This window comes from Novosphingobium sp. GW821-FHT09E05 (assembly GCF_059416165.1).
The window spans coordinates 115,344-172,645 of the sequence record NZ_JBWKOQ010000003.1; the positions used below are offsets into that span (position 1 = coordinate 115,344).

Below are 57,302 nucleotides of genomic sequence, written 5' to 3' on the forward strand. Positions count from 1 at the left end.
TGGAGAATGCCCGAAGTGACGCTGTGCTGGGTATCGATCGACGATACCTGGTAATGCCCATAGGAACCCCGCAGGAACGCGGTCAGGCCATCGTCCTTGAAGTCGAGCGAGAAATTGCCGCCGTAGCGTTCGATGTCCGAGTCATAGAGGTCGTACTTGGCGCCCAGCGGGGTCAGATCGTCCGCAGCCGCATTGGCAGTCGCCGGGATGTACTGGTAGGCCTCGGTGCTCTCGGCGGCCGACTTGCGGCGCTCGTAGTAGGCCGTGGCGTAGACGCCGATGTTGTCGTTGCCGCCGAAGGTCCGGCCGAACTCGACCTGGCCGACGCCGCCCAGGGCGCCGAACCCCAGCTTGTCGGCGCGGTCGTTGTAGTTCACGCCGCCGGTGACCTTGAAGTAGGCCGGGCCGTACTGGAAGCCCGTGGGCGTCGAGATATCGACGGTGCCGCCGATCGAATCGCCGTAGTCGGCCGCGGTCGGCGTCTTCGAGACGCTGGCCGAGCGCAGGCCGTAAGGCGCGATCATCTTGAGCGAGAGCGCGCGGGTCGATGGATCGGCCTGGGCCACGCGCATGCCGTTGATGGTATAGGCGTTGTAGCTGGAATCGATGCCGCGGATCGAAACGAATTCCGCCTCGCCCGTCGCCGCCTGACCCAGGCCCATGTCGGCATAGGCCGAGACGCCCGGCAGCACCGCGAGAATGTCGACGATGTTGCCGCCGGGACGCCGGGCGATCGTCTCGCCCGACATGACCGCGTTGGTGCCGACCTGCCGGCGCTTCCATTCGAGCGCCTTCTCCTCCTCGGGCGGAACGGTGCCGGTGACGACGATGTCGTTGCCGGTGTCCTCGTCGCCCGCGGATGCGATCTGCAGGGCCGCCGGGCCACCCTCGGCCGACGAGGTGAGGCCACCGGCGCGAGGGTCGGCGGCGCCCAGCACGACGGTCTTGCCGTCATCGCTTTTCACCTGCAGCCCGGAGCCCCGGATCAGCTGGGCCAGAGCGGCGCTGCGGGTCATCGTGCCGCGCAGTGCCGTGGCGCTGCGCTGGGCGATCGGCGAACGCGGGAAGAAGATCTGCACCCCGGCCTGGCGCCCGAAGTCGGTCAGCGCCTTTTCGAGCGGCTGCGAGGCGATGTCGAAGTTGTACTGGCCGACCCCTTCGCGCGCAGTCGCATGGGCGGCAGGCGTCATCAGGACCATCGCGATGAGCGATGCCCCGGCATACTTGGCAGACATTTGGAAGAAACCCCTATTGGTTCGGAACGTGTGAAAGTACCTTCACTTCCAAGGACGATCACGGCGCGACGAACCGCCAAATGGCCCGTCAAAAAAATCAGCGGGTGAGCAGATAGGCCGACTCCGAGCGGGACACGTGGATGCCGAGCCCCGCAGACACGGCGTGGAGGAAGGCGGTCGGGTCGGTGGAGGTGAAGCGGCCGCCCACCGGGATGCCGGCCAAGTCGCGGTCGACGATCACGATCTTGTGCGCGAGGAAGCGGTTGTACTCCTCGATCGCCATGCCCAGCGTCATGTCCTGGAACAGAATCTCACCGTTCTGCCAGGCGATCGTGCTGGCGACCTGGGCAGGACTGGCGCCGCGCACGATGGCATCGCCGCGCGAGACGAGCAGGCTCTGCCCCGCCGCGGCCGCGCCCGCAGCAACGCCGGTGTCCGCACGGGTGCTGGCATGTCCCGCAAGCACCAGCAGGTCGAGCGCATCGCTCCTGAGGCGGGCGTTGAAGCGGCCTGTGGACAGGACCAGCGAACGATCCTCGCCGTGAACGACGGCTGCCGGTCCATCGCGCAGGACCAGCGCGACTTCGCCCTTCTCGATCCACAAGCTACGCTCTGCCCCCGAAAAGCGCCACGAGAGCCGGGAATCCGTGTTGAGCCAAGCCATGCTGCCGTCCGGCAGCGCCATTTTGCGGTTTTCGCCGAGCGCCGTCTCCGCCGTGTTCCAAGCATAGGCGCGGCTGGCGAACGTGCCAGTGCCGAAAACGCCGACCGCAGCGACGATCCCGGCCGCCCGCAGGAAACTACGGCGCGAAGCCGAAGCCGAAGCCGTCGATCGCACCTCGCCTGCTTCGACGAAAGGAGACGCCGCCGCCTTGCCATGGACCGCGACGGTATCCCACGTGGCCAGCGCCCGGCAGAACGCGAGGGCGTGGGCAACGTCCGCGTCGCGCCAGCGCTGGAAGGCTGCTTCGTCAATGGTGCCCAAATGATGCCGCGCCAGCCAGGCAGAGGCCTGCGCAGCGACGCCGCCGTCGCTCCCGTCCCGGCGATCCGGCTCTCGCCTGCCTTGCATCAAAGGCAGCCTTCAACAAACAACGCCATAACCTTCTAGACGAACGAGCGAAGCGATACCGCCAAGCGCGCTTACGAAATAATCGCCAGCGGTCGCGGCGATGCCGTGGCGGGCGCGGCGCGATCGGTTTCGGGAAGTTCGACGTCGTAATGCCGCAGCGCGTCGGTCAACAGGTGGATGGCCCGGGCCAGCCGCTTTTCCAGCGTCGAAAGGCTGACGCCCAGATCCTGGGCGATCTGGCGCGGCGCGTGGCCTTCGATCCGGCGCCGCACGAAGACCGTGCGGCAAGGCTCGGGAAGCGCATCGAGCGCCCGGGACAATTCCGCGACCATCTGCCGCCCCGCGAGCACGCGATGTTGGTCCGGCGCGTCGTCGGCGATGTCGAAATCCTCGATGTCGAGGATCCGCCGGAACTCGACGATCTTCGAACGGCGGATCCGGTCGATGAAGATGTTGCGCGCCATGCGCAGCATGTAGCCGCGCGGATCGCCGATCGCCTGCCAACCCTCGGTCGAAAGCATCCGGGCGAAGACGTCGTGCACCAGGTCGCACGCCTCGTCGGCGCCGCCGCACATCCGGCCCGCCGCGGCGAACAGCGCCGGCTCGTGAGGCAGCACGTCCTCCACGAACCAGCGATCGATTGGGCGAATGACAGGCATGGCGTCTTTGCGGTTCCCCGGGGCAAGGGCTGCGCAATAGGTGAGGTCTATAACAATTCAGCGACACCCGCGTCTTGCGAGGCGATGAAGAGCAGTAGCGAGGCGGCGCCGACGGCTAGGCCGGCCGAAAATCGGAGCTGGCCGATCGGCTCACGCCGATCGCGGGGCTGGTGTCGGAAGACGACGTGGCAATGGCCAAAAGCGATTGGGGAGGGGCCTGCGAGAGACCGCACATCCATCCCGTGGCAGTTTTGACCTTCGAGATGGCTATTTGCTGACCGGATTTCCGCCAATACCGAGGGCCTTTTTAAGCAACAGGCATAGTGGCTGAAGTCCCTCGTGGTGCAGCACACCTTACGCGGCAAGCCGCTGAAAGGAAACAACTTATGCAAGGGATTGAGCAGTTTTCAAAGAGTGGGTCAAGCGCCAGTTCGGGGTGCGCTGATGGCCATTTGATGGCTAGGCCGCCGGTCGATCCGGCGCGCGAAACCCTGGAGCGATTCGCCGTACGGCGCCCGCAACCCAGACCGGAATCGCGCGAAAAATCTGCCCGTTGCTAAGCGCCCCACTGTGGCCATTCGAGAAGCTGCCTTTGATGAACACCATTGGCCGGTAGGCGAATGTCGGGTTTAGAGAGCAGAAAGTGGGATAGCTGGCGGTCAGACCCCGGCAGCAGCCGACCAAGCCCGGACACTTGTTCATCCTGGCGTGTCCGACAAGAGCCGCCACAGGCGCGCGGTGAAGTTGCCAGCCAAGAACAACGCCGATCTGGCAAATATAATCCTGCCACAGAGGGACAAAGCCGGTCGTCTAAGCAATCGTCATTATTGATCATCAAAAACGGTGCGCGCGGCTTTCACTCCATCCGCATTGCCAGCGACCCAATCGACCAACCCCTGAAGCGCAGGCAACAAAGTCCGGCCCATTGTGGTCAACTGGTATTCCACACGTGGTGGGACTTCCGCGAAAACTTCTCGCGACAGAAGACCATCACGCTCCAGGCCGCGTAGCGTGAGTGACAGCATGCGCTCGGAAATCATCGGGATCGTTCTATGCAGCGTCGAGAATCGGGCTCGATCTCCCGGCATCATCGACAGCCCGAGCAATATAAGGATGCTCCATTTATCACCGACTTTGGTGAGAAGCTCCCGGAACGCAGCGGGGTCCTCATGGCCGCAAAGCAAAACGGGTGCATCTGTTGAAATTTGGTCAGTAGGTTTCATGCTTACATCCGTGTTAGCTTCGGCAATTTAAGTGCGTCCTTGTCGATATCCGTGCCGCTACTTATAACGTCAGCAACAGGCGAACAGATCTGCACAGGATTATCTACGCGGTCGTCTTGAGTAATTCTCGAGCTGACGGAACACATCTCGAAAAGATCGGAATCTTGCTATGATAAACCACATCATATTGAGCGTTGCTGACGTGGAAAAATCGCTGACCTTCTATCAGGCAGCACTCGCGCCGCTCGAAATTAAATTCTTCATGCCCTTTAAGGGCGAGAATGGCCACCCCGACCTCTGGGGATTTGGTGACGGGCAAAGCGCGCACTTCTGGCTGAAACAGGGCACGCCTAACCCTGACGCAATCCACTGGGGGTTCGACGCCGCCAGCAACGCCAATGTCGACGAATTTTACGCAGCCGCGATGGCGGCGGGAGCAAAGGATAACATCTCCCCGCGTGCGCGTCTGGAATACTATCCAGGATATTATGCCGCGGACGTCTTGGACCCTGACGGCTACTCGTTTGAAGCCGTTTACAAGAGCTGATCCGGCACGCCTGTCCCAAATTCTGAAAGATCCGATCGTGCGCGAATTTGACGCGAACTCGACAACCAATGACGTGCTTGCTGGTATGAACCTGGCGGGCAAGCGTATCTTGGTGACCGGTGTGTCGGCCGGCCTCGGCGTGGAGACGGCCCGCTCGCTGGTCGCGCATGGCGCCGAGGTGATTGGCACCGCCAGAGACCTCGCCAAGGCCGAGAATGCCACGACCGGTGTACGGGAAGCCGCCAGGGGCGGCGGTGGCCGGTTCGATCTGGTCGAACTGGACCTGGCGTCGCTGGCGAGCATCCGTGCCGCCATTGATGGGCTGCTCGCGGACGGGCGGCCTTTTGATGCGATCATTGCGAACGCAGGGGTGATGCTCACTCCCGAAGGCCGCACGCAAGATGGCTTTGAAACGCAGTTCGGCACCAACCATCTGGGACACTTCCAGCTGATCACGCGCCTTGCCCCGCTGATCTGCGATGGCGGACGGGTGGTAGTCTTCTCATCAGCCGGCCACCGCACGGCGGACATCGATTTGAGCGACCCTAATTTCGAGCGGCAAGCCTATGATCCGTGGATCGCCTATGGCAGATCCAAGACCGCAAATGCCTTATTCGCGGTAGAGTTGGATCGGCGGCATCGCGACCGCGGCGTGCACGCCTGTGCAGTGATGCCGGGTGTGATCAATACCGAGCTTGGACGCCATATAACGCCTGATCAGCTAAACGCCATGATGGCCGATCTGCAACGGGAGACCGAGTTGTCGGGAGCGCCTCCGTTGGCTTTTAAGTCGGTCGAACAGGGTGCGGCGACCTCCGTATGGGCGGCAATGGTCGCCAATGGCGATCTGATCGGCGGGCACTATTGCGAGAATTGCAGCGTGGCATCGATCGCCGATGGCGAAGGCTTTCGTGACGGAGTGCGCTCCTACGCATTGGATGGTCAAAGTGCACAAGCGCTGTGGCAACTGAGTGAACAATTGGTGAGCCAACGCTGAGCCAACGCGGCACTGCCAAAGCGATTCTCTCAACTCCCGATACCGAAACACCGCGCGCTTCAATGATGCCGCTGCTCGTCGTGCGCATCGAGTAGATCAACCTGACACGCTGGATGGACAAACAACATGCTTAAGCCCGAAGATAACCTAGATCGTCGCAATATACTTGGTCTTATGGCTGGTGCAGGCACCGGCCTTGCGGCACTCGCCGCCGCTCCGTCGACGGCCGCAGCGGCTTCGGTCCATTCTGTCACTCCCGGCGACGCTCGCACCGTGCTTGGCAGCGCGACGCTGACGACGAAGGACGGCGTGACGATCTTCTACAAGGACTGGGGCCCTAAGTCGGCGCAGCCGATCGTATTTCATCACGGCTGGCCGCTGACAGCCGACGACTGGGATAACCAGATGATGTTCTTTCTGCTGAAGGGCCATCGCGTCATCGCGCATGACCGCCGTGGTCACGGCCGCTCCAGTGCGACATTCGCCGGCAACGACATGGATCATTATGCCGCCGACATGGCGGCCATCGTCGCTCATCTCGACCTCAAGAGTGCAATTCATGTCGGCCACTCGACCGGCGGCGGGGAAGTTACGCGCTACGTAGCGCGACATGGTGGCAACGGCCGCGTCGCCAAGGCCGTGCTGATCGGCGCGATCCCGCCGATCATGCTCAAGACGGCCAGCAATCCGGCCGGCTTGCCGATGGAGGCCTTTGATGGCTTTCGTTCGGGCCTCGCCGGCAATCGCGCGCAATTCTACACGGATATTCCCGCCGGGCCGTTCTATGGCTTCAACCGGCCCGGTGCCAAGGTACAACCCGGCGTCGTCGCCAACTGGTTTCGACAGGGGATGATGGGCGACGCCAAGTCGCAATATGAGTGCATTGTCGCCTTTTCGGAAACCGACTTCACCGACGACCTGAAAGCAATCACTGTCCCTGTGCTGATCCTGCATGGCGAGGACGATCAGGTCGTGCCGGTAGACAATACCGCGCGGCGCGCCGTGAAGCTTGTAAAACAGGGTACGCTTAAGACCTATCCCGGCCTTCCGCACGGTATGGCGACAACGCACCCGGATCTCATCAACGGCGACTTGCTGGCATTCATCCGAAGCTGAGCTAAGCGCGATACTGCGTCAGACAACCTAGCCCTATTGCCTCGGTTTCATGGCAAGCTGCGGAAGGAAAATGCATGCCTGCAACGCTTGAAGACTCCTACGATACGCTGCTCGCTGCCTTCCCCGATCTTCCAGCCTCGCCGATCATTCGTCGCGCGTACGGCCATGCGCGCCAGCAAATGCCCGATTTCCTGTTCAATCACGTCGCCCGATCATGGATCTTCGCTGCAAAGATCGGTGCGCGCGGCGGCGACAGGTTCGATGCCGACGTGGTCGGTGTATCGACGTTGCTGCACGATATCGGCATGACCGTGCACGGCGACGGTCCGTATCGCTTCGAAGTGAACGGTGCCGAAGTCGCCCGTGGCTTCGTTCGCGATCTCGGTTTCGACGATCGGCGTGCGCAGCTTGTGTGGGATGCAGTGGCGCTCCACGTGACGCCATCGATCAGCCTCTACAAGGAGACCGAAGTCGCCTTATCGGCGCGGGGTATTGGCGTGGATTTCGGTGCGGGCGACTATGCCGCGTTCACACCTGAGGAAATCGACGCCGTAATTGCCGCCGTTCCCCGGCTCGATATGAAGCGGCGCTTCGCCGCCTGCGCCGTCCACCTGGCCGAAAGCAAGCCCACCACAACCTACGACACGTTCATCCGTGACTTCGGAGAGCGCTATGTGCGCGGTTATGCTGCTCCTTCGTGGGTCGACGCGATCGCCGGTGGTCCGTACCGCGAATAACTCGCCAGTGCACATACACACATATAGTATCGGTAAACGCGCTACGCTGCCGTCTGAGATTATCACTTTCTACTTTTGACGTCGGCTTCCGCCGTAAACTGCCGTTCGAGGTATGCGCGGCGAATGACTGAAATGTCGCAGCCCCGGTCATAAGCGGACTGACCGCTCATTGGCACGCCATTTTCCCACTCGAACGGCTTGGACGGGCGCAAACCAGCTACAGCGTGGAGGCTGATCGAACGGCAGCTTGCCACCCCCGATCAACAGGCGACAGCAGGCCGATTGCCGCCCAGGAAACCCGCCCCCCGCAGCGATGAGCTGTTCCGCAGCCAGATCGACAACATGGTCGACATGAAGCACGCGCTGGTGAAGCTGGCAGGGCTGATCGACTGGACACGGTTCGAGGAGGCCTATGGGGCATCCTATCACGAGAAGGGCCGGCCTGGGCTGTCGAAGCGGCTGATGACCGGGCTGCACCTGCTCAAGCACATGAAGGGCGTGTCGGACGAAGTGATCTGCGCGCGCTGGGTCGAGAACCCCTATATCCAATATTTCTGCGGCGAGCTGTACTTCCGGCACAAGCTGCCGCTGGATCGTTCGTCGATGACGCGCTGGCGGGACCGCATCGGGGCTGACAAGCTCGAGCTGCTGCTATCCGAGACGCCACGTGTGGCGATGTGCACCAACGCCTTGACGCCGCAAGCTGCGCGAAAGGGTGACGCTGGACACGACCGTGCAGACCAAGGCGATCGCCCATCCCACCGACAGCCATCTGTTAATGCGCGGCATCGAGTGGCTCAACCGGTGCTGGACGATGGCGGAAAACCGATCGAATCCAAATTAGCGAGCACCACCCGTTACAGGCTGCCCAATTAGCAGATCTGTCCGATCGGGCAGCATAATGAATGTAAAGTTCACCACTGAAAGCTCCGATCACCTTTGTTGCGTGCTCATACCTGGTCACGGCTTCTTCACCGGGTCGGAAAATTCTGTGAGGTCTAACGCTGTTAGAGGGTCAATCTCAGCAGCGATCGCTAATGCCCAATCTCGCCAAGTGTATAATTCGGGGGAGGCTCGCTGGCCACCGACCCCGCTCCTAACAAGCATACGAATTTTTGAGGCAAGGTCATGATCTTCTGCCATCGACAGCAAATGATCTAGCCGCTCCTTTCGGGCTCGGTCGGCAGATGCCTGGGCTTCCGCTTTCGCTTCGGCACGCGATCGCTTGATTTCCTCGATCCGGCGCGTCTTCAAGTCAGTGCGGTGAGCATATTCCAGCTCGCGATATGATCTGTAGGTCGCCTCGGCTTGAACAAAAAATTCGGTTACGATCGTGCCGATTTTTTTCTCCAGTTCTCCGGTCTCATCGTCAGCCCAATCCGCGTCCGGCACAGACGCTCCGTAGCTCTGATTTAGTATCAGACGCAAAGAACCAGCGGGGGGCGAACGTCGGGAAAAGTAGCGGTCGAACCGGCGGTGGATGGCTTCGGGGAAGTCCAATCCAAGATGCATTGTCACGTCGTGGATTTCGACACTGATCAACAGTGCGGAATGGTCGGTTATGCGGATATTACCCCCCGCCTTAGCAGTTTCGAGCATGAGGCAATTCAAAACCCGGAGACGCCGTTGCTCGAACGCGGAATCGAAGCGAGGGCCATCATAGGCCCAGGGGTAGGGTCGTGCGTTCTGAGCTTCTCGCCGACGCTCATCCTCGGCAAGGAGTGAGCGGATTTTATGGCCGGGCGCTGTGTCTCGAAGAACTTTTGGCGATCCCACGAGTGAGGCATATCGCGCGCGAATCTCTTCCAGCGGCTCTTCAAAAACCGGCGGCGGAGGTAGCGGGCCGAGCAGATCATCATCAGTGACCGGGCGCGGAACTGGCGAATGGGGATTAAAAGCGGTACTGACGAATTCATCCATGCCCGGCGCACGTGGCGGCAGTGGAAGAACGCGTGGTTTCAAGCCTTTCTTCAGGCCCGTCCAATACGTCGGACCGGGCAGCGGAATCTCCTTTGCATTGCATCTCTTTCGGAGCGAAGGTTCAGACAAACCCAGCGGTTCAACGAGGTCGCGAAGACGTTCACGCCAGACGAGTTCGTAAAGCTCCTGCCGGGAGATGACGATCGCCAAAATTGCCTCCGATTCACTCATTTGCCCGGAGCCCAACGCGATAGATTTTATTGTCTAACCCAGGGCTCCGCACGGGGACCATGCGTTGATGTCTTTCCGCGAATTTACAGCACTCGCCAACACCCGTGCGCCGAGGTGCATCGCCTTCCAGTTGGACGGCGCATGATGGCTGGTTGCTGACCGGAGCGGCTTTTGGGCACTTTCTCAGGTAGTCATCAGGCGCCGGACGGGCTATGGGCGACCACAGGAAATCGCAGATTTCCGCCAGAACCGAGGTCCGGTGTGAGTAAGCAGCGTAGTGGCCAAAGTCCCTCGATGTGTAGCACACCCTACACGGCAAAGCCTATTGAGGGGCTTCGGCTTCGTCCTTGTCGCGCCGGGGGAGTGGGTGCTCGGCGATCAGTTCCAGTCGCTGCGGGACGGTGCCGATGTCGATGCCGTGGTCGCCGAACTGCCGTAGCAGCGCGAGGAACGTGCGGCTGCGCGCGCGGTAGACGTCGCGCGGCGATTCCACGTGGGCGAAGCAGTTGAACAGGATGCGGCCGTCGGCGATCGAATCCACGAAGGCGGTCGGGGCGGGATCGTCCAGCACCGCCGGCTCGGCCGCGAAGGCGCCCAGCACGATCTCGAGCACCTTGTCCACGTGGATTTCGAGCGGCACCGAGAACTGGATCTGGATGCGTCCCATCGGGCTCGACAGGGTCTTGTTGAGGACTGTCTTGGTGATCAGCTCGGAGTTGGGGACGATCAGCGTCGAATGGTCGGGCAGGGTGATCTCGGTCGAGCGCACGCTGATGCGCTTGACGTCGCCCTCGTCGGTGCCGACGCGCACCCAGTCACCGATCTTGATCGGGCGCTCGGCCAGCAGGATCAGGCCCGACACGAAGTTCTGCGTGATCGCCTGGAGGCCGAAGCCGATGCCCACCGAAAGCGCCGAAAGCAGCAGCGCGATCCTCTCCACCCCGATGCCGAGTGAGGCGAGTGTCCAGATGATGGCGAGCGCGATGCCGACATACCGCGCGACCAGCCCGGCCGAATTGCGCGCGGATCCGTCGAGGTCGGTCACCGGCAGGTAGCGCTTTTCCAGCCAGCTGGTGAAACCGCGCACGATGGCGAGGCCGAGCGTGAGGACGATGATGGCGCGCAGGATCGCGCCGGGCGAGATGGCGACGCCGCCGATCTCGACCCCTTGCGCGAACGTGCCCAGCCGGCCGAAGACGCTGCCGAGGCCGCCGCCGCCGCCGAACGGCATCGTCAGCAGGCCGAGCGCCACCAGCACGATCAGGATGCGCACCGCGCCCGAGATCAGCACGCCGGACTGGTCCACCACGCTGCCGCGCAGCCCGACCGTCCGGGTCAGGGTCACGCCCAGGTGGCTATCGCGGTTGAACAGCGTGGTCGCCACGTCGTCGGCGGTGCCGAGCAGGAGGAAAAGCGCGGCGCCCAGAATGGCGATCCAGATGATGAGCCGGGCGACGAACAGGCTCAGCCCGACATAGCCGCAGGCCAGCGCGATCAGGGCCATGACGACCAGCGCCCAGGTCACCAGTGTCGCCATGGCAAGGCCCGCGCCGACGGGCAGGCCCCCTTCTGCTTCGTGCCGGTCGGCGCGGGCGGCGCGCAGGCGGCCGAGCAGCAGCAGGAAGGCAGCGATCCAGGTCAGATGCACCAGGCCCTCGACCATCTGCCAGGCCGCCATCGCCGTCCGGCTGGCCCCTACCGCGCCGTTGAAGGCGTCGAGCAGGATGCTGGCGAAGGCAATCCCCGCCAGCAGCAGGATCATCGGGTGGAGCCGCCGCGCCGTATCGTCCGCCAGCGGCGCGATCCGCCACGAAGGCTGCCGGCGCATGAGCAGCGCGCCCGCGAGCGAGGCGGTGAACGCGGCGAAGCCGGTAGCGCCGACGAAGCCGTCGAGCAGGGCGTCCCAACGCTGCGGAAACAGACCCGCCCAGCGGAAACCCTGCACCAGCATGAACGCGGCAAGCAGCGGCGATACCGTGCCGACCAGCACGCGCCACAGCGCATAGACCGAGCGGCGGACGCGGTGGCCGGGCGCGCTGCCGATCAGGTAGCGCTGTCCGAAGCGGCGGCCGGCCAGACGGATCGGAAACAGGAAGGCGAATGCCAGCGCCGCGCCCAGCAGCACCTGCCAAGGCAGTCCGCCGTCCCATTGCGCATGGATCTGTTTGAGGCCCTGCGCCAGGAACAGGTCCACCCGCCGCATGTCGCGCGGCATCGAGGCGAACAGCGCGCTCCAGAACGCAGGCGCCAGCGGCGAGTGGACACGGGTGGACAGCGTCTCGTTGAGCTGCTCCGCCTGGCTGCGGTCCATCTCGGCGATCAGCTGCTGCGCTTCCACTTCGGCGAGCCGGCCGCGCTTGACGGCGGCGTCGAGGGCCGTGCGGCTGTGCGCCAGGGTCTGGCGCTGGCGCTGGATGTCGGGGGCTTCGGTCACGTCCTTGGTGACGGGACCAAGCCCGGCGATGCGCGCATCGACCATGGCGAGCTGGTCTTCGAGCTGGCCTTCGGCCGCGCGGACGACCTGCTGCACGGCCAGCGCCTTCACCCGCAGCGCCGAGCGATCGTCGGCATTCACCGGCGTGTCGAGCGCGCGGTCGACGGTGCGCAGGTCCGCTTCGGCCTGTGCGATCTGGCGCGAGAGTTCGGCGGTCGGCGTCAGCTGTGCCTGCGCGGGCACGGCTCCCAGGACAAGAAGCAGGGCTGGCAGCAGGCGGACTAAGAGGGACATCGATGCATTCTCTGGCGGGGGACCGTGACGGTGCCCCGGTTAGGCAGGAATGCGCAAGTCGGCAATGTCCGCGAGCGGGTGGCCCGGCACAATGCGCGCCGACCGGAGGCCGGCTCAGGCCGGGTCGGCGCTTTCGCTGGTGAAGAAGTGCTGGATGAGCTCGCGCGCCAGCCGGGCAGGGCGCAAGGTGGTGGCATCGACGCAGCACCAGCTCGACTTGACCTCGGCCAGCACTTCCTCGCCCCGGCGGATCACCGTCTCGTACATGGCGCGGGCGCCCTGGACCTTTTCGAGCAGGACCGTGGCGATCACGTCGTCGTCGATGAAGGCCGGCTTGCGGTAGGTGATCTCGTGCTTGAGCGCAACCCACAGGTGCTGGGCGACGGCCTCCGACGGGGCCAGCGCGCGCCAGTGATCGAGCACGGCGGCCTGCACCCACTTGAGATAGCTGGCGTTGTTGACATGACCCATGAAGTCGATGTCGTCGGACTCGATGCCGACATGGAAGCGGTGGGGGATAGCGGTGTTCACGTCCGCTCTTCTATCACTCCGACAAGGCGAAAGGTAGCCGTAAAGCGGCGAGCTGGGGTGCGTCCGTCGCATTCTGCCACCCCTTTCGTCATCCCCGCGAAGGTGGGGACCCAACTGATGTTCGCTCCTGTGGCACCTCCATCAGCTGGGTTCCCGCCTTCGCGGGAATGACGAGTTTGGGGGAGAAAATGGCCTTCAGCGCACCGCCCGCTCCAGATGCTGCAGCTTGTCCGGGTTGCGCATTACGTAGATCGCGCGGATCAGTCCGTCCTCGATCAGCAGCGCGGTGGTCTGGAGCACGCCGTCGGCTTCGCGGGTCACGAAGCCCGGCAGCCCGTTGACGAAGCCGTAGCGCACCAGCTGCGAGGGGCCGCTCACGAGGCGGGCGATGGCGGCGTGGGCGCGCACCACTTCGCTCGTGCCCACCAGCACGCGGGCGACGGCGGGGCGCTTGCCGCCGCCATCGGCATGCATGCGCACTCCGTCGGCGAGCAGCGCACCGAGATGGGCGATGCCCTCCCCGCGCGAGGCCTGGAAGAACGCGGCGGCGAGTTCCAGCCCCTGCTCGCGGCCGACGGTGTAGCGCACCCGCTCCGCCCGCACGTTTGTCCGCGCCCGGCTGGCGAGCTGGCGGCAGGCGGCGGCATCGCGGCCGATCGAGGCGGCGACGTCCTCGAAGCTCTCGCCGAACACGTCGTGGAGCAGGAACGCCGCGCGCTCGAGCGGGGAGAGCCTCTCGAGCGCGAGCATCAGGGGCAGGGTGACGTCCTCGTCCGGCTCTTCCTCGACCACCGGTTCGGGCAGCCACGGCCCGCTGTAGCTCTCGCGGCGCACGCGCGCGGATTTCAGGTGGTCGAGGCAGAGGCGGGTGACGACGCGGCGCAGGAACGCCGCCGGGACCAGCACCGCCGCCCGGTCCGTCTCCGCCCACCGGATGAAGGCTTCCTGCACGACGTCCTCCGCATCGGCCATGGAGCCGAGCATGCGGTAGGCGACGCGCAGGAGGCCCGTGCGGTGGGCGTCGAAGCTGGCGGCGGCCTGTTCCATTACTTCCAGCCCAGTTCCGGGGCGTAGAGGTTGAAGCCGACCGCCAGGCGGTTCCAGCCGTTGATGACCACGATCGCCAGGCTCAGCTTCAACTGTTCCTCCTTGCTGAACTGGGCGTCCAGCGCTGCGTAGACGGCATCGGGCACGCGGCGGGTTGCGACTTCGGTCATGTGCTCGGTCCAGCTTAGCGCGGCGCGTTCGCGGTCGGTGTAGCACGGGGCCTCGTGCCATGCGGCCAGCAAATGCAGGCGCTGTTCGGTCTCGCCCGCCCCGCGCGCCTCGGCGGTGTGCATGTTGAGGCAGTTGGCGCAGCCGTTGATCTGCGAGGCGCGGATCTTGACGAGTTCGAGCAGCGGCTTCTCTAGGCCGCTTGCGGCGACCTGCTCGGAGAAGGCGTACCAGGCTTTGAAGATTGCGGGCGAGACGGCGTAGATATCGGCGCGGGGCTGCATGGGGCACATCCTTGTTTCGGGGTTGATGCCGACATGACGAGGCAGCGCGCGCCGGTGTGACATGGGCGGCGAACTTTTTGTCCGCCGCCCGCCAATTCATATGAAAATACTATGCGCTCGTTCGGGACCTCGTCTCGAATTGCAACGGCGTGCTGGCCTACTTGGCTGCCTGCAGACGAATCGCGCCGCCCATTGCGGCCGCGCCTGCAGGAGCATCACCCATGCAGGACATCCTCTGGATCGGCCTCTTCCTCACCCTCTTGGCGGCGAGCCTCGGCTACGTCGCCCTGTGCCAGCGCGCGTGAGGGACAGGCGATCATGACACTCGATCTCTGGCTGGCCGCGCTGACCGCGCTCGGCCTCCTCGTCTATCTCGTCGCCGTGCTCGCGCGGCCCGAACGCTTCTAGGAGGGGCACTCCCATGACATTGCAGGGATGGCTGCTGATCGCGGCCTTCGTCGCCGTTCTGCTGGCGCTCACCAAGCCGATGGGGCTGTGGCTCCACGCCCTCTACGAAGGACGGCGCACGCCGCTCCACGCGGTGCTCGGCCCGGTGGAGCGCGGCTTCTACAGGCTTTCGGGCATCGACCCCGACGAGGACCAGTCGTGGCGCCGCTACGCGGTCCATATGCTCGCCTTCAACGCGGCGCTGCTGGCGCTGACCTATCTCGTACTGCGCGCGCAGGGGCTGCTGCCGCTGAACCCGCTGGGCTACGGCGCGGTGAGCGAGCCGCTGGCGTTCAACACCGCCGTCAGCTTCACTACCAACACCAACTGGCAGAGCTACGGCGGGGAATCGACGATGTCGAACCTCAGCCAGATGCTGGGCCTGACGATCCATAACTTCCTCTCGGCGGCGACCGGCATCGCGCTGGCCTTTGCGTTCTTCCGCGGTTTCGCACGGCGCAGCGCCACCGGTATCGGCAACTTCTGGGCCGACATGACGCGCGTCACGCTCTACCTGCTGCTGCCGCTCTGCGTGATCTACGCGCTGTTCCTGATCGCGAGCGGCGTGCCGCAGACGCTGGCGGGCTCGGTCGACGTATCGACGCTGGAGGGCATCAGGCAGACCCTCGCGCTCGGCCCGGTCGCCTCGCAGGAGGCGATCAAGATGCTCGGCACCAACGGGGGCGGCTTCTTCAACGCCAATTCCGCGCATCCCTTCGAGAATCCGACCGCATTGACCAACTTCGTGCAGATGCTGTCGATCTTCGTGATCGGCTTCGGCCTGACCTGGACCTTCGGCAAGGCCGTGGGCAACACCCGCCAGGGCTGGGCGATCCTAGCCGCGATGCTCACGATCTTCTTGGTCGGCACCGCCGTGACCTATTCGCAGGAGGCGGCGGGCAACCCCATCCTCCACGCCCTCGGCGCGGCGGGCGGCAACATGGAGGGCAAGGACGTGCGCTTCGGCGTGGTCGGCTCGGCGCTGTTCTCTGTCGTCACGACTGCCGCCTCGTGCGGCGCGGTCAACGCCATGCACGATAGCTTCACGGCGCTGGGCGGGCTGATCCCGCTGTTCAACATCCAGCTGGGCGAAGTCGTGGTCGGCGGCGTCGGCGCGGGCATCTACGGCTTCCTGCTGTTCGCCATCCTCGCCGTCTTCGTGGCGGGGCTCATGGTCGGCCGCACGCCCGAGTACGTCGGCAAGAAGATCGAGGGCCGCGAGGTCAAGCTGGCGGTGCTGGCGATCGCGGTGCTGCCGCTGATGATCCTGGGCTTCTCGGCCCTGGCCTCGGTGACCGAGGCCGGGCTTGCCGGGCCGCTCAACAAGGGGCCGCACGGCTTCTCGGAGATCCTCTACGCCTTCACCTCCGCCGCCGGCAACAACGGCTCCGCCTTCGCCGGCCTGAGCGCCAACACCCCCTTCTATAACGGCCTCCTGGGCGTGGCGATGTGGGTGGGCCGCTTCTTCATCATCATCCCGATGCTGGCGGTCGCGGGCAGCCTTGCCGCCAAGAAGCACACGCCCGCCACGGCAGGCAGCTTCCCGACCACCGGACCGCTGTGGACGGGCCTGCTGATCGGCATCGTGCTGATCGTCGGCGGCCTGACCTTCCTGCCCGGCCTCGCGCTCGGACCCATCGCCGATCATTTCGCGATGATCCGCGGCCAGCTCTTCTAAGGACCCATGACCATGGCTCGCTCGCAGCAGAAATCGCTGTTCACGGCCGACCTGATCGTTCCCGCGATCGGCGACGCCTTCCGCAAGCTCGACCCCCGCCAGTTGATCCGCAACCCGGTGATGTTCACCACCGCCGTCGTCGCGGTGCTGCTCACGATCCTGCTCATCGCCGGACGCGACGGACTCGCGCCCGGCTTCAAGATCCAGCTCGTCATGTGGCTCTGGTTGACCGTGCTGTTCGGCACGTTCGCCGAGGCCCTCGCCGAAGGGCGCGGCAAGGCGCAGGCCGCGAGCCTGCGCGCCACCAAGGCCGACCTCATCGCCAAGCGGCTCCGGGGGGAAGGCTTCGAGGAAGTCCCCGCCAGCGCCCTGCGGGTCGGCGACGTCGTGCTGGTCGAGACCGGCGACCTCATACCCTCGGACGGCGAGGTCGTCGCCGGCGTCGCCTCGGTCAATGAGGCCGCGATCACCGGCGAGAGCGCGCCCGTGATCCGCGAGGCGGGCGGTGACCGTTCCGCCGTCACCGCGGGCACCCGCGTCATCTCGGACCGGATCAAGGTGCGAGTCACCGTCAATCCGGGGCAGGGCTTCCTCGACCGCATGATCGCGCTGGTCGAGGGCGCCGAACGCCAGAAGACCCCCAACGAGATCGCGCTGACCATCCTGCTGGTCGGCCTGACGATCATCTTCCTGATCGCGGTCGGCACGATCCCCGGCTTCGCCTCCTATGCCGGGGGCTCCATCCCGATCTCGATGCTGGCGGCGCTGTTCATCACGCTGATCCCGACGACCATCGCCGCGCTGCTCTCGGCCATCGGCATCGCGGGCATGGACCGGCTGGTGCGTTTCAACGTGCTCGCCAAGTCGGGCCGTGCGGTGGAGGCGGCGGGCGACATCGACGTGCTGCTGCTCGACAAGACCGGCACCATCACCATCGGCGACCGCCAGGCGACCGAGTTCCGCCCGGTCGGCGGCACGGACGTCGGCGAACTCGCCGAAGCCGCGCTGCTCGCCAGCCTCGCCGACGAGACGCCCGAGGGCCGCTCGATCGTCGTGCTGGCGCGCGCGACGTTCGGGCTCGGCACCTCGGCGCTGCCCGAGGGCGCGGAGGTCATCCCGTTCACCGCTCAGACCCGCATCTCGGGCGTCGATACCGGGGGGCGCGTGATCCAGAAGGGCGCGGTGCAGGCGATCCTCAAGGCCAATCCCGGCGCCGGGGCCACCACCGCCGCGACCGAACTGCGCCGCATCACCGACGAGATCGCCCGCGCGGGCGGAACGCCGCTGGCCGTGGCGGTGGACGGGCGGCTGCTCGGTGCGATCTTCCTCAAGGACATCGTCAAGGCCGGCATCCGCGAGCGCTTCGGGGAGCTGCGGCAGATGGGCATCCGCACGGTGATGATCACCGGCGACAACCCGCTCACCGCTGCCTCGATCGCCGCCGAGGCCGGGGTGGACGACTTCCTCGCCGAAGCCACGCCCGAGGACAAGCTGGCGCTGATCCGCAAGGAACAGCAGGGCGGCCGCCTCGTCGCCATGTGCGGGGACGGCACCAACGACGCGCCCGCGCTGGCGCAGGCGGACGTCGGCGTCGCCATGAACACCGGCACCCAGGCCGCGCGCGAGGCGGGCAACATGGTCGACCTCGACAGTGACCCGACCAAGCTCATCGAGGTCGTCGGCCTCGGCAAGCAGCTCCTGATGACGCGCGGCGCGCTGACCACGTTCTCGGTCGCCAACGACGTGGCCAAGTACTTCGCGATCATCCCGGCCATGTTCGTCGCGCTCTACCCCGGCCTCGGCGTGCTCAACGTGATGCGCCTCGCCAGCCCGGAAAGCTCGATCCTGTCCGCCATCGTGTTCAACGCGCTGATCATCCCTTGCCTCGTGCCGCTCGCGCTCAGGGGCGTGGCCTACCGGCCGATGGACGCGGGGCCGCTGCTGGCGCGCAACCTCGCTGTCTACGGGCTGGGCGGGCTCGTGGCGCCGTTCGTCGGCATCAAGCTCATCGACCTCGCCGTCACCGGGCTGGGTCTGGCGTGATCGCCGCCCCAAGGAGACCTCACATGAACAACGACATCCTCTCATCGCTGCGCCCCGCCCTGGTCATGACGCTGCTGTTCGCCGTCCTGCTCGGCCTTGCGTACCCGCTGGGGCTGACCGGCATCGGGCAGGTGCTGTTCCCGAGCCAGGCCAACGGCAGCCTCGTCACTGCGAATGGCAAGGTCGTCGGCTCCACCGTAGTCGGGCAGGCCTTCACCTCGGAGCGCTATTTCCAGACGCGCCCCTCCGCCGCCGGCAAGGGCTACGACGGGCTCGCCTCGTCGGGCTCGAACCTCGGCCCCACTTCGCAGGCGCTGGCCGACCGGGTGAAGGCCGACGTCCAGCGTCAACAGATTGCGGCACCAGGCCGACCCGTTCCGTCCGACCTGGTGACGACCTCCGCCTCGGGGCTCGACCCCCACATCACCCCCGAGGCGGCCTTGTATCAGGTGGACCGCGTGGCCCGCGCCCGCGCCATCGAGCCCGAGGCGCTACGCCGCCTCGTCGGCGAGGCCGTCGAGCGCCCGCTGCTCGGCTTCATCGGCGAGCCGCGCGTCAACGTGTTCGAACTCAATCGACGACTGGACACGATTGGCGCTAAGCCGAGCCGGTGAACGATCCCGACCGACCCTCTCCCGAAGCCCTCCTGCGCGCCGCGACGCAGGAGGGGCGCGGCCGCCTCAAGGTTTTCCTCGGGGCGGCTCCCGGTGTCGGCAAGACCTGGGAAATGCTCTCGGAAGGCCACCAGCGCCGCGAGGCCGGGATCGACGTGGTCGTCGGCGTGGTCGAGACCCACGGGCGGCGCGAGACGCAGGCGCTGGTCGAGGGCCACGAGGTCATCCCCCGCCGCGAGGTCGACCATGTCGGCCACACCCTCGGCGAGATGGACCTCGACGCGATCCTCGAACGCGCGCCGCAGCTGGTGCTGGTCGACGAACTCGCGCACACCAACGCGCCCGGCAGCCGCCACCCCAAGCGCTATCAGGACGTCGAGGAATTGCTCGCCGCCGGGATCGACGTCTACTCCACGATCAACATCCAGCACGTCGAGAGCCTGAACGACCTCGTCGCCTCCTTCACCCGCGTCCACGTGCGCGAGACGGTGCCCGACGGCGTGCTCGAACAGGCCGAGATCGAGGTGGTCGACATCCCGCCCGACGAGCTGATCGAGCGGCTGAAGGAAGGCAAGGTCTACGTCCCCCACGAGGCGACGCGGGCGCTCGGCCACTTCTTCTCCAAGTCCAACCTGACGGCGCTGCGCGAACTGGCGCTGCGCCGGGCGGCGCAGGCGGTGGATGCGCAGATGCTGGAGCACCTGCGCGCCAATGCGCTGGCGGGCAGCTTTGCGGTGGGCGAACGCGTGCTCGTCGCCATCTCGGAGCATCCCCACGCCGCCGGGCTGGTGCGCGCAGGCAAACGCCTCTCCGATGCGCTCAAGGCCCCTTGGTCCGCCGTCCACATCCAGACCCAGCGCGACCGCCACTTCACCGACGCCGACCGCCGCCTGCTGGCCGACACCCTAGCACTCGCTTCGCGCCTCGGCGCCTCCACCGCCAGCGTGCCCGCCGCCAGCGTGGTCGAGGGCCTGCGCGGATTTGCTCAGGACGCGCGGGCGACGCAGATCGTCATCGGCAAGTCGGACCGCTCTTGGTTGTTCGAACTGCGCAACGGCTCGGTGGTGGACCGGCTGGTGCGCACGCTGGGCGACGTGGCGATCCACGTCCTGCCCTCCGGCACCCCCGCCGCCGAGCCGCCGCGGCCGCGCGAGGCGACGCGGATCGACTGGGGCCGCCCCGCGCATTACCTCTGGTCGCTGCTAACGGTGGCGGCGATGACCGTGCTCGGCCGCCTGCTGCTCGAAGCGCTGGACCTCGGCAACATCGCGCTGCTGTTCCTGATCCCGGTGATGTTCGCCGCCGCCACCTTCGGCGTGCGCGCTGGGCTGTTCGCGGGCCTCGCCTCCAGCCTCGCCTACAACTTCTTCTTCCTGCCGCCGACCGGCACGCTGACCGTCAGCAATCCCGAGAATGTCATCTCGATCCTCGTCCTGCTGGGGGTCGCGGTGGTGACCAGCCAGTTCGCCGCAAGGGTGCGGGCGCAGGCCGACCTTGCCGGGGCGAGCGCGCGGCAGAACGCCGCGCTCGCCAGCTTCTCGCGGCAGCTGACCGTCGCGGCCAGCCGCGAGGAACTGGTCCAGGCGATCTGCGCCGAGGTCGCCCGCCTGCTCGGCGTGCGGACCGTGCTGCTGCTGCCCTCGTCCGATGGTCCCGTGCTGAGCGCCGCCTACCCGCCCGAGGATCGGCTGGAGCAGATCGAACAGGCCGCCGCGCAGTGGGCGATGGACAACGAGCAGCCCGCCGGGCGCGGCTCGGCGACGCTCACCGCCTCGGACTGGCTGTTCCACCCCTTGCGCACCACGCGCGGCGTGCTCGGCGTGCTCGGCCTCGCGCGCGACGACGCGGGCGATCCGGTGCGCTCCGACCAGGTGCCGCTGCTGATGAGCCTGCTCGACCAGGCCTCGATCGCCTTCGACCGCATGACGCTGGAGGAGGAGAACCTGAAGGCGCAGGCCGTGGGCGAGCGTGACCGGTTGCGTTCGGCGCTGCTCTCCTCGGTGGGGCACGACCTGCGCACGCCGCTCACCACGATCCTCTCGGCGGCGCAGGAGATGAAGCTCCATCCGTCGTTCGAACTTGCAGAGGTGGTGGAGACCGAGGCGCGGCGGCTCAACCGCTTCGTCGCCAACCTGCTCGACATGGCGCGGGTCGAGGCAGGCGCGTTGCCGATGAAGCCAGAGGCGACCGACCTGTTCGACGCCGTCGCCAGCGCCGTCCACGATACCCGCGCCTCGCTGCAGGGGCATGAGGTGGCGGTCGACATCGCGCCCGGCGTGCCGCTGGTCCGCCTCGACCCGGTGCTGCTGCACCACTGTCTCATCAACCTGCTCGACAATGCCGGGCGCTACGGCGATCCCGGAACGCGGATCGTGGTGCGCTGCCGCCGCCCGCCCGACGCGCTGCTGCTCTCGATCATCGACCAGGGCCCGGGCATTCCGCCCGGCCAGGAGCGCCGCGTGTTCGAGACGTTCACGCGGCTTGAGGGGTCGGACCGCGTGCGCCACGGCACCGGCCTCGGCCTCGCGATCGTCAAGGGTTTCGCCGAGGCCATGGGGCTTTCGGTCTCGGCCACGAACAACGAGGACCCGCGCGGGGCCTGCTTCACTCTGCGCATTCCGCCGGCGCTGATCCTCGCCACTATCGATGGCGCCAATATCGAAGACGGGGAAGTCTCATGAAGCTGCGCGACAAGGTCCTGGTCGTGGACGACGAGCCGCACATCCGCCGCCTCATCCTCGCCGCGCTGGAGCGTGCCGGCTATGCCGCGATCGAGGCCGGGACGGGGCGCGAGGCGCTGGAACGGCTGCGGGCGGAGCGGCCCGACGTCGTCCTGCTCGACCTCGGCCTGCCCGACCGCGACGGGCTCGAACTGGTGCCGCTGGTCAAGCGCGAGGGCGACACCACGCTGATCGTCGTCTCCGCCCGGGATGCCACCGACGAGAAGGTCGCTGCGCTCGACCTCGGCGCCGACGACTACCTGACCAAGCCGTTCGACACCGACGAACTGCTCGCCCGCGTGCGCGTCGCCCTGCGCAACCGTACCACGCGCGGCGGCGCGGCGTCGGCGCTGGCGGTGGGCGACGTGACCATCGACCTCCTCTCGCACACGATCACCAAGGCCGGGCGCGAAGTGCACCTGACGCCCAAGGAATACGCGGTCTTGGCGCAGCTGGCGAAGTTTCCGGGGCGGGTCATCACCCACAACCAGATCATGGCGCAGGTCTGGCCCCACGAGCACGAGCACCACGTCGAATACCTGCGCGTCCTCGTCCGCAGCCTGCGCCAGAAGCTGGAAACCGATCCCCGGCGCCCGCAGATCATCAGCAACGAGCTGGGCATCGGGTACAGGTTGAGGCTGGTGGACGGCTGATCCTCCCTGTCGTCGCGTGGTGCGGAGGGCTGCGCAACCCGCAGCTTCCGCGCACTCCGCAAATCCCCGTCGTCCCCGCGTAGGCGGGGACCCCGCTTGTTCTTTTGAGATCGCGCAAGGAAAGCGGGGCCCCCGCCTTCGCGGGGGCGACGGGAATCAGGCTTGATGTGATCCGCCAGCGATTGCCGCCGTCGCTGGCGACCTAATGCTCCGGCCTAAATCTCCACCTGCGAGCCCAGTTCCACAACCCGGTTGGTCGGCAGGTTGAAGAACTCCATCGGCGTCGCCGCATTGCGGATCATCCAGGCGAACAGCCTCTCGCGCCAGATCGCCATGCCGGGACGCTCGGAGGCGATGAGGGTCTGGCGGCTGAGGAAGTAGCTGGTGTCCATCTTGCCGATCGGGCCCTGGCACTCGGTGACCGTCTTCATCGCGGCGGGAATGTCCACGTCCTCCATGAAGCCGTGGCGCAGGCGCATGCGGTAGAAGCTGGAGCCGTGGTCCGTGACCTCGATCCGGCCCTCGTCGGGCAGGTGGGGCACGGCCTGCGGTGTCACGGTCAGGATGATGATACGCTCGTGCAGGATCTTGTTGTGCTTGACGTTGTGGAGCAGCGCCGGGGGCACGCCGTCGCTGCTCGAGGACAGGAAGATCGCGGTGCCCGGCACGCGCCGGAGAGAGCCGGCGGTGGAGCGGATGAACAGGTCGAGGTCCATGGCCCCCACGGCAAGGTAGTGACGCATGATCTTGCGGCCGGTCGACCAGGTGGTGAGCAACAGGAACACGATCGCCGCCACCACCAGCGGCACCCAGCCGCCGTCGGGGATCTTGGTGGCGTTGGAGAGGAAATAGGCGCCGTCGATCACCAGGAACAGCCCGGTGACGCCGCCCGCCAGCAGCGGCGGCCAGCGCCAGACGCTGAAGGTCAGCACGCCCAGCATGCAACTGGTGATGACCATCGTGCCGGTCACCGCGATGCCGTATGCGGCGGCGAGGCTGGTCGAGCTGCGGAAGAACAGTACCAGCACGATCACGCAGCCGAGCAGCAGCCAGTTGACCATCGGCACGTAGATCTGCCCGGCCGCCGAGGCGCTGGTGTGCAGGATGCGCAGGCGCGGCAGGAAGCCCAGCTGCACCGCCTGCCGGGTGACCGAGAACGCGCCCGAGATCACCGCCTGGCTGGCGATGATCGTCGCCAGCGTCGCCAGGATCACCAGCGGCAGGCGGGCCCATTCGGGCGCGAGCAGGAAGAACGGATTGCTTGCCGCCGCCGGATCGTCGAGCAGCAGCGCGCCCTGTCCGGCGTAGTTGAGCATGAGGCACGGCAGCGCGGCGTAGAGCCACGCGACGCTGATCGCCTTGCGCCCGAAATGCCCCATGTCGGCGTAGAGCGCCTCGGCGCCGGTCACCGAGAGCACCACCGAGCCGAGAGCGAGGAACGCCAGCTTGGGGTCGAGCGCGAAGAAATGCACCGCCCACCACGGATTGACGATGGCCACGATCTCCGGATGGCGCGCGAGGTTGAGCCCGCCAAGCAGCGCGAGCACCAGGAAGTAGACCGCCATGACCGGCCCGAAGAAGGTGCCGACCTTCTCGGTCCCGTGCTTCTGGATCACGAAGACGCCGACGAGGATGACCACCGCGATCGGCAGCACCAGCCGGCCCAGCGAGTGCTCCACCACGGTCAGGCCCTCGACCGCGGAAAGCACCGAGATGGCGGGGGTGATGATCGCATCGCCATAGAACAGCGCGGTGGCGAGCACGCCGAGCATGGCGATCGCCGGGGTCCAGCGCGTCTGTCCCAGACTGCGCGCGATCAGCGCCAGCAGCGCCATGCTGCCGCCTTCGCCTTCGTTGTCGGCGCGCATGACGATGAAGACGTACTTCACCGTCACCACCAGCATCATCGTCCAGAAGATCAGCGAAAGGACGCCGTAGATATGCGGTTGATCCACCACCAGCGGATGGTGGCCGACGAAACTCTCCTTCAGCGCATAGAGCGGCGAAGTGCCGATGTCTCCGAACACCACCCCCAGCGCGCCGAGCGCCAGCGTGGGCAGGTGGCCCTGGGCGTAAACCCCCGCGTGAGGCTCCGGATGCGCTGCCGGGTGGGCGTGGTCGTCTGTCAAGTCAGGCCTCGTCGTTGGCTTTTGCCGGACATGGCATGGAACACCGTTTGATCTCCATAGCGGAAACCCTCCGGGGGCATATGAGCGGCATATGAATCGGGCGGGAAAGCCTGTTTTTCTATGCAATCTCAATGGTTCCGGGCGGTTCCCGCTCTCGAATTGCTATGGGCGGACGAATAGCTGGGAGGTCTTCGAGGAGGTTTCTTGGCATGCTCGCCTGGCATCAAACTCTTGCCGCCCGCATCGGGTTGCGCCTTGGCGGCATGACCGGTCTGTCGCTGGCTTGGCTGGCCGGGGCGAAGCTCCATGCCGCGGTCCATGGCCGCGCCGTCCATGCGGCTACGCCTGGCGAGCTGGGGCTCTGCGCCGTTTTGGTCTGCTGCCTGCTGGCGGGCAACGCCCTGCTGTTCGTCGGCCCCGGCCTTTGGGCGCGGGTCAGTGTGCCCGGGCGGTGGTTCCCAGAGCCGAAGGCGCGGTACGAAAGGTCGGGCCAACGCGGCGCAGGGACCGTCTAATTCTACAACTTTAAAGCCGGTTATTTACCTAAAACTAACTACAGTTTAGTATTGCAGTGCGATGCACCGTTTGGCGGCCACAATATCGACCCAGCGCGTGCGCGCCGCCGCCTTCACTGCGGTCATCTATTTCGCCTGCGCCTCGACCACCCTGCTGCTGACCCGGTTCGACGGTGGCGTCGCCATCGTCTGGCTGGCGGGGGCGGTCCTGTTCGCGAAGCTTTGCGCCGCCCCGTACCGGCAGTGGACCGGAATAACGGCGGCCTGTGCCGCCACCGGCCTCCTCGCATCGCAGCTGTTCGGCATCAAGGGCCTCGTCGCTGTCCCGCTGCCGTTCATCTGCGTCGCCGAGGCCTATGCCGCTGCCTGGCTGGTCAAGCGGACCTACCCGCGTTTCGGGCGCTTCCAGTCGGTGCCCGAAGTGGCCTCGTTCCTGGTGGTGTGCGGAATTGCCGTTCCTTCCGTCACGGCCCTGTTCGCCGCGTGGTCGATCCATCTCGGGCGCGACATTCCGTTCTGGGCGGCGTGGCGGGACTGGTATGCCGGACACGCCCTCGGGCTGCTCGCCTTCGCACCGCCGCTGCTGCTCACCCTGCGCGGCCAGACGCGCCAGTGGATCGCCACCGCGGACAATCAGCGCATCGGCGAAGCCATCATCCTGCTGGGCCTGGTCGTCGCCGCCTCGCTGGTGACCTTCGGCCAGAACGAGATTCCCCTCGTCATCCTGCCGTTCATGCCGATGATCGCGGCGACGCTCAGGCTTGGCCGCTTCGGCGCGATCGCCTCGATCCTGATCCTGCTGTGCACGGCCCTGCCGTTTTCCCTGGCGGGGCAGGGGCCTACGACGCTGCTGCATGTGAGCATGGCGGTGAAGCTGCAGGTATTGCAGATCTACTTCGCCTCGATCGTGCTGATCCTGTTGCCGCTCGCCGCCGAACTGCGCGCGCGTCGCCGCCTGCTCGACCGAATGCACGCCGCCGAGGCGCTGCACCGGCTGGTGCTCGACCGCACCAGCGACATCGTCATGCGCCTCGGCATCGATGGGACGCTTCGCTACGCCTCGCCCTCGGTGGAGCGCGTGTGGGGTTACCGGCCCGACGAACTGACCGGCCGGATGATGTTCCACCTGGTGTCCCCGGAGGACCTGCCCGCCGTGCTCGACGCGCGGCGCCGGGCACTGGCCGGCCCGGACGAGACGGCGATCGTCGAGTACCGCGTCCAGTGCAAGGACGGCGGCACGGTCTGGGTGGAAAGCCACATGCGTGCCACGTTGGACGAGCACGGCAATGCGATGGGCACCGTCAGCATCGTGCGCGAGGTCACCGGGCGCCGCAAGCTGATGGAAGATCTGACCCATCAGGCGATGACCGACCCGCTGACCGGCGTCTACAACCGCCGCGCGTTCGACGCGGCGCTGCCAGCGCTGCTGGGTTCGGTGCCGGCCGGCGGGGTGCTGGGCTGCATCGCGGTGTTCGACCTCGACCACTTCAAGCGCATCAACGACCGCTACGGCCACGCCGCCGGCGACCTCGTCCTGCAGCGTTTCGCCGGTGTCCTGCGCGCATCGGTGCGCGACGGCGACCTCATCGCCCGGCTTGGCGGGGAGGAATTCGCGGTGGTGCTGGGCGGCATGGCGGCCGACCAGGCGCGCCTCGTCTGCGAGCGCATCCGCAAGCGGCAGGAACGGGCCTCAATCCCGGACGCCTCGGGCAACATCATCCGCGCCACCGTCAGCGTCGGCATCGCCCGTCTGGTGTCGGGCGAGGATGCGGAACAGGCGATGAAGACCGCCGACGGCGCGCTTTACCGGGCGAAGCACGCCGGGCGCAACCGCTCGGAGGACGCGGCCTGAGGCAGGTGCTCAGGCCCGTGCGGGAATCGTCAGCTCGCCTTCGTCCTCGCCGTCCCAGTAATGCACGCGCTCGCCCGCAACCCTGATGAGAAGCAGTCCGGGGGTATCGACGCCTTCCGGCCACCAGCGTTCGAGGCCCTTGGTCCAATGCTCGGCCAGCAGCGCCTTGTCGCGGACCAGCGTCGCCTTGCCTTCCACGGCGAGAAAGAACGGACGCATGCCGAGAAATCCGGAGGTTCCCTGGTAGCTGAGGCCGACGTGGGGATCGGCTTCGATATCGCCGACCATGCGCGTGGTTTCCTCGGCGAAGAACCATGCGTCGCCGTCGTAGTCGACCTCGCGGTTGTTGCTCATCGGCCGCGCCGCGATGGCGCCCCCGCTGGTGCGGGTGGAAAGAACGGTGAAGTCGATGTCGCGCATCTTTTCGGAAAGGTCGGGGAGGGTACGGGTCATGGAGATTTCCTTTGGCTCTATCCCGCGGAACGCTCGGCCGGCGCCGCCGGTTTCGCGGGCCGGTGCGCGGCCAGGCAGGAAACGACGCTGGCGGCTACGAACACCATCGCGAGTACCTCCAGTGGCGCAGGCAACCGGCGTTCCCAGGCGAAGGCGTAAAGCAGCGCAAACAGCGTCTCGAACAGGATCATCTGCCCGACGAGGGTGAGCGGGAGCAACCGGCTCATCCGGTTCCACAGGGCATTGCCGAGCACGGAGGAAAGCAGCGCGATGCCCGCGCTCAGGCCGAGGAACCGCATCCACGCGGCGGCGTCGTGGCCCTGTGGCTCCAGCAGGAGTGCGGCCGGCACCAGCAGCATCGCCTGCGCGCCCGTTGCGACGCCGAGCAGTAGGCTCCAGTCGTGGGACGAGACTTTTTCGATCCGCGCGAGGCACCTGCTGTTGGCGACGGCGAAGGTCGCCCACGAAACCAGCGCGCCGACCGCGCAGAGCAGCCCGGCAGCCTGCGTCACGACGGAGCCCGCCTGCGGCACCGCTATCGCCTGCCATCCGATGCATGCCGCCGCAGCCGCTGCCAGGAGCAGCGACGGCGCGAGCCCCGCCAGCGAAGGCGATCCCGCCTCCCGGCTCCCGACGACCGTGACCAGTACCGGAATGAAGCCGATCACCAGCGAGGTCATCGCGACACCCCCCATCTGCACCGCGCTCGCCAGCAGCACGTAATAGACAGTGTTGCCCAGCAGGCCGAGCCACGTCAGCTGCGCCCAGTCGCGGCGGGAAAGCGGCGCGACCGTACTCGCCCAGCGGGGCGCCAGCAGCGCCGCCGCGATCACGCCGTAAGCGAGGTAGCGTCCAGCGGCGAGGTGCAGCGGGCCGAAGTCCCGCGCCAGTTCGGGGACCAGGAACACGAGCCCCCAAAGCGCGCCTGCGCCTACGCCGCACGCTATGCCGAGCGTGGTCTTCCGCGCATCCGTCATCCTGGGCTCCATGCAAGAGCGGGCGCAATCGCACGAAGCGGGGCGAATGTCTTGCAGAGGTTGTCGAAGGCCGGCCTGCCTCAGCGGCAGAAGTCGGCGCCGTCCGCCTCGAGGTGCAGGTGATTCGCGTGGGCCGTATTGTAGCCCGGCCCCAGCGTCGTGCCGAAGCGCTTGCAGGCGCTGTCGTGGACCGTGCGCAGGAAGCGGCGCTCGGCGGGCGTGCCGCCGTTCCAGTCGTCGAGCACAGTGATGCGCCGCCCGTCGCCCAGCACGAAGCCCGAGACGTCGATGGCATTGGCGGTCGCGTGGCCCGACCGGCGGTTGGTGCCCGCGACGTTACGGCACGAATAGCTGCCGAAAGTCTCGATCTTCACTACCCGGCTGCCGAGGATCTGCTGCGCCGCGCGGTCAACGCCGTAGCGCGCCCAGGCGGCGAACGGCGTCGCGGCCGCGCAGGTCACCGGACCGAGCCCGGACAGCGAGACGGTCGCGTTGTCGGTGTTGAGCGCCGCAAGCTTCACCGTCCCCACCGTCGAGCAGGCGCTGCCGAAATACCTGTCCTCGACCGGCGTGAACACCGCCTGCTGCGCACTGAGTCTCGAGAGGCACTGGCGCACGTCGGCCGCTGGCGGCCGGGCGGGCCGATTCGCGGACCGGCTCGGCTGGCGCGTGGGCGGCGACGGGCGGTCGATGCAGCCGCTCGCCAGCGCGATCAGGGGAAGGGTGAATAAAAAATTCCGCATGGGTTAAACTTCCAGGGGCTCCGCTTAACCTGCCCTTACCCGTGGGCTACTGCGCGACGGGGCGCCATACACGTCCGGCCGTTTTGCACAGGCAACCGAGCCGCAAGGCGATTGACATACCCGCCCGCGCCACTAGGAGCGGCGCCGGGCCACGCGGTCCCAACGCCGCGCGAGCTCTCTGTAAGGAGAGTCAGAAATGACTGATTTGATTGCCGTACCCGCGCGTAAACCTGCTCGTCCGCAGTTCTCTTCCGGACCATGCGCCAAGCCTCCCGGCTACTCCCCCGACAAGCTCGCGACTGAATCGCTCGGCCGCTCGCACCGCGCCAAGATCGGCAAGACGCGTCTCGCGTACTGCATCGACCTGATGCGCGAAGTGCTGCAGCTGCCCGACACCCACCGCATCGGCATTGTCCCCGGTTCCGACACCGGCGCCTTCGAGATGGCCATGTGGACCATGCTCGGCGCGCGCGGCGTGACCACCGTGGCGTGGGAAAGCTTCGGCGAGGGCTGGGTGACCGACGCGGCCAAGCAGCTCAAGCTCGATCCCACCGTGATCCGCGCCGACTACGGCCAGCTTCCGGACCTGACCCAGATCGACTGGAGCACTGACGTGCTCTTCACCTGGAATGGCACCACCTCGGGCGTGCGCGTTCCGAACGCCGACTTCATTCCGGCGGACCGCGAGGGCCTGTCCTTCGCCGATGCCACCTCGGCGGTGTTCGCCTACGACATCGACTGGTCGAAGATCGACGTCGCGACCTTCTCCTGGCAGAAGGTTCTGGGCGGCGAAGGCGGCCACGGCGTCCTGATCCTCGGCCCCCGCGCGGTCGAGCGTCTCGAAACCTACACCCCGGCCTGGCCGCTTCCCAAGGTGTTCCGCCTCGTCTCCAAGGGCAAGCTCGCCGAGGGCGTGTTCAAGGGCGAGACCATCAACACCCCCTCGATGCTCGCCGTCGAGGACGCGATCTTCGCGCTCGAATGGGCGAAGGGTCTCGGCGGTCTGGAAGGTCTCAAGGCCCGCTCCGACGCCAATGCCGCCGCGCTTTCCAAGATCGTCGCGGAGCGGGACTGGCTGGGCCACCTCGCCCTCGACGAGGCGACCCGCTCGAATACCTCGGTCTGCCTCACGGTCGAAGGCGCCGACGCGGACTTCATCAAGAAGTTCGCCGCCCTGCTCGAAAAGCAGGACGCCGCTTACGACGTCGCCGGATACCGCGACGCACCGGCGGGCCTGCGCATCTGGTGCGGCGCCACCGTCGACACCCAGGACATCGAGGATCTCGGTCCCTGGCTCGACTGGGCCTATGCCACGGTCAAGGCTGAGCAGGCCGTAGCCTGAGTTAATTCCGAAGCAAAACGTCGTCATTCCCGCGAAAGCGGGAACCCATCTCCTGACATGGCCTGTTGAGGCGGCATCAGATGGGTCCCCGCCTTCGCGGGGATGACGAGGAATTTTAGATCGCCGTGGCCCCTTCGAGGCCGGCACTAAGGAACAATCCCATGACCAAGCCCAAAGTCCTCATTTCCGACAAGATGGACCCCAACGCCGCCCGTATCTTCGCCGAGATGGGCTGCGACGTAGACGTCATCACCGGCGAGACGCCGGAACAGCTCATCGCCCGCATCGGCGAATACGATGGCCTCGCCATCCGCTCGTCGACCAAGGTGACCAAGGAAATCCTCGCCGCCGCGCCACGCCTCAAGGTTATCGGCCGCGCTGGCATCGGCGTCGACAACGTCGATATCCCGGCCTCGTCGGCGCAGGGCGTCGTCGTGATGAACACGCCGTTCGGCAACTCGATCACCACCGCCGAGCACGCCATCGCGCTCATCTTCGCGCTGGCGCGCCAGCTGCCCGAAGCCAACGCCCAGACCCAGGCGGGCCTGTGGCCGAAGAACGGCTTCATGGGCGTCGAGGTCACCGGCAAGACCCTCGGCCTCATCGGCGCCGGCAACATCGGCTCGATCGTCGCCAGCCGCGCGCTCGGCCTGCGCATGAAGGTCGTCGCCTTCGACCCGTTCCTCACCCCTGAGCGCGCGGTGGAAATGGGCGTCGAGAAGGCCGACCTCGACACGCTGCTTGCCCGCGCCGACTTCATCACGCTGCACACGCCGCTGACCGACCAGACCCGCAACATCCTCTCGGCCGAGAACCTGGCCAAGACCAAGAAGGGCGTGCGCATCGTCAACTGTGCGCGCGGCGGGCTGATCGACGAGGCGGCGCTGAAGGCCGGTCTCGACTCCGGCCACATCGCCGGCGCCGCGCTCGACGTGTTCCAGACCGAGCCGGCCAAGGACTCGCCGCTGTTCGGCACGCCGGGCTTCATCTGCACGCCGCACCTGGGCGCATCGACCACCGAGGCGCAGGTCAACGTCGCGCTGCAGGTCGCCGAGCAGATGGCCGACTTCCTGGTCAACGGCGGCGTCACCAACGCGCTCAACATGCCTTCGCTGAGCGCCGAGGAAGCCCCCAAGCTCAAGCCTTACATGAAGCTGGCCGAAGTGCTCGGCTCGATGGTCGGCCAGCTGACCATCGACTCGGTGCCGCGCATCTCGATCCACGTCGAGGGCGCTGCCGCCGAACTGAACCAGAAGCCGATCACTGCCGCCGTGCTCGCCGGTTTCATGCGCGTCCAGTCGGCTACGGTGAACATGGTCAACGCCCCGTTCCTGGCCAAGGACCGCGGCCTCGAAGTGCGCGAAGTCAAGACCGAGCGCGAGGGTGACTACCACACCCTGGTCCGCGTCTCGGTCAAGACCGAGGCGGGCGAGCGTTCGGTCGCCGGCACGCTGTTCAACAACGTCGAGCCGCGCCTCGTGGAGATGTTCGGCATCAAGGTCGAGGCCGAGCTGGAAGGCTCGATGCTCTACATCGTCAACGAGGACGCGCCGGGCTTCATCGGCCGCATCGGTACACTGATGGGCGAGAACGGCATCAACATCGGCACCTTCAACCTCGGCCGCCGCGAAGCCGGCGGCGAGGCGGTGCTGCTGCTCTCGGTCGACAGTCCGGTCGCGGGTGAAGTGCTGGAACAGGCTCGCGCTCTCCCCGGCGTGAAGACGGTCAAAGCGCTGTCGTTCTGACCTGAGTTTTCAAAGCTCCCAACGCAAGAGGGGTCGGTGCGCCAGCGCCGGCCCCTTTTCGTGGTGCTCCCCGGCATGGGGAGGTTGCCGCCAATCCGCCCCTCGCCAAACCCGCGCCATCCGGCTAAGGGCGCGCGCACTATGCAAGAAAACGACCGCGATCTTCTGCCCGAGGGCTTGGGCGACCGTCTGCCGCAGCAGGCATGGGCTTCCCAGACGGTGCGCCGCGCCGCGCACGACGTGCTGGCGAGCCATGGCTATGCCCGCGTCGAGACGCCCGTGCTCGAATTCGAGAAGGCGCTGGCGAGCCGCATGGCTGGCGTGAAGGTGCGCCGGATGTTCCGCTTCATGGACCCGGTCTCGCTGCGGATGCTGGCGATGCGCTCGGACATCACCGCGCAGGTCGCACGGATCGCCGCCACCGGCCTCGCGCGGGCACCGCGTCCGCTGCGCCTCTCCTACTCGGGGCAGGTGGTGACGGTGAAGGGCGACGGGCTCGACCCCGCGCGCGAACGGCTGCAGGTCGGTGCGGAGCTGATCGGCGCCGATTCGACCGCCGCCGCCGCCGAGATCGTCGAACTAGCGATCGAGACGCTGCGCGCGGCGGGTGCCACCGGCGTCTCGGTGGACTTCACCATGCCCGACCTCGTCGATACCCTGAGCGAAGGCGCGCTGCCGCTGCCCTCCTCGAGCATTGAGGCGGTGCGCCGGATGCTCGATTCGAAGGATGCCGGCGGGCTGGTCGATGCCGGCGGCGAGGCCTACCTGCCGCTGCTCTACGCGGTCGGCCCGTTCGACGCCGCGATCGAGCGGCTGGCCGCCTTCGACGTCGGCGGCGTGCTCGCCAGCCGCATCGCCGGCCTGCGCGCCATCGCCGCGCGGGTCGACGGCAAGGCGCGCCTGACGCTCGACCCGTCCGAGCGGCACGGCTTCGAATACCAGTCGTGGTTCGGCTTCACCATCTACGCCGACGGCATCCCCGGCAGCATGGGGCGCGGCGGGACCTATGCGATCCTCGGCCAGGCCGGCCGCGATCCCGAGACGGCGACCGGCTTCTCGCTCTACCCCGACCCGCTGATCGAGGCGCTGACCGCCGGCGCGGGCGAGGAACGCCGCCTGTTCCTCCCGCTCGGCCACGACCGCGACGTCGCCGCCCGCCAGCGCGCGATCGGCTGGATCACCGTCGCAGCCTTGAGCGAGGCCGACGAACCCATCGCGCTCGGCTGCTCGCACCGACTGGAAGGCGGCGAGGCGGTCCTGGTCTAAGCGGGCTCTTTCGCGCGTTCCACCGACATTCCCCCGTTCGTGTCGAGCGAAGTCGAGACACGCCAGCGCAGCGCGTGGTGTCTCGACTTCGCTCGACACGAACGGGGATAGGGGTTGCCTGTCCTGCCGCTGGGCCGCGATCGTGAAGTGGCGGCCCGCCAGCGCTGGATCACCGTCGCCGCGCCCAGCGAGCGCGACAAGCCCATCGCGCTGGGCTGCTCGCACCGGCTGGAAGGCGGCGAGGCGGTAGCGGTCTGAGGGCGCCTGAAACTCCCGACTGAAACCCCGTCGTCCCGGATCACGTCCGGGACGACGTATCTGGGCCGGCCTGACCGCCTCGTAACCAAACCGCCACATATCGCCCCACGGCGCTTGCCCTCGCGCGCGGCTTCGCCTAGGGCGCGGCGGTATTTTCAAACAGCAGTGAAAGCGTGAAACGTTGGCCAACGTAACCGTGATCGGCGCCCAGTGGGGCGATGAGGGCAAGGGCAAGATCGTCGACTGGCTCGCCAGCCGGGCGGATGCCGTGGTACGCTTCCAGGGCGGCCACAACGCCGGCCATACGCTCGTCGTCGGCGAGCAGGTCTACAAGCTGAGCCTGCTGCCCTCGGGCATCGTCACCGGCACGCTGTCGATCATCGGCAACGGCGTGGTGCTCGACCCCTGGGCGCTCAAGGCCGAGGTCGAGAAGCTGACCGCGCAGGGTGTCACGATCAACCCCGAGAACTTCGCGATCGCCGACAACTGCCCGCTGATCCTGCCCGTCCACCGCGAACTCGACGGACTGCGCGAAGCGGCTGCCGGCGCCGGCAAGATCGGCACCACCGGCCGTGGCATCGGCCCGGCCTACGAGGACAAGGTCGGCCGCCGCGCGATCCGCGTGTGCGACCTCGCCCACCTCGACGCGATGGAGCCGCAGCTCGACCGTCTCTGCGCCCACCACGACGCGCTGCGCGCCGGCTTCGGCCAGCCGCCGATCGACCGCGAGGAACTGCTGGCGCAGCTGCGCGAGATCGCGCCCTACGTCCTCCAGTTCGCCGAGCCGGTCTGGCGCCGCCTCAACAAGGTCAAGAAGGCCGGCGCGCGCATCCTGTTCGAGGGCGCGCAGGGCGTGCTGCTCGACGTCGACCATGGCACCTATCCTTTCGTCACCAGCTCGAACACCGTGTCGGGCACCGCCGCCAGCGGCTCGGGCCTCGGCCCCTCGGCGACCGGCTTCGTGCTCGGCATCGTCAAGGCCTACACCACCCGCGTCGGCTCGGGCCCGTTCCCGACCGAGCTGGAGGACGCCACCGGCCAGAAGCTGGGCGAGCGCGGCCACGAATTCGGCACCGTCACCGGCCGCAAGCGCCGCTGCGGCTGGTTCGACGCGGTGCTGGTGCGCCAGTCCTGCGCGATCTCGGGCGTCACCGGCATCGCCCTGACCAAGCTCGACGTGCTCGACGGCTTCGAGAAGGTCAGGATCTGCACCGGCTACCGCCTCAATGGCAAGGTGCTGGACTACTTCCCCAGCCACGCCGCCGACCAGGCGAACGTCGAGCCGATCTACGAGGAAATGGACGGCTGGGAAGGCACCACCGCCGGTGCCCGCTCCTGGGCCGACCTCCCCGCGCAGGCGATCAAGTACATCCAGCGCGTGCAGGAACTGATCGAAACCCCGGTCGCGCTGGTCTCGACCAGCCCCGAGCGCGAGGATACCATCCTCGTGCGCGATCCCTTCGCGGACTGATGCCGATGCGGGGCGCGCTCAGGTTCGCCCCGCTGCTGCTGCTTCTGAGCGTGGGCGCGGCGGGGCCGCAGCCCGCGCTGGTGCTCCCCGAACTCGACCTGATCCGCGTGCGCAAGGCGGCGCGGGTCATGGAACTCTACGCGGGCGGCCGGCTCGTCCACGTCATTGCGCATATCCAGCTGGGCGACGAACCGGTCGGCCCCAAGCGCTTCGAGGGGGACGAGCGCACGCCCGAGGGGCGGTATGCCATCGACTGGGGCAACCCCAAGAGCGCCTATCACCTCTCGCTCCACATCTCCTATCCCAGCGCCGCCGACCGCGCCTATGCCGCCGCGCGGGGACGCTCGCCGGGCGGGATGATCATGATCCACGGCCAGCCCAATGCCTGGCCGGCCGGCCGCGTGCCCGGCGACTGGACCGACGGCTGCATCGCCGTCTCCGACGCGGAGATCGAGGCGCTGTGGGACGCGGTGCCCGACGGCACGCCTATCGAGATATTGCCCTGAAATCCAACGTCGTCCCCGCGCAGGCGGGGACCGCTGGGTACCCTGGAGGCGATAACTCGCCATGGGCCACCGAAGCGCCGCGCCCCGCCTGAAAGCTGCGTGTCCTTGCCAGCGGTCCCCGCCTTCGCGGGGACGACGGGGGTTTCAGGGGATTTTCCCGCGATGCCCGCTGATCCCGGCCCTCCCTTCGCTCGACACGAACGGAGGTAATCCCAGGCGGAACCGTCTCCAACCGCGCAGGAATGGCCCCCTCCCCTTGCCCGAATTGCAATTTGCGTCATTGCTCGATTGTAAATCGCAAGCCTGCCCCGGTTGCCCCAAGATAGTTAGGAGCCTAACTAACCACTTCCATGACCGACCGACTCGCCCTTGCCCACCAGTTCGCCACGCAGCTGAGCCCCGTCTCGCGCGCGTGGCGCCAGCATGCCGACCGGATTCTCGCCTCGCTGGCGATTTCCAACTCCGCCGGCTGGGCGCTGGTGCACCTGGAGCGGCTGGGGCAGGGCGCGCGGCAGGGCGACCTCGCGCGCGCCATCGGTATCACCGAGGCCTCGCTGGTGCGCACCGTGCAGCAGCTGGAGCGCGAGGCCCTGGTCGAGCGCCGCGCCGACGCGGACGACCGCCGCGCCAACCGCCTCCACCTCACCCCCGAGGGCCGCACCCTCGCCCGCCAGGCCGAGAAGCGGCTGATCGAACTGCGGGTCGACCTGCTGGAAGGCGTGTCCGACGGCGACCTTGACGTGGCCGTCCGCCTGCTCGACACCGTCGCGATGCGCGCCGCCGACATGCGGGGGCGCCCGTGAACGGCCCCGCCGCCGCGCGCTGGGGCATTCCCGCCGCGATCTTCTCGCTCAAGGCGCTCGCAGCCGCGCTGCTGGCGGCCTACATCTCGTTCTCGATCGGGCTGGAGCGGCCCTACTGGGCGTTCCTCACCTCCTACATCGTCGCCGCGCCGCTGGCCGGAGCGGTCATTTCCAAGGCGCTGTTCCGCGTCATCGGCACGTTCGTCGGCGCCACCGCGGCGGTGATCATGGTGCCGCCGCTCGCCCACAGCCCCGAGCTGCTGACGCTGGCGATCGCGTCGTGGCTGGCGCTCTGCGTCTTCGTTTCGCTGCTGGAGCGCACACCGCGCGGCTACGCCTTCGTGCTGGCGGGCTACACCGCCGTGCTGATCGTGCTGCCAGCGGTGAATACCCCGGCCGAGATCTTCACCGACGCCTCGCTGCGCGTGCAGGAGATCACCATCGGCATCCTGTGCGGCAGTCTCGTCCACGGCGTGGTGTTTCCCGGTTCGGTCTCCACCTTCCTGCTCGGCCGCGTGGCTATGATGCTGCGCGATGCCGAGCGCTGGAGCCGCGATTCGCTCGAACTTGAGCCCGACGAGGCCGTCGAGGCCGAGCGCCGCCGCCTCGCGCAGGACGTCACCGAACTGCACAACCTCTCGATCCACCTGCCCTACGAGACCAGCCGCCCGGCCCCGCGCGTGCGCGCCGTGCGCGCGCTGCAGGACCAGCTCTCCCTGCTCATGCCGCTGGGGGCCGCCGTCGCCGACCGCGTCGCCGCCCTGCGCGAGCGCGACGCACTCGGCGAAACGGCCGAAGCGCTGCTGGCCGACACCCGCGCCTGGCTCGATACCTTCGAAAGCGCAGGCGAGGGGGCGGCGACCCGCGAGGACCGCGTGCGCATGGCCGAGGACCTCAAGGCCCGCTGCCTGGCGCTGGAGCCCGAAGTCACCCCGGGCGCCAACTGGGATGCGCTGCTGCGGCTCAGCCTGGGCTCGCGCCTTTCCAGCCTGATCGACGCCCACCTCGACTGCCGCGACCTCGCCGAGCAGCTCGGCACCCGCGATCGCAAGCCGGTCTCGGCGCGTATCCCGCGCCTGCTCGAAGGCCGCCGCAACCGCGAACTCCACCGCGACGTCGCCGGCGCTGCGCGCGGGGCGGCGGGCGCGGCGGTCACCATCATCCTGGGCTGCGCGCTGTGGATCGGCAGCGGCTGGAACGACGGCGGCACGGCGGTGATGCTCGCGGGCGTGTTCCTCGCGCTGTTCTCGGCCTCGGACAACCCGCTGGCGCCGCTTTGGATGTTCTTCTGGGGTACGCTGATCGCCAGCGCGCTGGGCATGCTCTATGCCTTCGCGATCCTGCCGCGTGTGGACGGCTTCCCGGAACTTGCCATGACGCTCGCCCCGCCCCTGCTTGTCCTCGGATCGCTGATGCATTCGCCGCGCTTCGCCGGGATCGCCTTGCCCGCGCTGCTGGGCATGGGCAGCCCCTTCATCATCGCGGTCAAGTACAGCGACAACTTCGCAAGTTTCGCCAACGGCTCGCTGGCGCAGCTGCTCGGCGTGCTGTTCGCGATCGTCATGGCGCGCCTGCTGCAGACCGCCGGGCTGGAAAGCGCGATCCGACGCACCCTGCGCGCCGGCTGGCGCGACATCGCCGAGCGCAGCAACCTGCGCGGGCCTCCCGACGTGCGCGGCTGGATCAACCGGATGCTCGACCGCATCGCGATCCTCTCGCCGCGCCTGGCGCTGAGCGGCAAGCATCCGGGCGAGCCGCTCTACGACGTGCTGCGCGATCTGCGCACCGGCGTCGCCATCGCCGAACTGCGCCAGCTCCGCCTCGAGCTGCCGCCCGAACGCGGCGCGCCGCTCACCGGCGTGCTGGCCGAAGTCGGCGCCTACTACCGCCGCCTCGAACCCGACGTCCGCGCCCCCGCCGATCCCGAACTGCTGGGCGACATCGACCGGGCGCTCCACCTCTTCGCCGCCGACGAGGACCGCTCGGTGCGCCGCCAGGCCGCGCTGGCGCTCGTCTCGCTGCGCCGCAACCTGTTCCCCGAAGCCGCCGCTCTGGAAGGCCTGACATGAACGGCGAGATCGCCATCGGGGGCGTCTACATGCCCACCATCCTCCTGCTCGCGGTGATCGCGGCGGTGCTGACCATGCTGCTGCTGCGGCTGCTCGACTTCGCCGGCCTCTACCGCTTCGTCGCCTACCGCGCGCTCGTCGACCTATGCCTCTACGTCATGGTGCTCGGCGCGCTGTCCCTCCTTGCCCCCCACATCGGTTTCCATCCATGAAGAATCTGCTTGCCCCGATCGGCCGCAGCGCCGCCACCATCGTCATCGTCGTCCTTGCCGCGTTCATCGCGTTCTGGATGTGGAACCACTACGAGCGCAGCCCGTGGACCCGCGACGGCCGCGTGCGCGCCGACGTGGTGCGCGTGACGCCCGACATCGGCGGCCTCGTCACCTCGGTCGCGGTGCGCGACAACCAGACCGTCCATGCCGGCGACCTGCTGTTCGTCATCGACCGCCCGCGTTACTCGCTGGCGGTCGAGCAGGCCGAGGCTTCGGTGGCGAGCGCGCGGGCGACGCTGGGCCAGGCACAGCGCGAATCCGCGCGCGACCTCGCATTGGGCGATCTCGTCGCCACCGAGACGCACGAGCAGAACGTCGCGCGCGTCGCCACCGCCCGCGCCGCGCTGGCCGAGGCGATGAGTTCGCTCGACGGCGCCAAGCTCAACCTTCAGCGCACGCAGGTCCACGCCTCGGTCAACGGCACCGTCACCAACCTCGACCTGCATCCGGGCGACTTCGTGGCGGCGGGCAGCCAGGCGATGGCACTAGTCGACGACGATTCGATCCGCGTCGAAGGCTATTTCGAGGAAACCAAGCTGCCGCTGATCCGCGTCGGCGCCCCCGTCACCGTCCACCTCATGGGCGAGGGGCAGGCGCTCCACGGCCGGGTCGAAAGCATCGCGGCGGGCATCAACGACGACAGCCGCAGCGATTCGGGCAACCTGCTCCCCAACGTCGCCGCGACCTTCTCGTGGGTGCGCCTCGCCCAGCGCATCCCGGTGCGCGTGAAGCTGACGCATGTGCCCAGGGACGTGCAGCTGATCCTCGGCCGCACCGCCACCGTGACGGTCGAGCATCCGGGCGAGAAGCCGGCCCCGGCGCCCAAGGCCACCGCTACGCCCGCCCCGGCGGCGACGGGGGCCGAGTGATGACGCTTCCCCGCTTCCTGTCCTCGGCCGCCTTGGCGCTGGCGCTCTCGGCCTGCGCCACCGCCGGGCCGGACTACCACGCACCCGAGCAGTCGGCGGCCACCACGCCGGCCGCGCAAGGGGCCTTCGCCTCGGCGCAGGGCACTGCTTTCTCGCAGGCGCCGCTGCCCGACCGCTGGTGGAGCCTCTACGACGACCCCCGCCTCGACGGTCTGGTCGAGCAGGCGCTGACCGCCAACACCGACCTGCGCGCTGCCGAGGCCAACCTCGAGCGCGCCCAGGCCGTCGTCGCCGAAGCGGCGGCGGGGCGCACGCTGTCGACCGCGCTGTCCGGCGGCGTCGACCTCGCGCGTCAGTCGCAGACCGGGCGGCCGCTCCCCGGTGTCGTCACCGACAGCCTCGGCCTTGCGCTCAGCTATCCGCTCGACCTGCGCGGCAAGCTGCGCCGCGCCATCGAGGCGAGCGAGGCCGACCGCGAGGCGACCGAGGCCGCGCGCGACGCGGTGCGCGTCAGCGTCGCCGGATCGGTGACCAGCGCCTATGCCGGGGTCTGCGCCGCCAACTACCAGCTCGGCGTGGCGCAGCGCGTGGTCGAACTCCAGCGCCAGACGCTGGGCGCCACCCGCCGCCTGCAGCGCGGCGGGCGCGGTACGGCCTTCGACGTCAGCCGCGCCGCCGCCGCCGTCGAGACCAGCGCCGCCTCACTTCCCGCCTTCACCGCCCAGCGCCAGAACGCGCTCTATCTCCTCGCCACGCTGCTCGGCCGCGCGCCCGCCGACTACCCGCGCGAAGTGGCCGACTGCGCCGCGCTGCCGCGCCTTGCCGGCCGCATCCCGGTCGAGGACGGCGCCGCGCTGATCCGCCGCCGCGCCGACATCCGCCAGGCCGAGCGCGCCATCGCCGCCGACACCGCGCGCATCGGCGTCGCCGCCGCCGACCTCTACCCCAACGTCAGCGTGGGCGGGTCGGTGGGCTTTTCCGGGCAGCTCCAGGACTTCGCCAAGAGCGACAGTTTCGGCTTCAGCCTCGGCCCGCTGCTGAGCTGGTCGTTCCCCAATAGGCCTGTCGTGCGCGCCCGCATCGATCAGGCCGACGCGCAGGTCCGCGCCGATCTCGCGAGCTTTGACGGGACCGTCCTCGAGGCGCTGCGGCAGGCGGAGACCGCCATGGAAACCTACGCCCGCGACCGCGACCGCGCCGCCGCGCTCGGCCGCGCGCGCGACAACGCCGCGACGTCGGCCGGGCAGGCGGGCAAGCTGTTCCGCTTCGGCCGCAGCGATTTCCTCAACGTCCTGAGCGCGCAGGGCAGCCTCGCCTCGGCCGAAGCCAGCCATGCGGCGGCGGAAGCCGGGCTGGTGGACGACCAGATCGCGGTGTTCCTGGCGCTGGGCGGCGGATGGCAGCGGGAGGGCGGGGGCGCCTCGTCCTCGGATCGCTGACGAGACCTGCGCGCGCCTAGCTCTACTCCATGAACACCGTCATCCCCGCGCAGGCGGGGACCCCGCTTGTTCTTTTGGCGTCGTGCAATGCCGCAAGTAGCGGGGCCCCCGCCTGCGCGGGGGCGACGAGCTTTGTTGGCTATAAGTTGTCGGAGGCTGACCGGCTCTTAAATCAGAAATCCACCGCCACGCCGTTGCGCACCCAGTCGCCGTACCTTGTGGGCGAGAGGCCGTCGGGATCTTCGCCGTCCGTGGGCTTTTCCGCGCCGGAGGTGGGGGGCGGAGCGGGTTCGGTGGTCCAGTGGGCGGGCTTGGTGAAGGCCTCGGGACGTTCGGTGGCGCGCTTGGTCATAAGGGGGATGTGGCGGCGCTGGCGGAAAAAGGCAATCCGGTATAGGGGCCCGCGATGGACATTCCCGGCCTTCCGGCGCGCCGCGCCGCGCTAAACCTCGTCGATGCCGTGCTGCGCAGGGGCGAAACCCTCGATCAGGCGGGCGGCAGCGCCCTTGCCCGCGTCAAGGGCGACGCCGATCGCGCGCTCGCCCGCGCCATCGCGGGTGAAACGCTGCGCTGGAAGGAGGACCTCGACGAACTCATCGATTCGGCCACCAAGCAGCGCCTACCCGACGACGCCAAGCCGCGCGCCGTGCTGCGCCTGATGCTGGCGCAGGTGCTGCGGCTGGAGACCCCCGCCCACGCGGTGATCGCCACCGCCCTGCCGCTGCTGGAAGGCGGCCCCCGCCGCCTGGCGCACGGGGTGTTCTCGACACTGCTGAAGATCGAGGCGAACCTACCCGAGGTGCCGACCTTGCCGGATAGCGTGATGATCCGCTGGGGCGAGCGAGCCGAGGCGATCGCCGCCGGCCTCACCGAGCCGCCGCCGCTCGACCTCGCGCTGCGCGATCCCGCCGCCACCGCCGAATGGGCAGAACGCATGGGCGGCACCTCGCTCATGCCCGGGCACCTGCGCCTGCCGCGTGGCTCGGCGATCGACCTGCTGCCCGGCTTCCGCGATGGCGGCTGGTGGGTGCAGGACCTCGCGGCCAGCCTGCCGGCACGCCTGCTCGGCGCGGGCGAGGGCAGGCGGGTGCTCGACTTGTGTGCCGCGCCCGGCGGCAAGACCATGCAACTGGCGTCGCAGGGCTGGCAGGTCACAGCCCTCGACAACGCCAAGCGCCGCCTGGAACGCCTGCGCGAGAACCTCGCCCGCACTGCGCTGGAGGCCGAGATCGTCCTCGCCGACGCACTGGACTGGGAGCCGGAGGAGAAGTTCGACGCGATCCTGCTCGACGCACCCTGCACCGCCACCGGCACCGCGCGCCGCCATCCCGACGTCCTCCACCGCATCGGTCCGCGCCAGATCGCGGAGATGGTCGAGCTTCAGGGCAAGCTGCTTCAGCGCGCGGCCGGATGGCTCAAGCCGGGCGGGACACTGGTCTACGCGGTCTGCTCGCTGGAAGTGGCCGAGGGCGAGGAGCAGCCGGTTCCCGCCGGGCTGACGGTGGTGCCGATCGAGGCTGCAGAACTGCCCGAGGGGCTGGCGCCGGCGTCGGACGGTACGCTGCGCACCGATCCGGGGATGCTGCCCGAGGCCGGCGGGCTCGACGGGTTCTTCGTCGCGCGTTGGGTCAAGGGCTGAGAAGTGCTGGAGCTATCGTAGGCGCAATCGTCGTCCCCGGCTTGACCGGGGACCGCTGGCCGGGCCGCACGCGCTTTCGGCGAGGCCGCGCCTGAAGAGTACCCAGCGGTCCCGGATCAAGTCCGGGACGACGGATGAACGCGAGATGGGCGAAGGCGCGAACCCATCTCAAGGTTCCTCCGGTGACGCAAGGTCATCAGCTGGGTCCCCGCCTTCGCGGGGATGACGGGAAGCGTACGCAGCGCACTCGCGCGCGTAGCGACGACAGTAACGGAGGTAAGGGGGCTATGCTCCCCTTACCTGACCGACCTCAACCCACACACGCCGGCGGCGCCAGAACAGCAGGCCGCCGAGCGCCACCGCGAACAGGGCGACCATGCCCGGCTCCGGCACTTCCGTCCCGCCCGAGGACGAGCCGCCCGAGCTGGTCGAGGTGCCCGGATCGCTCGGGGCGGTGTAGCCGCCGGTGTAGGTGCCGATGTGCATCTCGCCGTTCTGGACGAGGCTGCCGAACACCGCCGAGCCCTGGATGTAGTTGCCGGTCGTGGCCGCCGCGGTGGGGGCGAGGACCGAGCCGCCCCAGGCGGTGCTCAGCGAGAGGCTGGTGGCCTCGGGGAAGTTCCAGATGACGTGCTCGCCCAGGTTCTGGGTGCCGCCGAGGAAGTTGTCGTTCAGGTTGATCGAGCTGCCCGAGACGTTGACGATCGCGGTGTCGGCGCCGTTCAGGTTGAACTTGATCTCGCCGATCTTGTCGAGGTCGGCGGCGGAGATGTTGAACACCGCGACGCCGCTGGAGTCGGGCTGGGCGTTGAAGGTGCCGGTGTTGCCGGTGATGGTCAGCTGGCTGTTCGAGGCCTGCGTGCTCATGGTGTGGCTGAGGCCGGTCATCGAGGTTTCGATGAGGCTCTTCTGCTGCGTCAGGTTCTGCGCGAAGGCGGGATCGCTGGCGGCGAGGCCCGAGGTCACCGTGTTCTGATTGACGTTGGTGTTGGCGATCGAGCCGCCGACCAGCACCGTCTGCGCCACGCCGTTGAGGTTGAGGCCGCTGTTGACGTTGCCGCCCACGACCGCGCCCGAGCCGTTGTTGAGGTTCTTGGCACCGCCGTTGACGTCGCCCACCACGGTCAGCCCGGGGGTGCCGGTGCTCGACGCGGCGATCGGCTGGATCTGGTAGTTCGACGAATTACCGTTAAGGTTGCCGCCGACGAAAGTGCGGCCCTCGACCTCGGAGGACGAGGTCAGGTCGCCCAGTACCACCAGGTTCCACGTCTTCAGCACGTCGGTGCCGGCGATCATCGCGGAATCGGCCAGGACCGGGCTGGCGGCGAGCACGGCGGCCATGGCGGCCAGCGACAGCGAAACGGTACGGAGACGGACCATGGGCGGGAACTCGATCGGCGGAAGTGCCGATGGCCCTCGTAGAATTACTTATGCGTTTAGGAAGCTCGACTTTGGTGCCGTCCCTTGTTGGAACAGTGTGGAAGTCGTTTCCTACTATATCGTCGTCCCCGGCTAGACCGAGGACCGCTGGCAAGGCCGCGCCGGGCTTCCGGCCGGCGGCGGGGAGGTGGCTGCCGCACAGGCCGCGTCTCAAGGGTTCCCAGCGGTCCCCGCCTGCGCGGGGACGACGTTTCAGCTTAGGCCTTCACCTTGTCCTGGAAGCTCTTGCGCAGCTTCAGCAGCTTGGGCGGGATCACCGCGAGGCAGTAGGGATTGCGCTGGCCTTCGCCGTCCCAGTATTCCTGATGATAATCCTCGGCGGGATACCACGGGGCGGGGCCTTCTATGGTGGTCACGGCTTTCTCGCCGGAATGTTCCTCGTCCCAGCGGGCGATCGCGGCAGAGGCTTCCTCGCGCTGCGTGTCGTCCAGCGGGAAGATCGCCGAGCGGTACTGCGTGCCCACATCGTTGCCCTGGCGGTTGAGCTGCGAGGGATCGTGCGTGCCCATGAATACGTCGAGGATCTGGGCATAGGAAATCACCTCGGGATCGTATTCGACCTCGATCGCCTCGGCATGACCGGTCGATCCCGAGCACACCGCCTTGTAGGTCGGGTTCTCGACGCTGCCGCCGATATAGCCGCTCTGCACCGCGTCCACGCCCACCACGTCGCGGAAAACCGCCTCGGTGCACCAGAAGCACCCGCCAGCCACGATTGCCTTTTCCATCTTGTACTTGTCCTCAAGTCGTCGGAGTTGGCCGGTAGATAGGTATGCTCTCGCCGCTTGTCATTGCCCGCGGGGCGGTTAGTCTCGCGCCACCTGACCCCGGGAGGAGAACCCCATGCGCCGCGCCCTGCTGACACTGTCCTCGCTCATAGGGCTCGTGGCCGTTCCGCTCGCCGCCGATACCGGCAAGAAGAGCGCGGCCACCGAGGCTTGCAAGGGCTGCGAGGCACTGCTCGAGCTCGCGGCCGCCAATCCCCTGCGCAAGGACGACCGCGCACGCGACGCCGCCCGCCATCCTGTCGAGACGCTGAGCTTCTTCCAGGTCGGCCCGCAGTCCAAGGTCGGCGAATATGCGCCGGGCGGGGAATGGTACTCGCGCTTCCTGGGCCTCTATCTCGGCCAGCAGGGGCACCTCGTGGGTCTGTACTTCGATCCCACCCGCGGCGCCTTCAAGGACCAGGACAAGATCCGCAAGGCCGCCGCAGCCTACCCCGCCGACGTCGCCAAGTTCACCGGCATCGATGCCTCGCGCTTCGCCGCCTACACGCTCGACGCAGTGCCCGAGGGCGAGAAGGGCACCTTCGACGTCATCATCATCCCGCGCATGATGCACAACCTGCTGAACTGGAACATCGCCGACAGCGAGGTCGAGGCCATGCGCGGCCTCCTCAAGCCCGGCGGCCTCGTCGGCATCGAACAGCACCGCGCCAAGGCCGACGCACCCTATTCCTACACCGACGGTTCGAAGGGCTACCTGCGCGAGGCCGATGTGATCCGCGTGATGGAAGCGAGCGGCTTCGACCTCGTCGCCAGGTCCGAGATCAACGCCAACCCGAAGGACACTGCGAACTGGCCCGAAGGCGTCTGGACGCTGCCGCCGTCGCTGGCGCTCAAGGAACAGGACAAGGCAAAATACCAGGCCATCGGCGAGAGCGACCGCATGACCCTGCTGTTCCGCAAGCGTGACTGAGGGCGCGAAGTCTGGACTTCCGGCGGTGCAAACCATAACTGGGGCGGCATGACCCAGATCACCGTCGCCGCCCTGCAACTCGCCCTCGGTTCCGCCGACGAGGGCGAGAACATCGCCGCCGTTTCCGCGCTCGTCGAGGAAGCGGCGGGCAAGGGCGCGCAGATCGTGCTGCCGCCCGAACTGTTCTCCGGCCCCTATTTCTGCAAGGTCGAGGACGAGGCCCTGTTCGCGCTTGCCCGGCCAACCGCCGAGCATCCCTCGGTGATCGCCATGAAGGCGCTGGCGGCGAAGCTGAAGGTCGCGATCCCGACCAGCTTCTTCGAGCGCGACGGCCACCACTACTACAACACCCTCGCCATGATCGACGCCGAGGGCGAGATCATGGGCACCTACCGCAAGAGCCACATCCCCGACGGCCCCGGCTACGAGGAAAAGTACTACTTCCGCCCCGGCAACGACGGCTTCAAGGTCTGGGACCTGTTCGGGACCCGCATCGGCGTCGGCATCTGCTGGGACCAGTGGTACCCCGAATGCGCGCGCGTCATGGCATTGATGGGCGCGGAGCTGCTGTTCTACCCCACCGCGATCGGCTCCGAGCCCTACGACGCCACGCTCGACACCAGCCGCATGTGGCGCCGCGCGATGGTCGGTCACGCGGTCTCCAACTGCATGCCGGTGATCGCCGCTAACCGCATCGGCGCCGAGACCGAATGCGGCAGCGAGCAGGCCTTCTACGGTCACTCCTTCATCACCGACGAATGGGGCGACTATCTCGCCGAGTTCGGCCGCGATGAAACCGGCGTCCTCGTATCCACGCTGGACCTCGAGCGCGCGGCGCGCCACCGTGCCGGCATGGGCTTCTTCCGCGACCGCCGCCCGCAGCTCTACACCCGTATCGCGCAGGATATCTGAGCTTGGCGAAGCACCGCTACCTCGTGGCGCTGGGCTCGAACATGCGGCATCCGCGCCACGGCACCCCGCGCCGCGTCCTCGCCGCCGCGCTCGAGGCGCTCGACCACGGCAAGCTCCACGTCCTAGCCGCCTCGCGCGTGATCGAGACCGTCCCCATGGGCCCCTCCCGCCGCCGCTACGCCAACGCTGTCGCCCTCGTCCGCTCGAAGCGCGACCCCGAAGAACTGCTGGAGAAACTGCAGAAGATCGAACACCGCTTCGGCCGCCGCCGCACCGGCCGCGCCTGGGGCGCCCGCGTGCTGGACCTCGACATCGTCCTGTGGAACGGTGGGGCCTTCGCCAGCGACGAGACCGACCTCGTGATCCCCCACCCGTCCTTCCGCGCCCGCCGCTTCGTCCTCGACCCCGCCGCGACGATCGCCGGCCGCTGGCGCGATCCCCTGACCGGCCTGAGCATCCAACACCTGCGAGCCCGCTTGACCAAGCCGCGCTGCGCCCCTAGGTGACCCCCACCTGCACCGCCCAGCGGTCTCGGGGGCCCTTAGCTCAGTCGGTAGAGCAACTGACTTTTAATCAGTAGGTCGCTGGTTCGAACCCAGCAGGGCTCACCATGGTTTCCAACGGTTTTTGGAACTGGTGAACGGGACGCGGGAAGTGCGTCCCACGGTATTCCCCTTTTTTTGCCGACTTTTGGAGGCTGATGCGTGTCAGCACTCGACGAGGGCTTCGCGCTTGTCGGTCGTCCCATGGCAGATTTGATGACCCGATCACCCTGCTGCGGGGTCACATTCGCACGCCGCTCCACAGCTTCAGATCACCTCCTCCCATGACTGAACGAAACCGTCAGTGGCAGTAATTTCGAAGCGCTGATTTAGCCGGGGCCGGAAGCGAAGCGTCTTGCCCCAGTGCGACAGGCCTTCAATGTCGTTACGGTCGACGAACAGGACGATGTTGCGCCCGGTAGTCTTGCACGTCCTCGTATAAATAATCCCATCGGGCGCATCGTCGCCGACCCTGAAAACTCGGCGAAAATATTCGGTGACGATCTGGGCGGGGACGTAATCGATATGCCCGCGGCCATCCCGCGCCGTCACGCGCGCAAGGCCTCATGCAGCGGTGTTTCTGAGTTAGGCGCGCCTTAGAAGACGGCGATTCCGGCGGGATTTATCCTACCCGCGGGCGGGCCATTGTCGCTTTCCGGGGGGAAGGCGAGATCTGCGGCCTTACGATGCCAAGGCATGCCGTCTTTGACTGCACGTGCCCGGTAGATGCGGGTCTTTGTAGCGAGCCTGTGGATGAGGCTGGCTGAGGTGACAGCTTGCCCGAGCAGGTCGAACATCGCAGTTGCCGGGACGAACGGATCGCCTTGAAGGTCCCGGCTCCCGCGGGAACGCTCGTCTTCTCGCAGGAAATGAAGCGTGAACTATGCTTCACATAGCGGCTGAAGCTTTCCCAACTCTCGCTGAGCTGCCATCATCGAAACCTTCGCCCGCTGGTGCCACCGGCGCGCACCACCGGCGCCAGCATTCTCGGCCGGGAGATACGCGCCATGATCCGGTATGGTTCACCCCGCACGACGGTCGCGGTCGCTGCGTCCCGGCTGATGACCCAGGCGTGCCCATCCCGAAATTGAGCCGGGCGCAGGGCACAGCGGCCAGCAAAACCTACGTCGCTCGCAATCTGACACCACAAGAAATCACGTTGATCCGGCTAGTAGCGGGACTTCGAACCGGAAGCGTTTACCCGCCAGAACCGTCCCACAGCCCTTTTATCCATAGACCAGCGCATGGGGCCGGCGGCTTCCTGCACTGGAGGCTTTCGTAGGCAAGCGCCCGAAACCCTTCACATTTCCCGCCCTTAAATGCTTATCCAGAAATGTCCGCTCCGAGGGGAGCGGGCATTTGACCATGACTCGCGAGACCGAGCAGCGGCGACCTGATTGCAATTGTCTTGCGCTCGGTTCCTTGTTTTTCTGTCAGGGTGTCGGTGGCCGGCTGATCGTGTCTTCCGCAGTTTCCATGCGCCCGCTCAAGCGGCGTAGGAAGCCGCTAGCCGGATCAACCACCTCAAGATCATACCAATAGCCTGAACCCTTTGCAAAGTAGGGGCGAATTGCCTTGGCGTCACGTGGGGCGACTACATGCCTGTCAGACTGCTTCGACAACAGATCACGGCACTCTAGCGAAATCTGCTGCCCGCCCGCGTTCTCGATGTGTAGGATCATCGCCTTGTCCTTTGGCGTCGGGTGGAGCGAGGTGGAGAGGCCGGATCTCGTGTCGCCGGCCAGTTCGCGAAACCAGCCGTTCGGACCGCGGACCTGCAGATGGTATTCGGAACCCGGCCATGTACCGCGCAATTCCTTGCCCGGTTCCACCGTGTAGTGCCGCGGCGGCAGGTCCAGTTTCTCTAGGTCATGAACTTGGTAAACGATCGCCGCAGCACCTTCGTTGCAGAACCTAAGTTCCATGCCAGAGGCCGACGGCACTTCCTTGATCGAGGGCGCGTAAGGCAAGGCGCGCGAGCGTCTGATGCCGGGCTCTTGGTAGAGCGCCTGCCCTAGCACGGGGGGCGTTGGTTTGGGCAGGCGCAGCGCCGCTTTGACGCGGGCGATGGCGTCGCTGGTGTCGGGCAGGACGGGCTTACCGGCGACCGGCTTGGAGAAATCGAAAGCGCTCGTCAGGTCGCCGCACACCGCGCGGCGCCAGGGGGTGATGTTGGGCTCCATCACCCCGAACCGCTGTTCGAGGAAACGGATCACCGAGGTATGGTCGAATACCTGTGAGTTGACCCAGCCGCCGGTGCTCCACGGCGATACAACCGTCATCGGCACGCGCACGCTCAGGCCATAGGCCAGGCCGTCGGTGTGGATGTCGTCCCTGAAGTCCACCGTCGAATCGCCCGCGCGGCTGCCGTCGGGATTGAGCGCTGGTGGTGCCGGGGGGGTGACGTGATCGAAGAAGCCGTCGTTCTCGTCGAAGTTGAGGAACAGCACGGTGCGGGCCCAGACCTTGGGATCGGCGGTCAGGGCATCGAGCACCTGCGACGTGAAGTCTGCCCCCTCGACCGGGCTGGAGCCTTCGGGATGCTCGCTGGCGCTTTGCGGCGAGGCGATCCAGATCACCTGCGGCAGGCGGCCCGCCAGCGCATCGGCCTTGAGGTCCTCGATGGTGGCGCGGGCCATCGCCTTATCGTGGAGTGGTTCTCCCGGCTTGGCGTCGTTGTAGGCCTTGAAGGCGACGGCCGGGTTGGTCAGGCCCCAGAAGTTGTCTGTGGGATCCTGGTAGACCTTCCAGCTGATCCCGGCCTTCTCCAGCCGTTCCGGATAGGTGGTGTAGGTGTAGCGCGGGCCCTTGCCGTAGTTGGTGAGGTCGATCTTGTAGCGATCAGCCTGAACCTTCATTTCCGGCGTCAGCACCGCCTTGTAGTCCATCGCCACGCCCGAGGTGTTCTCGGTCACCGGGCCGCCGCCCTTGCCCTTCGGGTCGTTGCCGCCGGCCCAGACGAACAGGCGGTTAGGATTGGTCTGCCCGTGGACCGAACAGTGATAGGCGTCGCAGATTGTGAAGGCTTCGGCCAGCGCGTACTGGAACGGGATGTCGGCGCGCCGGTAGTGACCCATGGTGAGCGGGGTCTTCCAGGCGATCCAGTCGTCCCAGCGCCCCCCGCGCGACGCCCCGGTGGCGTCTTTCCAGCTATGCGGAAGGTCCGCCACCTTGAGCGCCGCGGTCGTGCGCGAGTCGAGGTGGAAGGGCGGGATCGACTGGCCCTCCTTGTCGCGCTGGTCCCACACCAGTCGCTTGCCCGGCTCGCTGCCGCCGGGGAGCGGCACCGGATGCGGATCGGCAAACCCCTGAACCCCGCGCATCGATCCGTAGTAGTGATCGAACGAGCGGTTCTCCTGCATCAGGATGACGACGTGCTCGACATCCATGATCGTGCCGGTGCGGCGGTCGGCGGGGATGGCGAGGGCGCGGGCGATGCTGGGAGGCAGCATCGATCCGGCCACGGCGACCCCGGCTCCCTGGAGGAAGCGGCGGCGGCTGGGCGTGCTGGGCATGGCTGCCTCAGAAGTCCTGCTGGAAGCGGACGCCGGCGATGCGCGGTTCGCCCCGGATGGCGGTCGGCAGGCCAAACGACTTGCCGGTGTTGCCGAGGTCGAGCAGTAAGTCCTTGTCGAACAGGTTGTTGACGTAGCCTTCCACGCTCCAGCCGGCGCGCTCGTCGCCGATACCCACGCCGATGTTCGTCGTCGCGTAGCCCTTCTGGCTCTCGTAGGGCTTGTTGTCGGCATTGAAGAAGGTCTTGGACTGGCAGAACTGCGTCAGGCGAACGTGGCCGACGATTGCGTCGCTTAGCGAATGCTCGTAGTTCACGGCCAGCGAGGCCTTGTGGTGAGGCGACAGGCGGAACTGGTTACCCGAGTAGTCGGCGCCGCCCGCCGTCACGTAGTAGGTGTAACCGCTGTCGTTGTAGGCATAGCTGGCGATCACATCGAGGCCGGGCAGTACGGGGCCGCGCACCGAGGCTTCGACACCCTTGCCGCTCGCCTTGCCCGCGTTGTTGATGGTGCCCAGCACCGTTGACGTGTCGCGCACCTGCAGATTGGTGTAGTCGTACTTGTAGAGCGTGAGATCGGCGTTGATGCGGCCGATCTTGGCCTTGATACCGCCTTCGTAGTTCATCACCTTTTCCGGCTTCACGATGTTCCAGGTCGCCACCGGTTGCACCACCTTGGTGCTGAACGAGGCATCGACCACGCCCGAACGCGTGCCGCGCGCCACGCCGAAGTAGATGTTGAGGTCGGGCGTGATCTTGAACGAGATGGCACCGCGCGGCGTCCAGAAGCCGAACTTCTGGTTTTTCGACGATACGTTGCCGCCGCTGTTGCCGAAGATGCCGGCAGGCTGCGCGACACCGGCGATGCCGCCCGCGGTGGTCTGTGCCGCCGAGGCGTACGTGGTGGCATCGTCATGCGTGTAGCGCAGGCCTAGGTCGAGCGTCAGCCGGTCGAAGAACGTCTTCGAGGCGTTGACGTAGCCCGACAGGCTGGTGCGGTCGTTGAGGCGCGTGATGCCGCTGTAGTTGAGCGACGTCACCGGCAGGCCCATGTAGCTGGTCGCGGCGACGATCGGCTTGTTCGGCGCGGTGATCGAGGGGAAGCTGCCAAGCAGGTACTGCTCGTTGACGCCCAGCGCGATCGTGTCGTCCACCTTCTCGTGCCACCAGCTGCCGCCGGCGATCACGGTGAAGCTGGGGTCGGGCGACCACGTCAGGCGCGCTTCTTCGCTGTACTGCTTCTGCAGCGTGTTCTGGTCGCCGATGATGTAGGCGTAGGCGGTGCCGTCGCCGTCCCACCGCTCGGCCGCCTTGACGCGGCGGAAGCCGGTGAAGGAACGCAAGGCAAGGCTGTCCGACAGCTCGATCTGGTTGTCCCAGGTGACGCCGAACACGGTGCGGTCGATGCCCTGGTCGGGCCGGTCCTGCGCGGCGGCGGTGAAGGGGCTGGTGTCGCCGCCTTCCGGGGCCAACACGATCGACTTGAACTGCGTCGCGTCGGGGTGATCCTCCTGATAGGTGAAGATCAGGTCCGAGGTGATCCGCTCGGTCGGCGTGAAGCGGATCGTGCCGCGGCCGTAGAACGTATCGATGCTGTTGAGCTTGCCGCCGGGGATGGCGAGGTTGCGCACCGTGCCGTCGCGGTTCTTGATGCGCACGGCGGCGCGCACCGCCAGCTTGTCGTCCACGATCGGCGCGTTGACGACGCCGGTGACGTTGAACAGGTCGTACGAGCCGACTTCGGCACTGACCGAAGCGGAGAAGTCATTGGTCGGGCGGCGGCTTTCCACCGAAAGCACGCCGATCACCGAGCCGCGCCCGAACAGCGTGCCCTGCGGCCCGCGGATCACCTGGACGTTGGCGACGTCGAGCAGTTCGGAAATCGCCCCGCCCTGGCGGCTGTTGTCGATGCCGTCCACGAAGACCGAGATGGTCGGCTCGGACACCGGGCTGGAGTCGTCGGCGGTGATGCCGCGCAGATTGAAGCCCGAACGCTGGACGCTCTGCTCCTGCACCAAGAACCCGGGCGTATAGAGCGAAAGCTCGCCCATGCCCTGGATCCTGAAGGTTTCGAGCAGCTTGCCCGACAGCGCGGTGACCGGCACCGGCACGTCGACGAGGCGCTGTTCGCGCTGCTGCGCGGTAACGACGATCTCGCCCTGGGCTTCGGCGGCGGAGCCGGCGCCCTCGGCAGCGGTGGCAGCGGCGTCGGCAGTCGCCACCGGCATCGCCGATTGCGCGTGGGCGCCATGGGAAAACAGAAGTACAGCTGACGCGGCACTGGACATGAGTGCCATCTTCATTGGTTTAATGCGCATTTCGAAACTCCCCGAGAACCTGATGAGCGGCATCTAGGAGACTAATGTACAACTTTTGTGACAGATCGAGACAAATGTGCAGGATTTCGGCAAGTGGCTGAAATCGCGAATATATTGTGTATTTCTGATTTCGCGGCGCCGTTACCAACTCGTCACAAGAACTGGGCCGGCGATCGAAAAACAAATGTTCAGGATTTTGCGAGCAGTCTGCGGCCCGCGATTCGGGCCATGGCCCCAAGCTCGTAGAGCTCGTCGATGTCCTCTACGGCTACCGAAACCATGAGCCCCATGGACGCCCACAGTGCGTGCGAGGCGGCGCGCATGCGCGTCACTTGCTCGCGCGCGGCCTTGTCGAGCCCGGCGTAAGTGATCGTACCGCGCTGCTGCCGGATCGCGAGGCCGAGCGAAGGATCGGCGAGCCCGCGTGCCGCCGCCATCGATATCTCGACCATGCCCCGGCTCGCCAGTTTCTCCACTCCGGTCGGTTGGCGGATGCGAAACCGCTCCACCGCGTCGATGACCTGGGGCGCCTCGGCGGGCGCGCCCGTGAAGCCCGCGTTGACCTTCTCGAACACGCGCACGATGCCGCTGAACGACAGGTCGGTGATCGATTTGAAGTGATAGGTGGTCAACGCCAGCGAGACGCCGGCCCGGTCCGCCACCGCGCGGTTGGTGATCGCCGAAAGCCCGTCCGCTTCGATGATGGAGGCGGCGGCATCGACGATGCGGGCCCGGCTCTCCGCGCCGCGTCCTTTTGGCGCGGCCTCCTCGCTGGACGGCGTGCTGCCGGGGTCGGCGAAGAAGCGTTTGGCGAGCGCCTTCATCGCCGGCGGTTCGGGTGGGCTGTGCTGCCCGGTCAGCAGCAGCGCGGCTTCGAGGAAGCCGGCGCGCGCGAGGTGGAGATAGCTGGCGGATGCTGCGCAGCTGATCGCGAAGCTGCTTTCGGACAAAAGGTGCAGCCCCAGCACGTCCATCGCCAGCGGATCGATGCCGGCGGCCGCACCCGCGCGGCGCAGCGCGTCGCGGCGAGCGACCAGCCACTCGCGGCACAGCGGCGCGAATTGCTGCGAGGCGGGGGCGCAGAGCAGGAGCTCGAGCAGCACCAGCATCTGCGTGCGGCGCAGGCCTCCCGCTTCCTCGCAGGCGACCCACAGGAACGAGGGCAGGATATCGCCCGGCACCTGCATCGCGGCGCATTCGGCGACAATGGCGCCGAGCCTGTCGATATCGCTGCGCACCACTTCGGCGAAGCAGGCCGCAATGAGCGCGTCCTTGTTGCCGAACTGGCTGGAGATCGCCGCGAGTCCGACACCGCACCGGCCCGCGACATCGCGCAGGGTCGCGCCGCGAATGCCGCTGGACGCCAGGAGGCCGATCGCCTCGTCCAGGATCCGCTGGCGCAGGTCGGTTTCGGTGGGCGTGACGGGAGAAGACGCTGAGGCCATGATCGCACGCTTAAAGGATGGGCCGCGATACCGCCAGCGAGGGATCGCGCGGAAGTATCGACCGGTCGGAACGATGGAGCAGGGTGATGGCGACGCCCAGCAGTCCGGCGAGGCAAGATGGCAGCGCGTAGACCAGCCGCACCGCTTCGAGCGCCGCGGAATCGTTGGGACCTGTCGCACTGAAACCCGCCATGGCGACGGTCCACAGCACCGCGCCGATGCCCAGCCCCGCCGCCAGCTTCAAAGTGACGTTGAACAGGGCGTAGTAGCTGCCCGACCGGCTGGCGCCGTCGCCCTGTCCATCGCGCCCGGCGATGTCGGCCACCAAGGCTCGCAGCAGCATGTAGTCGGCGCCCCACGACAGGCTGCGCAGGCACAGGAAGCCGCCCAACAGCCAGACGTTTCCGGCCGGAAGCAGGAGCGCGACCGGCGCCAACACGGCATTCCACGCGAAGACCAGCACCAGCGTGCTCTGCTTGCCCAGCCGGCGGCTGACCGCGAGCCACCCCGGCAGGGCCATGAGTGCGACCAGCGCCTGGATCAACATCAGCAATCCGGCCACGCGGTCGAGCCCGATGACCCGCTCCACGAAGAACACGAAGGTGCCGGCCCCGGATGCGTCCGCGACGCCGACCAGGGCATATAGGACGAGGACCTTGACCAGCGCGGGGTCGGCAAGGATGGCGCCGAATTGCCGAAACGGGCTGGGGGTGCGCCGCGAGGCGCCATGATCGATGCCCGGTTCGGGAATCGCATAAAGCACCAGCAGCACCGACACCGGTGCCAGCAAGATGACAATCCAGCCCATCGCCGCCATCTGTCCGGCGCGGTCGGCAAGCGCCAGGCGCTCCAGCATCGCCGGCAGCAGGATGATCAGGGGTATCCCGGCGGCCGCGAACCACACTTTCGCGCCCATGATCCTCGTTCGCTCGTGGTAGTCGTCCGACAGTTCAAGGCCCCAGCCGCCATGGGGCACGACCATCAGCGTGTAGCCCAGGTGCATAACCGCGCACCACATGGCGATGGTCGCGATGCCGGTGCCGGGACTGGCGAGGAACACGTGCCAGGTGCCCGTGACGATCAGCGGCAGGCTGGCCACCATCCACGGGCGGCGCAGGCCGAAGCGGGTCGGGAAACGATCGCTTGCCCAGCCGACGAGGGGATCGGCGACCATGTCGAACAGCCGGATCCACATCATCAGCGCGCCGGTTGCGGCAAGGCCCAGCCCGACGGTCTCGGAGAAAAACGGCGGCAGGAACATCCGCCAGGGCAATTCGATGGCCTGGAACACCAGTACCGGCGACGAGAAGATGCCGAGCTTCACCCAGCCGAGACGACTGATCGGTTCGTCTGGCACCTGCGACCCTCGTTATGGAACCGCACCGTGCGATTCCCCTCGCCACGTCTCTTGCCCAGAGTGATGACATCGGCATGACCATGGACGCCGCGCGAAGCCGACCACACTGTCGTGGAGAAGTAGGCAGCGATTTCACATAGGCACGAACTTATCGCGTTGCTTGCCAGTGCTTATCGTTCAATATCAGACGCGCCCACTCAAAGCGCGCGCGATATCGAGCGACTGTCGAATCAGGGGCATGCGCTTGCGTTCCGTGCGCACGGCCAGATAGCCCTTCACATCGATAAGCGAAGACGACGTTTCCAATGGGAGAACCCTTATCCTTTCGTCGGGCGGGCATTCCTTGGCGAACATCAGGCTTATGCCAAGGCCATGGGCGACCGCCTCGCGGATCATCTCGCGAGTATGGAGCTCCATCGTCCGGCCCGGAGCGATCCCAGCGTCCGCGAGCAGGCGGTTCATTGCTGCCAGGGTCCTGGAAGTGGCTTCACGCACAAGTACGACTTCCTGGCTGATACGCTCGAGCGGCAACGTGCGAGCGTTGCCGTCCGGCCAGGCGGCAGGCACGATGGCGACCAGCCTGTCCTGATATAGCGGGGCATAAGTGTAGTCGTTCTGCACAGGCGGCTCGCATATGATCCCGATGTCCACCTGGGCTTTGAGAAGCAACTCGTTGGTCTGGACCGCGTTCGCGATCGTGACGCGAAAGTGCGCCCCAGGCACGGCGGCTTGGAACGCTGCCATGAACTCCGCGGCGTAGGGCGGAGAATCGGTGCCGAGGCGCAGCAGCGCGCCGCTGTCGATATCGTCTTCGCCCAGCAACGCCCCGATCTCGTCGGCGATGCCGAACAGGCGCTCCGCCTTTTCGTAGAGCGCGCGGCCGGCGGTGGTGAGGGTCAGCGGCGGGCGCATGCCCTCGATCAGCTTGACCTTGTAGCGGTCCTCCAGTGCTTTGAGCTGCTTGGACAACGTCGGCTGCGAGATGTTCAGGCGGCGCGCAGCCTTGCTGACGCTGCGCTCGGACGCGACTGCGTAGAAGGAACGCAGATGGAGGAAATTGACGCTCACGGACCCTCGG

At 67.1% G+C, this 57,302-nt stretch carries 50 protein-coding genes and 1 tRNA gene (1 of these 51 only partly in view); 29 read left to right on the forward strand and 22 right to left on the reverse strand.

Going from position 1 to position 57,302, the window contains the following annotated elements:
* The 4 genes from AC07M9_RS14995 to AC07M9_RS15010 all read right to left on the reverse strand — a co-directional run.
* Positions 1 to 1,235 carry the beginning of a TonB-dependent receptor gene (locus AC07M9_RS14995; protein WP_494884672.1) on the reverse strand. The gene continues 1,831 nt to the left of window position 1, outside the view, so 1,235 of the gene's 3,066 nt are visible here — the first part of the coding sequence; the start codon lies at positions 1,233 to 1,235; its stop codon lies beyond the left edge, outside the window.
* A 97-nt stretch (positions 1,236 to 1,332) separates the two neighbouring features.
* Complete coding sequence (locus AC07M9_RS15000) at positions 1,333 to 2,307, reverse strand: FecR family protein (protein ID WP_494884674.1); 975 nt, start codon at positions 2,305 to 2,307, stop codon at positions 1,333 to 1,335.
* A gap of 71 nt (positions 2,308 to 2,378) precedes the next feature.
* Positions 2,379 to 2,966: an RNA polymerase sigma factor gene (locus tag AC07M9_RS15005; RefSeq protein ID WP_494884676.1), complete on the reverse strand. Its 588-nt coding sequence runs from the start codon at positions 2,964 to 2,966 to the stop codon at positions 2,379 to 2,381.
* Between the two features lie 824 nt (positions 2,967 to 3,790).
* A complete protein-coding gene (locus tag AC07M9_RS15010) occupies positions 3,791 to 4,189 on the reverse strand; it encodes a winged helix-turn-helix transcriptional regulator (RefSeq protein WP_494884678.1) in 399 nt (132 codons plus the stop codon).
* A 169-nt stretch (positions 4,190 to 4,358) separates the two neighbouring features.
* On the opposite strand from AC07M9_RS15010, the gene AC07M9_RS15015 reads away from it, so the two are divergent.
* The 5 genes from AC07M9_RS15015 (at position 4,359) to AC07M9_RS15035 (ending at position 8,462) form a co-directional block, all read left to right on the forward strand.
* Entirely contained in the window at positions 4,359 to 4,736 is a 378-nt protein-coding gene (locus tag AC07M9_RS15015; protein WP_494884680.1) for a VOC family protein, read from the forward strand.
* Positions 4,737 to 4,773: 37 nt separating this feature from the next.
* Complete coding sequence (locus AC07M9_RS15020) at positions 4,774 to 5,733, forward strand: SDR family NAD(P)-dependent oxidoreductase (protein WP_494884682.1); 960 nt, start codon at positions 4,774 to 4,776, stop codon at positions 5,731 to 5,733.
* Between the two features lie 126 nt (positions 5,734 to 5,859).
* Positions 5,860 to 6,849: an alpha/beta fold hydrolase gene (locus tag AC07M9_RS15025; RefSeq protein WP_494884684.1), complete on the forward strand. Its 990-nt coding sequence runs from the start codon at positions 5,860 to 5,862 to the stop codon at positions 6,847 to 6,849.
* Between the two features lie 74 nt (positions 6,850 to 6,923).
* The gene (locus AC07M9_RS15030) at positions 6,924 to 7,586 is read left to right on the forward strand and encodes an HD domain-containing protein (protein ID WP_494884685.1); all 663 of its coding nucleotides are present in this window, start codon (positions 6,924 to 6,926) and stop codon (positions 7,584 to 7,586) included.
* A 198-nt stretch (positions 7,587 to 7,784) separates the two neighbouring features.
* A complete protein-coding gene (locus AC07M9_RS15035; protein ID WP_494884687.1) occupies positions 7,785 to 8,462 on the forward strand; it encodes a transposase in 678 nt (225 codons plus the stop codon).
* A gap of 84 nt (positions 8,463 to 8,546) precedes the next feature.
* On the opposite strand, the gene AC07M9_RS15040 is transcribed toward AC07M9_RS15035, so the two are convergent.
* From AC07M9_RS15040 to AC07M9_RS15060, 5 genes are all read right to left on the reverse strand, one after another.
* Positions 8,547 to 9,737 (reverse strand): hypothetical protein, encoded by a 1,191-nt coding sequence (locus AC07M9_RS15040; protein WP_494884689.1) that lies wholly within the window; start codon positions 9,735 to 9,737, stop codon positions 8,547 to 8,549.
* Positions 9,738 to 10,059: 322 nt separating this feature from the next.
* Complete coding sequence (locus AC07M9_RS15045) at positions 10,060 to 12,465, reverse strand: DUF3772 domain-containing protein (RefSeq protein WP_494884691.1); 2,406 nt, start codon at positions 12,463 to 12,465, stop codon at positions 10,060 to 10,062.
* Between the two features lie 114 nt (positions 12,466 to 12,579).
* On the reverse strand, positions 12,580 to 12,996 hold the full coding sequence (locus tag AC07M9_RS15050; protein ID WP_494884692.1) for an acyl-CoA thioesterase: 417 nt from the start codon (positions 12,994 to 12,996) through the stop codon (positions 12,580 to 12,582).
* 195 nt (positions 12,997 to 13,191) lie between these two features.
* Positions 13,192 to 14,043, reverse strand: a complete 852-nt coding sequence (locus AC07M9_RS15055; RefSeq protein WP_494884694.1) for a sigma-70 family RNA polymerase sigma factor — start codon at positions 14,041 to 14,043, stop codon at positions 13,192 to 13,194.
* Positions 14,043 to 14,495 (reverse strand): carboxymuconolactone decarboxylase family protein, encoded by a 453-nt coding sequence (locus AC07M9_RS15060; RefSeq protein ID WP_494884696.1) that lies wholly within the window; start codon positions 14,493 to 14,495, stop codon positions 14,043 to 14,045. Before AC07M9_RS15060 ends, AC07M9_RS15055 begins: the two co-directional genes overlap by 1 nt.
* Before the next feature lie 318 nt (positions 14,496 to 14,813).
* Here AC07M9_RS15060 and kdpF point away from each other — a divergent pair, with 318 nt between their 5' ends.
* The 6 genes from kdpF to AC07M9_RS15090 are packed head-to-tail and all read left to right on the forward strand — an operon-like array spanning position 14,814 to position 22,650.
* Complete coding sequence (gene kdpF / locus AC07M9_RS15065) at positions 14,814 to 14,903, forward strand: K(+)-transporting ATPase subunit F (RefSeq protein ID WP_007681729.1); 90 nt, start codon at positions 14,814 to 14,816, stop codon at positions 14,901 to 14,903.
* Positions 14,904 to 14,916: 13 nt separating this feature from the next.
* Positions 14,917 to 16,620 carry a potassium-transporting ATPase subunit KdpA gene (gene kdpA, locus AC07M9_RS15070; protein WP_494884697.1) on the forward strand — a complete coding sequence of 568 codons (1,704 nt, stop codon included), beginning with the start codon at positions 14,917 to 14,919 and terminating at the stop codon, positions 16,618 to 16,620.
* A 12-nt stretch (positions 16,621 to 16,632) separates the two neighbouring features.
* Positions 16,633 to 18,663 carry a potassium-transporting ATPase subunit KdpB gene (gene kdpB / locus AC07M9_RS15075; protein WP_494884698.1) on the forward strand — a complete coding sequence of 677 codons (2,031 nt, stop codon included), beginning with the start codon at positions 16,633 to 16,635 and terminating at the stop codon, positions 18,661 to 18,663.
* 23 nt (positions 18,664 to 18,686) lie between these two features.
* Positions 18,687 to 19,277: a potassium-transporting ATPase subunit KdpC gene (gene kdpC / locus AC07M9_RS15080; protein ID WP_494884700.1), complete on the forward strand. Its 591-nt coding sequence runs from the start codon at positions 18,687 to 18,689 to the stop codon at positions 19,275 to 19,277.
* Positions 19,274 to 21,958 (forward strand): DUF4118 domain-containing protein, encoded by a 2,685-nt coding sequence (locus AC07M9_RS15085; RefSeq protein ID WP_494884701.1) that lies wholly within the window; start codon positions 19,274 to 19,276, stop codon positions 21,956 to 21,958. Before kdpC ends, AC07M9_RS15085 begins: the two co-directional genes overlap by 4 nt.
* Positions 21,955 to 22,650 (forward strand): response regulator, encoded by a 696-nt coding sequence (locus AC07M9_RS15090; RefSeq protein WP_494884703.1) that lies wholly within the window; start codon positions 21,955 to 21,957, stop codon positions 22,648 to 22,650. Before AC07M9_RS15085 ends, AC07M9_RS15090 begins: the two co-directional genes overlap by 4 nt.
* A gap of 215 nt (positions 22,651 to 22,865) precedes the next feature.
* Here AC07M9_RS15090 and AC07M9_RS15095 read toward each other — a convergent pair whose 3' ends face one another.
* Complete coding sequence (locus AC07M9_RS15095) at positions 22,866 to 24,701, reverse strand: potassium transporter Kup (RefSeq protein WP_494885047.1); 1,836 nt, start codon at positions 24,699 to 24,701, stop codon at positions 22,866 to 22,868.
* A 287-nt stretch (positions 24,702 to 24,988) separates the two neighbouring features.
* Between AC07M9_RS15095 and AC07M9_RS15100 the strand changes: the two genes are divergently transcribed.
* Complete coding sequence (locus AC07M9_RS15100; protein WP_494884705.1) at positions 24,989 to 25,294, forward strand: hypothetical protein; 306 nt, start codon at positions 24,989 to 24,991, stop codon at positions 25,292 to 25,294.
* Positions 25,295 to 25,355: 61 nt separating this feature from the next.
* The gene (locus AC07M9_RS15105; RefSeq protein ID WP_494884707.1) at positions 25,356 to 27,146 is read left to right on the forward strand and encodes a sensor domain-containing diguanylate cyclase; all 1,791 of its coding nucleotides are present in this window, start codon (positions 25,356 to 25,358) and stop codon (positions 27,144 to 27,146) included.
* 9 nt (positions 27,147 to 27,155) lie between these two features.
* Here AC07M9_RS15105 and AC07M9_RS15110 read toward each other — a convergent pair whose 3' ends face one another.
* From AC07M9_RS15110 to AC07M9_RS15120, 3 genes are all read right to left on the reverse strand, one after another.
* Positions 27,156 to 27,599, reverse strand: a complete 444-nt coding sequence (locus tag AC07M9_RS15110) for a pyridoxamine 5'-phosphate oxidase family protein (RefSeq protein WP_494884709.1) — start codon at positions 27,597 to 27,599, stop codon at positions 27,156 to 27,158.
* 17 nt (positions 27,600 to 27,616) lie between these two features.
* Positions 27,617 to 28,576: a DMT family transporter gene (locus tag AC07M9_RS15115; RefSeq protein ID WP_494884711.1), complete on the reverse strand. Its 960-nt coding sequence runs from the start codon at positions 28,574 to 28,576 to the stop codon at positions 27,617 to 27,619.
* Between the two features lie 80 nt (positions 28,577 to 28,656).
* Positions 28,657 to 29,319, reverse strand: a complete 663-nt coding sequence (locus AC07M9_RS15120) for an extensin-like domain-containing protein (protein ID WP_494884713.1) — start codon at positions 29,317 to 29,319, stop codon at positions 28,657 to 28,659.
* Positions 29,320 to 29,515: 196 nt separating this feature from the next.
* Here AC07M9_RS15120 and AC07M9_RS15125 point away from each other — a divergent pair, with 196 nt between their 5' ends.
* The 11 genes from AC07M9_RS15125 to AC07M9_RS15175 all read left to right on the forward strand — a co-directional run bounded on the left by AC07M9_RS15125 (position 29,516) and on the right by AC07M9_RS15175 (position 41,359).
* On the forward strand, positions 29,516 to 30,661 hold the full coding sequence (locus tag AC07M9_RS15125; RefSeq protein ID WP_494884714.1) for a phosphoserine transaminase: 1,146 nt from the start codon (positions 29,516 to 29,518) through the stop codon (positions 30,659 to 30,661).
* A 161-nt stretch (positions 30,662 to 30,822) separates the two neighbouring features.
* Positions 30,823 to 32,406, forward strand: a complete 1,584-nt coding sequence (serA, locus tag AC07M9_RS15130; RefSeq protein ID WP_494884716.1) for a phosphoglycerate dehydrogenase — start codon at positions 30,823 to 30,825, stop codon at positions 32,404 to 32,406.
* A gap of 141 nt (positions 32,407 to 32,547) precedes the next feature.
* The gene (locus AC07M9_RS15135) at positions 32,548 to 33,672 is read left to right on the forward strand and encodes an ATP phosphoribosyltransferase regulatory subunit (RefSeq protein ID WP_494884718.1); all 1,125 of its coding nucleotides are present in this window, start codon (positions 32,548 to 32,550) and stop codon (positions 33,670 to 33,672) included.
* A gap of 114 nt (positions 33,673 to 33,786) precedes the next feature.
* The gene (locus AC07M9_RS15140) at positions 33,787 to 33,930 is read left to right on the forward strand and encodes a hypothetical protein (RefSeq protein ID WP_494884720.1); all 144 of its coding nucleotides are present in this window, start codon (positions 33,787 to 33,789) and stop codon (positions 33,928 to 33,930) included.
* Between the two features lie 181 nt (positions 33,931 to 34,111).
* Entirely contained in the window at positions 34,112 to 35,401 is a 1,290-nt protein-coding gene (locus AC07M9_RS15145; protein WP_494884721.1) for an adenylosuccinate synthase, read from the forward strand.
* 5 nt (positions 35,402 to 35,406) lie between these two features.
* Positions 35,407 to 35,907 (forward strand): L,D-transpeptidase family protein, encoded by a 501-nt coding sequence (locus tag AC07M9_RS15150; protein WP_494884723.1) that lies wholly within the window; start codon positions 35,407 to 35,409, stop codon positions 35,905 to 35,907.
* 350 nt (positions 35,908 to 36,257) lie between these two features.
* Positions 36,258 to 36,710: a MarR family transcriptional regulator gene (locus AC07M9_RS15155; RefSeq protein WP_494884725.1), complete on the forward strand. Its 453-nt coding sequence runs from the start codon at positions 36,258 to 36,260 to the stop codon at positions 36,708 to 36,710.
* Positions 36,707 to 38,779, forward strand: coding sequence for an FUSC family protein (locus AC07M9_RS15160; protein WP_494884726.1), 2,073 nt, complete (start codon positions 36,707 to 36,709; stop codon positions 38,777 to 38,779). Before AC07M9_RS15155 ends, AC07M9_RS15160 begins: the two co-directional genes overlap by 4 nt.
* Positions 38,776 to 38,991 (forward strand): DUF1656 domain-containing protein, encoded by a 216-nt coding sequence (locus tag AC07M9_RS15165; RefSeq protein WP_494884728.1) that lies wholly within the window; start codon positions 38,776 to 38,778, stop codon positions 38,989 to 38,991. The genes AC07M9_RS15160 and AC07M9_RS15165 overlap by 4 nt, the downstream gene beginning before the upstream one ends.
* Positions 38,988 to 39,920, forward strand: a complete 933-nt coding sequence (locus tag AC07M9_RS15170) for an efflux RND transporter periplasmic adaptor subunit (protein WP_494884730.1) — start codon at positions 38,988 to 38,990, stop codon at positions 39,918 to 39,920. The genes AC07M9_RS15165 and AC07M9_RS15170 overlap by 4 nt, the downstream gene beginning before the upstream one ends.
* On the forward strand, positions 39,920 to 41,359 hold the full coding sequence (locus tag AC07M9_RS15175; protein ID WP_494884731.1) for an efflux transporter outer membrane subunit: 1,440 nt from the start codon (positions 39,920 to 39,922) through the stop codon (positions 41,357 to 41,359). Before AC07M9_RS15170 ends, AC07M9_RS15175 begins: the two co-directional genes overlap by 1 nt.
* A 172-nt stretch (positions 41,360 to 41,531) precedes the next feature.
* On the opposite strand, the gene AC07M9_RS15180 is transcribed toward AC07M9_RS15175, so the two are convergent.
* Entirely contained in the window at positions 41,532 to 41,711 is a 180-nt protein-coding gene (locus AC07M9_RS15180) for a DUF1674 domain-containing protein (protein ID WP_494884733.1), read from the reverse strand.
* A gap of 54 nt (positions 41,712 to 41,765) precedes the next feature.
* On the opposite strand from AC07M9_RS15180, the gene AC07M9_RS15185 reads away from it, so the two are divergent.
* Positions 41,766 to 42,998, forward strand: coding sequence for an RsmB/NOP family class I SAM-dependent RNA methyltransferase (locus AC07M9_RS15185; protein ID WP_494884735.1), 1,233 nt, complete (start codon positions 41,766 to 41,768; stop codon positions 42,996 to 42,998).
* 285 nt (positions 42,999 to 43,283) lie between these two features.
* Here AC07M9_RS15185 and AC07M9_RS15190 read toward each other — a convergent pair whose 3' ends face one another.
* Both AC07M9_RS15190 and msrA read right to left on the reverse strand, forming a co-directional pair.
* Positions 43,284 to 44,378: a choice-of-anchor A family protein gene (locus AC07M9_RS15190; protein WP_494884737.1), complete on the reverse strand. Its 1,095-nt coding sequence runs from the start codon at positions 44,376 to 44,378 to the stop codon at positions 43,284 to 43,286.
* A gap of 257 nt (positions 44,379 to 44,635) precedes the next feature.
* Entirely contained in the window at positions 44,636 to 45,166 is a 531-nt protein-coding gene (msrA, locus tag AC07M9_RS15195) for a peptide-methionine (S)-S-oxide reductase MsrA (protein ID WP_494884739.1), read from the reverse strand.
* A 115-nt stretch (positions 45,167 to 45,281) separates the two neighbouring features.
* On the opposite strand from msrA, the gene AC07M9_RS15200 reads away from it, so the two are divergent.
* The 4 genes from AC07M9_RS15200 (at position 45,282) to AC07M9_RS15215 (ending at position 47,659) form a co-directional block, all read left to right on the forward strand.
* Positions 45,282 to 46,136, forward strand: coding sequence for a class I SAM-dependent methyltransferase (locus AC07M9_RS15200; RefSeq protein ID WP_494884741.1), 855 nt, complete (start codon positions 45,282 to 45,284; stop codon positions 46,134 to 46,136).
* Positions 46,137 to 46,184: 48 nt separating this feature from the next.
* Positions 46,185 to 47,048: an N-carbamoylputrescine amidase gene (gene aguB / locus AC07M9_RS15205; RefSeq protein ID WP_494884743.1), complete on the forward strand. Its 864-nt coding sequence runs from the start codon at positions 46,185 to 46,187 to the stop codon at positions 47,046 to 47,048.
* Between the two features lie 2 nt (positions 47,049 to 47,050).
* Positions 47,051 to 47,554: a 2-amino-4-hydroxy-6-hydroxymethyldihydropteridine diphosphokinase gene (gene folK, locus AC07M9_RS15210; protein WP_494884744.1), complete on the forward strand. Its 504-nt coding sequence runs from the start codon at positions 47,051 to 47,053 to the stop codon at positions 47,552 to 47,554.
* 29 nt (positions 47,555 to 47,583) lie between these two features.
* Positions 47,584 to 47,659: transfer RNA gene (locus AC07M9_RS15215), tRNA-Lys, on the forward strand.
* 198 nt (positions 47,660 to 47,857) lie between these two features.
* On the opposite strand, the gene AC07M9_RS15220 is transcribed toward AC07M9_RS15215, so the two are convergent.
* From AC07M9_RS15220 to AC07M9_RS15245, 6 genes are all read right to left on the reverse strand, one after another.
* On the reverse strand, positions 47,858 to 48,142 hold the full coding sequence (locus tag AC07M9_RS15220) for a hypothetical protein (RefSeq protein WP_494884746.1): 285 nt from the start codon (positions 48,140 to 48,142) through the stop codon (positions 47,858 to 47,860).
* Positions 48,143 to 49,023: 881 nt separating this feature from the next.
* A complete protein-coding gene (locus tag AC07M9_RS15225) occupies positions 49,024 to 51,105 on the reverse strand; it encodes a phosphocholine-specific phospholipase C (RefSeq protein WP_494884747.1) in 2,082 nt (693 codons plus the stop codon).
* 7 nt (positions 51,106 to 51,112) lie between these two features.
* Entirely contained in the window at positions 51,113 to 53,326 is a 2,214-nt protein-coding gene (locus AC07M9_RS15230) for a TonB-dependent receptor (RefSeq protein ID WP_494884749.1), read from the reverse strand.
* Between the two features lie 284 nt (positions 53,327 to 53,610).
* Positions 53,611 to 54,867 carry a TetR/AcrR family transcriptional regulator gene (locus AC07M9_RS15235; RefSeq protein WP_494884751.1) on the reverse strand — a complete coding sequence of 419 codons (1,257 nt, stop codon included), beginning with the start codon at positions 54,865 to 54,867 and terminating at the stop codon, positions 53,611 to 53,613.
* Positions 54,868 to 54,877: 10 nt separating this feature from the next.
* Positions 54,878 to 56,224, reverse strand: a complete 1,347-nt coding sequence (locus tag AC07M9_RS15240; RefSeq protein WP_494884753.1) for an MFS transporter — start codon at positions 56,222 to 56,224, stop codon at positions 54,878 to 54,880.
* 183 nt (positions 56,225 to 56,407) lie between these two features.
* Positions 56,408 to 57,292, reverse strand: coding sequence for a LysR family transcriptional regulator (locus tag AC07M9_RS15245; RefSeq protein ID WP_494884754.1), 885 nt, complete (start codon positions 57,290 to 57,292; stop codon positions 56,408 to 56,410).
* Between the last annotated feature and the right edge of the window lie 10 nt (positions 57,293 to 57,302).

Excerpts from the sequence above, each read along its gene's own strand:
- kdpC (WP_494884700.1), top strand. The coding sequence starts at position 18,687 with ATGAACAACGACATCCTCTCATCGCTGCGCCCCGCCCTGGTCATGACG.
- AC07M9_RS15180 (WP_494884733.1), bottom strand. The coding sequence starts at position 41,711 with ATGACCAAGCGCGCCACCGAACGTCCCGAGGCCTTCACCAAGCCCGCC.
- AC07M9_RS15185 (WP_494884735.1), top strand. The coding sequence starts at position 41,766 with ATGGACATTCCCGGCCTTCCGGCGCGCCGCGCCGCGCTAAACCTCGTC.
- AC07M9_RS15235 (WP_494884751.1), bottom strand. The coding sequence starts at position 54,867 with ATGGCCTCAGCGTCTTCTCCCGTCACGCCCACCGAAACCGACCTGCGC.
- msrA (WP_494884739.1), bottom strand. The coding sequence starts at position 45,166 with ATGGAAAAGGCAATCGTGGCTGGCGGGTGCTTCTGGTGCACCGAGGCG.
- AC07M9_RS15170 (WP_494884730.1), top strand. The coding sequence starts at position 38,988 with ATGAAGAATCTGCTTGCCCCGATCGGCCGCAGCGCCGCCACCATCGTC.
- AC07M9_RS15090 (WP_494884703.1), top strand. The coding sequence starts at position 21,955 with ATGAAGCTGCGCGACAAGGTCCTGGTCGTGGACGACGAGCCGCACATC.
- AC07M9_RS15015 (WP_494884680.1), top strand. The coding sequence starts at position 4,359 with ATGATAAACCACATCATATTGAGCGTTGCTGACGTGGAAAAATCGCTG.
- AC07M9_RS15030 (WP_494884685.1), top strand. The coding sequence starts at position 6,924 with ATGCCTGCAACGCTTGAAGACTCCTACGATACGCTGCTCGCTGCCTTC.
- AC07M9_RS15100 (WP_494884705.1), top strand. The coding sequence starts at position 24,989 with ATGCTCGCCTGGCATCAAACTCTTGCCGCCCGCATCGGGTTGCGCCTT.
- kdpF (WP_007681729.1), top strand. The coding sequence starts at position 14,814 with ATGACACTCGATCTCTGGCTGGCCGCGCTGACCGCGCTCGGCCTCCTC.
- AC07M9_RS15115 (WP_494884711.1), bottom strand. The coding sequence starts at position 28,576 with ATGACGGATGCGCGGAAGACCACGCTCGGCATAGCGTGCGGCGTAGGC.
- AC07M9_RS15135 (WP_494884718.1), top strand. The coding sequence starts at position 32,548 with ATGCAAGAAAACGACCGCGATCTTCTGCCCGAGGGCTTGGGCGACCGT.
- AC07M9_RS15045 (WP_494884691.1), bottom strand. The coding sequence starts at position 12,465 with ATGTCCCTCTTAGTCCGCCTGCTGCCAGCCCTGCTTCTTGTCCTGGGA.
- AC07M9_RS15200 (WP_494884741.1), top strand. The coding sequence starts at position 45,282 with ATGCGCCGCGCCCTGCTGACACTGTCCTCGCTCATAGGGCTCGTGGCC.
- kdpB (WP_494884698.1), top strand. The coding sequence starts at position 16,633 with ATGGCTCGCTCGCAGCAGAAATCGCTGTTCACGGCCGACCTGATCGTT.
- AC07M9_RS15150 (WP_494884723.1), top strand. The coding sequence starts at position 35,407 with ATGCGGGGCGCGCTCAGGTTCGCCCCGCTGCTGCTGCTTCTGAGCGTG.
- serA (WP_494884716.1), top strand. The coding sequence starts at position 30,823 with ATGACCAAGCCCAAAGTCCTCATTTCCGACAAGATGGACCCCAACGCC.
- AC07M9_RS15110 (WP_494884709.1), bottom strand. The coding sequence starts at position 27,599 with ATGACCCGTACCCTCCCCGACCTTTCCGAAAAGATGCGCGACATCGAC.
- AC07M9_RS15025 (WP_494884684.1), top strand. The coding sequence starts at position 5,860 with ATGCTTAAGCCCGAAGATAACCTAGATCGTCGCAATATACTTGGTCTT.
- AC07M9_RS15040 (WP_494884689.1), bottom strand. The coding sequence starts at position 9,737 with ATGAGTGAATCGGAGGCAATTTTGGCGATCGTCATCTCCCGGCAGGAG.
- AC07M9_RS15010 (WP_494884678.1), bottom strand. The coding sequence starts at position 4,189 with ATGAAACCTACTGACCAAATTTCAACAGATGCACCCGTTTTGCTTTGC.
- AC07M9_RS15120 (WP_494884713.1), bottom strand. The coding sequence starts at position 29,319 with ATGCGGAATTTTTTATTCACCCTTCCCCTGATCGCGCTGGCGAGCGGC.
- kdpA (WP_494884697.1), top strand. The coding sequence starts at position 14,917 with ATGACATTGCAGGGATGGCTGCTGATCGCGGCCTTCGTCGCCGTTCTG.
- AC07M9_RS15005 (WP_494884676.1), bottom strand. The coding sequence starts at position 2,966 with ATGCCTGTCATTCGCCCAATCGATCGCTGGTTCGTGGAGGACGTGCTG.
- AC07M9_RS15175 (WP_494884731.1), top strand. The coding sequence starts at position 39,920 with ATGACGCTTCCCCGCTTCCTGTCCTCGGCCGCCTTGGCGCTGGCGCTC.
- AC07M9_RS15000 (WP_494884674.1), bottom strand. The coding sequence starts at position 2,307 with ATGCAAGGCAGGCGAGAGCCGGATCGCCGGGACGGGAGCGACGGCGGC.
- aguB (WP_494884743.1), top strand. The coding sequence starts at position 46,185 with ATGACCCAGATCACCGTCGCCGCCCTGCAACTCGCCCTCGGTTCCGCC.
- AC07M9_RS15055 (WP_494884694.1), bottom strand. The coding sequence starts at position 14,043 with ATGGAACAGGCCGCCGCCAGCTTCGACGCCCACCGCACGGGCCTCCTG.
- AC07M9_RS15190 (WP_494884737.1), bottom strand. The coding sequence starts at position 44,378 with ATGGTCCGTCTCCGTACCGTTTCGCTGTCGCTGGCCGCCATGGCCGCC.
- AC07M9_RS15060 (WP_494884696.1), bottom strand. The coding sequence starts at position 14,495 with ATGCAGCCCCGCGCCGATATCTACGCCGTCTCGCCCGCAATCTTCAAA.
- AC07M9_RS15125 (WP_494884714.1), top strand. The coding sequence starts at position 29,516 with ATGACTGATTTGATTGCCGTACCCGCGCGTAAACCTGCTCGTCCGCAG.
- AC07M9_RS15225 (WP_494884747.1), bottom strand. The coding sequence starts at position 51,105 with ATGCCCAGCACGCCCAGCCGCCGCCGCTTCCTCCAGGGAGCCGGGGTC.
- AC07M9_RS15155 (WP_494884725.1), top strand. The coding sequence starts at position 36,258 with ATGACCGACCGACTCGCCCTTGCCCACCAGTTCGCCACGCAGCTGAGC.
- AC07M9_RS15105 (WP_494884707.1), top strand. The coding sequence starts at position 25,356 with ATGCACCGTTTGGCGGCCACAATATCGACCCAGCGCGTGCGCGCCGCC.
- AC07M9_RS15165 (WP_494884728.1), top strand. The coding sequence starts at position 38,776 with ATGAACGGCGAGATCGCCATCGGGGGCGTCTACATGCCCACCATCCTC.